Below are 57472 nucleotides of genomic sequence, written 5' to 3'. Positions count from 1 at the left end.
GAAACTGCCAGTCTCCAAGCTTTGTATGCTGTCTTTTCTTTAAGTAACGAGTTGTGCCTTTAATCATGGGATCTTGCTGCGGTACACCTGCTTCTTGTAGAGCGTAAGAGAGCAGGGCGGTATCCCAAACGGTTGACGTGGAGTTTTCTACGTGCACGTGGCCGCTGCATGTACTAAGTAGTGAACAAATACCGTCAATTGCTTTTTGAACCACAAACGAATCTTTTTTATAGCCAAGAGCCAAAAGACCGTAAATCATAAAAAAAGTAGAGGTTGCGTAGCTGTAGAGTGTTCCATCTTTTTCAAGTCTTTCTAGCATGTAACGCTCGGCTGCTTGATAACCAAGCTTGTGGATGTAAGAAGGTAAAGAAGCCAGCTGTTTTAAATGGTCGACTAAAAAAATAGAAGCGCGTGATTCTTGAGCAGCTTCATCCGCTTCCTGTTTCTGCTCTCTTACATCTAAATGAGAAAGAGAAGGTGTATGCCTAGAAGTAAGTGAAAATTTTTTGTTTCCAGCTACCATCATCGGGACGAAGTGAATTCTGGCATAGGTGCTTAGTTCATAAAAGTTAAGCGGTACATAGGTAGGCACGAGCAAAAGAGAAAGCGGGAGGTAAAATAGCTTTGGCCACTCGTATAAGCCGTTAACACAAAGCATCCATCTTGTGAGAAAATGAGCGCGAGAAATGCCTCCTGAATCTATAATATATCTTTCTGCTTTTCGCAAAATCCGGTCATTTTTTTGGTAATAGCCTGAATATAAAAGAGCTGTATAGGCTTGAATAGTAGCGGATAAGTTATGTTCTTCATCGTCAAACAACGTCCAAAGACCATCTTCATTTTGAAGGGAAACGATCCGTTCGGTTAATTGTTTAATCAACACTTCTTTATCTAAATCAAAGGTGCGAAGAAGCATAATTAAAAACGCATCAGGCATAACGCCTGTTTCAAAACAGTAGCGAAATGACCCGTCATTTTTTTGTGTTGGGCGCAGATAGGCGATTCTTCGCTGAATCTCTAGCTGAACTTCCTTTAGCAATATGATCACCTCTTATGATAATGCTTTTCAATCTTTCGACCTGTTTCTTTATAACTGTATTCAAAGGAAGAGCGTTCTATGAGAGGAGAAAGTTGCAAAGAATAGAGCGCTTGCTGCACAATAAAGGTACTGGAAAATTGGAGTGATAGAAGTGAAAGAAATACAGGTAGAAGTTATTCAAGGGCGAGGCTCTTACCGAGAGCTTGGTAAAATGCAAGGGGAATTACATAAAGGAACAAAGCTGTTTGAAAATCATCAAAAAAGAAGAAAACGTTCATTACGAAGCTATCAAACGATAGCAAAAGAAGCTCGTCATTATTACGACTTATTTGCTCCCGGACTGTGGGATGAGCTATTGGGCTTAGCAGAAGGCTTAGATTGGCCTCTTGAAGACGTTATACATGAGTACAGCGGATATCAGCAAGAGTGGAAGAAAACGGGATGTTCTACTCTTATGCAGCACGGCGTGTATGTGCGGAACTACGATTATCATCCGAAAACGTACGAAGGTCGATTTTTGCTTTTTCAGCCAAATGAAGGATATGCAAGCGTCGGGTTTGGAACAAGAATGATTGGGCGAATGGATGGAATGAACGAAAAAGGATTAGCAATTGGCTATCATTTTGTTAATCGCCGCCGTCAAACGAACGGATTTATTTGCTGTACGCTTGCTCGGTTTATTTTAGAAACATGTGAAACGACAGAAGAGGCTGTTGCTATTTTAGAAAGGGCACCGCACCGTCATGCGTTTAATTATTCCATTTACGACCGCAGCGGACAGGGAGCAGTAGTCGAAGCATCTGGACGAGGCGTTCATGTACAAAGAGGAACGATGATGGGGTGTACGAACCATTTTAATCAGCTGGTCGAAGAAAATCGTCATCATTTGGTAGAGTCAAAGGAAAGGCTCGATCATATTCGAGATCATATTGAAAAAAAGCTATCGCCTCTTGAAGCTTTTTCTTTATTTAATGAAGATGAATACGGTATTTTTAAAGAAGATTACCGGAATTCTGCTGGAACGCTTCATACAGTGGCATATGTACCGGAGACATTGCAAGTCATTGTGGGAATTGGACGAAAAGCAAAACCTCTTATTTTCTCGTTTGAGGATTGGGTGAAAGGAGAACAATTAACTATAACGAAAATAAAAGGAACGGTAAATACAGACGAACCATTTCCGTTTCAGTAAGGAGCAGCATAATGAGAATTGTAACGAATCAAGAGATGTATCAAGTAGATGATTATATGACGAATACAATTGGGATGAGTGAAGAGTCCCTTATGGAAAATGCCGGACAGGCTGCTGCAAACGCGCTGAGTGAGCGAATCGAAAAATATGAAAAAATAGGGCTGCTTATAGGAACGGGAAACAACGGAGGAGACGGCTTTGTTATTTCCCGTGCTTTGAAGTCAAAAGGCTATGAAGTTGACGTCTGGGTAGTTCCTGCACGGGAGAAAATAAAAGGCGCAGCTAAAAAAGCCATGATCATCTATGAAAATGCTGGATTCGCGTGGCAATCGGCGGGAGACAACTTCTCTGTGAAAAAGTATACGGTCCTTATTGATTGTTTATTAGGTATAGGCGTAAAAGGCAGCATCAAATCTCCTTATGATAACATTATAAAAAAAATAAACGACTCTAAGGCTTACATATACAGCATTGATGTCCCAAGTGGAGTAATGGAACAGAAGCAAGAGCTTACGGTACGTGCAGATGCTACGATTACGCTTCAGCAGCCAAAGATCACGGCATTTACATACCCGAGCAAAGAAAGCTATGGTGAATTGATTGTAGTAGATATCGGTATCCCACCGCTAGCAATTGAAAAAAGCTCATCTCTTAAAGAGGTATGGTCAACTCAGCATATTAAGAAATCTTTTCCCACTCGGAATGCTTCGTCCAATAAAGGTACACATGGAAAAGGAATCGTAATAGGAGGTTCACTTCAAACACCCGGAGCGCCGATGCTAACGTCAAAAGCAGCACTCACAAGCGGAGCAGGGCTTTTAACGCTTGCGCTTCCGAATGATATTCATGCGATTGCAGCTGCTCACATGTTAGAAGTGATGTATAAGCCATGCCCAAGCAAAGATGGCTTTTTTGCAGGCGAGATTCCTTTAGAAGAAGCAAAGTACGATGCAATTGCAGTTGGACCAGGGCTTGGGAGAACGGAAGAAACGAAGAAAGTTGTCGAACAAGTACTTCAACAGCCCGTTTCTGTTGTAATCGACGCAGATGCTCTTTTTCATCTGCCGGATTTGATGAAAGAAGTAAAAGAAAGAGAACACGCAACGATTTTAACACCTCATCCCGGAGAAATGGCTAGACTCGTGGATACAACAATCGCAGAAGTAGAAGCAAATCGATTTTCGATATCTAGCCAATACGCAGTGGAAAATGGTGTGTATCTTGTATTAAAAGGCCCAAACACGATCGTTACAACGCCGGATGGAAAACAATACGTAAATACCACTGGAAACGCAGGACTCGCAAAAGGTGGAACGGGTGACACGTTAACCGGAATCATCCTCGCTTTTATTATGCAGCATGATTCTCTTCAAGAAGCAATCAGCAATGCGGTATATGTTCATGGAAAAGCAGCGGATGTGCTGCTCGATCAGGGGCATACAATGATAGATATGTTAGCAAGTGACGTTATTTCTGCACTTCCGGCAGTCTTCGGGCAGCTGAATAAGAAGTGATCTCTTCTGGATTATTAAAATTTGTTGACAAAATCCTTCAAAAAGTTGTCAAAACTCTGTGTAAATGATAACGTTATTTTACGTAAGATTTTACATAGAAAGAAAGTGATGTTGTGTACTACTCAATGAGACCAAGAGGCATTCATTTAGCTGTGCCTACACTTTTCTTCCTTGTTACAGTCGTGTTATTTGCGATGATGCAGTTTGGTTTTTATTTGGATTCCAGCATTCTTCGTAAAATTTGGGTCATCATTATGGCTTTATTGCCCATTGCTGGACTAATCACGGCTATTAAAGGTAGAAGAGGAAGCGCAAAGCCGTGGTTAATTATAGGGAACGTGATTCTTATTTTAACCGTTACAATAATGAGCGTACAGGCTATTATTTATTAAACAAAAAAACGTGTTCGCCAAACAGGCGGACACGTTTTTATTAAGAAAGAGAAACGATTTGGTTTGTTACATAGGCAGCTTCTCCTGCGATTACCACACCATACGTATTCTCTTTTTTTGTAATTTCTACATGAACGAAGCCATCTCTATCTATTTCCTGCCCTTGTTCAATCACAAATTGCCAGCGGTCGATTTTTTGCTGATCCACATATCTCGCATAATAGGCGCCCATCACGCCAGAAGCTGTTCCCGTTACAGCATCTTCTACCGTACCTGAAAATGGTGAAGAGAAATGTCTTCCGTGCATATGAGCTTCTGGATGAATCGTTTCAAAACAAAAGGGATGAATAGATGCTTTTGGCATATCAGTTAAAATAAGAGGGAAATCTTCTTGATTAGGATTCATCTTTTTACAGGCATCTAAACTTTTTAAAGGTACAATAAGCGTCCAGTTTCCTGTACTTCCATATACAATAGGAAGTCTTTGATCAAGGTCATCAATATGAAGATTAAGAGCTTTTGCCAGCTTTTCTGTTGAACCTAAAAACGGATGAAACTGCGGAGAAGCTTGAGTCATGGTGATAACAGGTTGTCCGTTTCTGCTCTGTACAGTCATAGGCAAAATTCCAGCATTTGTTTCCACTGTGAATGTAGTCTTTTGAAGTTTGTTTTTACTATGTAAAGCATAAAGAGAAGCGACAGTCGCATGGCCGCACAAATCTGCTTCTTGTCCGGGCGTAAAGTATCGAATTCGTAAATCAGCGCGGGAAGACTTCATGATAAAAGCCGTTTCGTTAAACTGTGCTTGATAAGCAACCTCCTGCATTTCTTCAGTTGAAAAATCATCTCCGTTAAACACAATTCCCGCAGGATTTCCTTTATTAGGGCGGGTGCTAAACGCGTCGTATTGATACACAATCGCTTCTTTCATAAAAATCCCCTCCATTTTTATATCATTATATGAAAGCTATAACCATCGTTATTTAGAATAAAAAAACAGCAGTTTTTACCTGCTGCTTTTCATTTTGCAAAACTATTCTTGCATCGCGGCATTTATTCCTTCTTTTCTAACTTCTAGCATATGAGTAGCTTTTTTATCAATACCTTTAGCTGTATCGGAAGAAATGACGCCTACGCTGCTTAAGTCATAGGCAAGACTTGTAACAAGCAGCTGCTCTCTTTGTGCGAGTGTGCCGTATGTAAGTGCAGCGGTTTTAGCTTGAATGCCACTCATATTTAATTCATCAGTAGAAGAAGCTGCTTCTTTTTTTGCGGCTATTGCTTCTTGATAAAGGGAATCATATCCTCCAAACCCTACTTGGGCAATTAGAAAGTTATAAATGTCATCGGCCGATTTTTTCGAAGGCTGAGAAAAAGCTCTTTGAAATTTATTGCGCGGTAAAAAGTTTAGTGCCGCCTGTCTTCCGTCTTCATAAATTTTTTCTTGTATTTCTTTAGTAGCTTTTTCGTCATTTTTTTTCTGTGCTGCATCTAGCTGTTTGCGATATTTTTGAATAATGACTCCGTCCTGCTGATTGTTTCCCTCTTTGAAAGTAGCTGCGGCTTGTGGAACATCTGACGTTGCTAGCGTCTCAGCGGCGTTCTCTGAAGAAGAAAAGAACGTATTTTTGACAAAAATAAGTGCAAAGATCAGCAAAATAAACCATAAAAACCTAAATTTCTTAAACAAAACGTTCACCTCTGTATAATATTTCTAATTATGTAAAACAACATCGATCAGTATACAACAATTTTAGTGTCTTTTTACACATTTACCCAAAAATAAGAAAATAGTAAGAGGTGGTTTTATTAATCTAATAGATATATAGGTTCATTGTTATAGTTCGAAAGAAACCATTGATCTATTTGTACTGATTTACATAGTCGAATATATTTTTGCTAATAAGGCTTAAAGTGACAAGAATAAAAAGCGTTCGGACGTACGTCACGCCTTTTGATAAAGCGACGTTTGATCCAACGAAAGAACCCACGATCATCGCAAACCCCATAATTAATCCGTAAGAAAATACAACAGAATCAAAATACAAAAATACAAGCAAAGCACCTAAATTACTGCCGAAATTTAAAAATTTTGCGCTACCTGCTGACTGCAGGAAATCAAATCCCATAAATAAAAAAGCAAATAAAATAAATGAACCTGTGCCTGCTCCTAAAAATCCATCGTAAAAGCCAATGATAAAAATAAGTGCAGTAAAGAAAATAAGTTTCTTAATAGACAGCGGCTTATACGTGGACGTGGTGCCCCAGTTTTTTTTGAAGATTGTATAAATAGCAACTAAAACAAGGAGAATCAAAATAACAGGTTTCAAAAAAGCAGAGGATAGAAAATGAACGGTGATTGAACCTCCCAAAGAGCCAATAAATACAAAAGGAAACCATTTACCCACAACGCGAAAATCGACTTTTCCGGATTTGACAAATCGAATGGTACTCGTTAATACGCCCATCGTTCCAGCTAATTTATTTGTAGCTAAGGCAGCAGCGGGCGGCAGGCCTAAAAATAAAAGAGCGGGTGTAGAAATTAAACCGCCTCCGCCCACTACGGAGTCAATGAATGCAGCTAAAAAACCAAAGAGTAAAAGCAAAAGAACAATCTGTAAACTTAATTCTTCCATAAAGCACCTTCCTCATGTCATAATATATATATAGTGACTACTTAAATAGTAACTATATAAAAAGCAGTTGTAAATATGTAAATGATGAAAATTTCAAATAACTTAAAAAACAGGGAGGTTTCCTTTATGGAAAATATTATTCAGCAGCTGCAGTCGCTTGGATTTAATCAGTATGAATCAAAAGTATACGTGACGCTTGTCAAAAAAGGATCTTCCACTGCTTATAGCATTAGTAAACATTCAGGTGTGCCAAGAGCGCGTGTATACGATATTTTACAAACACTAGAGGAAAAAGGCATGGTGTTAAAAGAAGAGAGTAATGATGGCACCCAGTACACGTCGCTGCCCGTCGATGCTTTTTTGCATTCGCTGCAGAAAAAATGGAACGAAACGTATGAAGGCGTTAGCGAAACGCTTAAACGTCTTGAAGCTGCAGAGTCTATAGAAGAAAGCCGGGTTATGACGATGAGAGGAGAAACAGCCATTCTTGCTTTTTGTGAGTCGCTATTGTTAAAAGCAAAAAATAAAATTGTCATCTCGCTTTGGCCTGATATTTATAATGAGTTGAAGCCTCTTTTATTACAGCTAAGGGAGAGTGTCACACTAAAAGGAATTGTGTTTGAACAAGATGAAGCGATGGAGGAATTTGACCGGCACCGCCATACAAGCTATACCGAAAATATTGGGAATCAAAACTGGTTTATTATATCTGTTGACAGCAGTGAAATGATTTATGGTCATAAAGAAATGGCTTACTATACCAATAACGGAGTTAACATTAATTTACTTGAAAACTATATTTGGCATGATATCCTCGTTAACAGACTTGTAGAAAAAAGTGATCGAGAAATGGACAGGTGGATCGAAAGGGAAAGAGAAAGCTTTTTTGCGTAGAAAAGAGACTTAGACATAACGAAATCACTTCCATCGAAAGACGAACAAACGGGATAAATGATCCAGTATGAATGGCTTGTTACATCGCAGTGAATTTCCGTGCAAGGCTTCGCTTTCCGCGGGCGGCCGATGAGCCTCCTCGTCGCTTACGCGCCTGTGGGGTCTCATCTGTTCTGCTTTTCCCGAAGGAGTCTTCGCCTTGCCCTCCAATTAACTGCTGGAAGCAGCCACCATGCATGAAAGCTACGTTCACTTTACCAACAGAAAAATCCGAACAAAGTTGATGCTCCATTAAGAGTCTCAAGTCCTCGTTCGGATCTTCCTTCAATCAAAATATTTTTGTTACAGCCTCTTTATATTAAAAAGTTTGGGCAAGTTTTTTTGCTTCAGCTATTCCTTTTTCTTTAATTTCTTGGGCTTTATCTGGCATTGCATTATGCCCTTCCACAAAAATGCCGTCTAACGAAGGGACTCCGAAGAAATTCATCATAATTCCAATATAGCGATGCCCCATTTCCATATCAGCTGCAGGACCTTCAGAATAAATGCCTCCGCGTGCTTGAATATGAAGCGCTTTTTTATCCGTTAATAGTCCAACCGGACCTTCGGCCGTGTATTTAAATGACTTACCTGCTACGGCTACAGAGTCTAAATAGGCTTTCATAACCGGCGGAAACGAAAAGTTCCACATAGGCGTTACAAAAACATATTTGTCCGCTGTTACAAACTCTTCGCTCAATTCTGCAAGGCGATTGACCTTTTCCTGTTCATGAGAAGAGAGTTCCGAGCCAGACTGAAGTTTGCCCCAGCCGCTAAATACATCCGCATCAATATGAGGGATATTTTCTTTATAAAGGTCAATATGTACAACTTCGTCACTTGAATTGTGCTCTTTGTAAGCATCGATAAATGCTTTTCCAGTTGCCATACTGAATGATTGAGACTCATCGTGAGGATGAGCTGTAATATAAAGTACTTTTGCCATGTCTTATCATCTCTTTCTTGTTTGAAATAATGTACTGTCTTATCGTTATCACTCCAATAAAAAACTATACGCGCTTTGTCAGGCAAGCTAAAAAAGAACGCAAGAAAGGGATGTCTATATAGAAAATAATGGTATAATAAGTGTTTGAATATTTACATAACAAGTATGTCTAACAGAAGTAAATAAGAGGTGTCGAGATGAAAGGAAAATGGATAATCGTTACGGGTGCAGGTGCTGGAATTGGCAAAGAAATTGTAAAAGAGTGTGTGTCGAAGGGCTATTCAGTTATTGCTTGTGATATTAACGATGGAGCTTTGAGACAGATGGCTGAAGATACAAAGGGCCAGGGCCATATTGAAACGTATGCAGTAGATGTAAAAAAGGAAAGGATGTAAAAGATCTTTTTTATCAAATAAAAGATAAAAATTTGTATGGGTTAGTTAATAATGCAGGCGTGTATTTAGGGAAAAATTTATTGGATTATGAAGAAAACGAAATAGATTTTGTGATGGATATTAATATTAAAGGATATGTTTATTTCTCCAAGTACTTTGGCGAATTGTTAATGAAAAAGGAAACAGAAGGAGCAATTATTAATATATCGTCCGTGTCAGGAATGGAAGGAAGCTCTGATGCTATATATGGAATGTCTAAAGCAGCAATATTAGGATTAACCAAGAGCTGTGCGATGAATTTTTCTCCTTATATCCGGGTGAATGCGATAGCACCTACAATGGTAAATACCGATATGATGAAAAATATTCCAGAGTGGCGCAAAAATGAATACATCGCTCATCAGCTGGTTCCAAGCTTTATTACGCCTCAAGACGTGGCAGATACCGTTCTTTTTTTACTGAGTCCTCAAGCAAAACATTATACAGGAGCTACCTTTGATTTAAATAGCGGATGTTATTTACGATAAATTATCTTTTAAACGAGTAATTGAGGCTGGACAAAAATATTTTAGTTAAGAATAAATTCGAATGATCAATCGGTATTATTGACTGACCATTCGGATTTTTTACTGTTATTATAAACGTTGGTTTCACCGCTTCTAGCTGTTGATTGGAGGGCAAGGTGAAGACTCCTGCGGGAAAAGCGGAACAGATGAGACCCCACAGGCGCGTAAGCGACGAGGAGGCTCATCGGCCGCCCGCGGAAAGCGAAGTCTTGCACGGAAATCAACAGCGGTGTCAAGAGCAATCCATATGAGTTTATTAATCCAATTTGCTCGTCTTTAGATTGGGTTAATTCCGTTATGTCCCATCCTCCTTTTTGTTTTCTTAAGAATTCTTAAGAAATTTACTTAACGTTTCTTTAGATTTTTTTTCTATTCTAGAAAGAAAGAGTAGAAAGAAGGAATAGAAAATGAATTTAGCTTTTATGTATCAATATTTTCACCAGCCGCGAACGGTAGGAGCGCTTTTGCCAAGCTCTACGCACTTAGCGAAAAAAATGGTGAAAGGGATTGATTTTGAACATGCAGCCTGTATAGTAGAGTACGGGCCAGGAACCGGAGTTTTTACCCGTGAATTAATAAGAAGACGAAGCGCTTGTACAACTTTACTTCTTATCGAATACAATCGGCATTTTTACGAAAAAGTAAAGGAACAAGTAAGAGATGAAAAAAATGTGTATGTGATACACGGCTCGGCTGAACATGTTCAAAAGTACTTGATACAGTATGATATTTCAAAAGTAGATTACGTACTATCAGGTCTTCCTTTTGCTTCTTTAGCAGCTGAGGTGTCAGATTGTATTTTGCGAAACACGCGAAGCGTATTAGCTGATGAAGGGAAATTTATTACGTTTCAGTATACGAATTTAAAAAAAGAGTTGATCCGCACGTTTTTCCCCCACATTAAAGTTGAAAAAGAGTGGAGAAACGTGCCTCCCGCATACATTTTTTCATGCGAAAAGAATGAGGTATAAGGAGTTTGTAAATGAAAGACAGAATTTTAATTATAGATGACGATGAGCAAATTCGTAATTTAATTGCTATTTACTTAGAAAATGAAGGATTTGAAACGCTGAAAGTTTCTAATGCTGTATCTGGATTAGCGCTTTTAGAGGAACAAGAAGTAGATTTAATTATATTAGATATCATGATGCCGCAGATGAATGGAATCGACGCAGCTTTTAAAATACGTGAAGAAAAAAACATGCCCATTATTATGCTTTCGGCGAAGTCAGAAGATATGGACAAAATTTCTGGTCTAACAGCAGGCGCAGATGATTACTTAACAAAACCATTTAACCCACTCGAACTCATCGCACGAGTCAAATCACAAATTAGACGCTATAAAAAATACAATGAACGCGCTGAGCGTGACGTTATTCAAATTGGCGATTTGGAAATTAACCGCAGCACCCGCCTTGTATTTGTGCGCGGCCAAGAGATTCGTTTAACGCCAAAAGAGTTTGATATTTTAGAGCTGCTGGCACGCAACAAAGGAACAGTGATGAGCATGGGGAAAATATATGAAGCCGTGTGGCAAGAAGACGCGTTTAAATCGGATAATACTGTAATGGTCCATATCACAAAAATTCGTGAAAAAATTGAGGATAATCCGAAAAAGCCCATTTATATTAAAACCATATGGGGCGTAGGATACAGGATATGAGAAGAATAAGTGTAAAGCTTCTTTTTGCTATCATTATAAGTTTTTTGGCTACCAATTTAATTTTTATTTTAATTGCTAGGCTTGTTTTGAGCAGGTATATACAAGAAGAGAAAATGAATGTCCCTGCATATAATGTATTAGCGTTTGGACTTTTCTTTATCGCCGTTGTGGTCTTTGTTTTTGTTTTTTTAGCACTTATTCGTTCCCATATTCGTTATCTGAAAGAAATCTCTAAACAAGTTCAAAAAATCTCAAATGGAGATTTAGGCGCAACCATCCATGTACGAGGAAAAGATGAGCTGGCTGAATTAAGTCAAAACATTAACAAGATGTCTGCGCAGCTTCGTACAAAGTTTGATCGTGAACGAGAGCTGGAGCAATTGAAAAATGAGCTAATATCAAGTGTGTCTCACGATTTGCGTACGCCTTTAACTTCCATTGTGGGGTACCTCGATTTAATCAAAAAAAGAGAAAGTATGGATGATCAAACATTAGATAGCTACTTATATATTGTGGATTCAAAAGCAAATTATTTAACGGATTTAATAGACGAGTTGTTTGACTATACAAAATTAACGAGTCCGGATTTTCAGCTTCAGCGAAATGAGGTTGATATGAAACGTTTGCTTCAGCAGGTAATAGGAGAGTACGAGCCGATGTTAAAAAGAGAGGGCATTGACGTTCAGACTAACTTTGCTTGTGAATGGCATGCATTTATTGATGTAGAAAAAATGGTGAGAGTCTTTCAAAACTTGCTCGAAAATGCCAAGAAGTACAGCCAAAAGCCTTCCGTATTAGAGGTGAATCAGGAAATTGATGAGGATTCGTTGGTAATTTCCTTTAGTAACAGCATTAACATCAGTGAAAAACTTGAGGTGGAAAAGTTATTTGATCGATTTTATCGAGGTGATGAATCAAGAACGAACGTAAATGGTTCAGGTTTAGGGCTGGCTATTGCAAAACAAATTATTCAGCTGCATCAAGGAGAGATACGAGCAGAGCGTCAGCATAATAAGCTCACTTTTTCGATAAAGCTGCCGCCTAACACAAGAAAGCCTTAAGAATCACTTGTAAAGATTCTTAAGGCTTTTTGCGACTATTTTAATGCCGTATTCAAATTCTGCAAGCGTCGCATAAGAAAAGGATATTCTGATATGCTGTGACGTTTCATGGTCATACAATGCGCCTGGATTTAAAAGAACTCCTTCGTCGAGACAGTGCTTAAATAATTTCCGCATCGAAACAGGCTTATGCAGCGTCAGCCAAAAATAAAAACCTCCGCTCGGAGTATTCCACGCAGCAAGACTTTTTAAATACTTCTCTAAAATAGCCTGAGTTTGCTGAGATTTTTCTTTTAATTTATAGCGTATGCTAGCCACATGCTGGTCATAAATCCCGGTTTTTAGAGCTTCAGCAGCTGCCCATTGAGATAAGGAACTGGCTCCGTAGTCAACTTGCATTTTAAGGTCGGCCAATCGCTCAATTACATGTTCAGGCCCTACAATCCATCCAATTCGAAATCCCGGACTAAATGTTTTAGAGAACGTTCCTAAATAAAGAACCACTCCATTTTTATCTCGAGCTTTTAATGAAAGCGGAGGCGGTGAATGGAACCAAAGCTCTCCGTAAGCATCATCTTCAATAATTGGCAAATGCATTCTTTCACACTGGCGAAGCAGCTCTTGGCGCCTTTGTTCACTCATCGTTACATTGGTGGGGTTATGAAAGTTCGGTATTGTATATAAAGCTGTGCCTTTTTCTTTTTCGTGCTGGTCTTTTAATGAAGTTAAATGCATTCCTTCTTCGTCTAATGAAACGCCCGTTAGTTTCATTTGTGCGGACTGAAATAACGGTAGAGAATAAATATAAGAAGGCTTTTCAGCTAATATATTGGCACCTGGAGGCAGCAGGCCGATTGAAATTAACTGAAGGGCTTGAAGTGAACCGGATACAATTAAAATAGATGAAGGAGACGTTTCAATGCCGCGTTTTTTTACATACTTCACTAACTCTTGTCGGAGCTCATCATTTCCTCTTGGGTGCTCGTAGCCCAAGTGTACGCTTCTATGGTTAGTTCCGCTAAATAGTTCCGCAAGATGATGGGAAGGAAGCAGGTCAGGTGCTAACTCTCCAGTTCCTAAACGAATAATGCCCGGTTGAAATTCAGCTTCGTTAATATGGCGGATAGTCGGAGAATTTGGTTGGTATATTCCTGCTTCTACATACGAATTCCAGTTCATGTGAGAACCTGATGCTAGTAAGCTCCACGTATTGTTGATGACCTTGGTGCCGCCTCCTTTGTTTCCGCTGAGCAGTCCTTCAGCAATTAAGTTTTCGGTTGCCGTCACCACCGTGCTTCTATTTACAGAAAAGCTAGCAGCTAAATGGCGCTGAGAAGGAATTTTCGTTCCAATAGGCCACTCTCCATTTATGATTTTCTCTTTCATATACTCTTGAATTTGTTTGTGCATTGGCTTTTTATCAGCCGGATTTGGAGTCCAGTTCATGTGAGACCACCTTTTTATAATTTGGTTGGTATTATAAATCAAAATTTGGATGGAGACAACAAGGGATGTCAATTGTAGGATAAAAGAGAAAGGAGAGAACAACATGTTTACAGTGGTTATACATGCTTTATTGTTAGCATTCGGTTTGATTTTACCTTTAGGAGTACAAAATGTGTTTGTTTTTAACCAAGGAGCAAATCAACGAACGATCAAACAGGCGCTTCCTGTAGTGGTAACGGCTTCTGTTTGTGATACGATTTTAATTCTAGTAGCAGTGCTGGGAGTTTCAGCAGTAGCCGCTGCCTTTTCATTTTTTCAAGCGCTTATTTTTGGGATAGGTTTTCTTTTTTTAGCGTATATGGGCTTTGTGACGTGGAAGAGCGAACCTTCAAAAACGTCAGTAAAGGAAGGGATGACGGTGAAAGCACAAATTTTATTTGCTGCTTCTGTATCTCTGCTAAATCCTCACGCGCTGATGGATATTATGGGTGTAATCGGAACAAATTCTCTACTGTACAGCGGAAAAGAAAAATGGATTTTTACGCTCGTTACGATATGCGTTTCATGGATATGGTTTTTATCCTTAGCTTTTGCCGGAAAAGCGGTAGGAAAAATGGATTCAAATGGGAAAATAATGATTTGGGTCAATAAGGCTTCTGCATGTATGATTTGGGGAGTAGCTCTTTACATGGCAAAAAGTATGTTTTTTCAGTAAAATAGGTGCTAAAAGAAAAGTTATATAATAGAAAGCGAGGGGTAAAGATGATTCAAGGAATTAATCATATATGCTTTTCTGTGTCAAATTTAGAACGGTCCATCATATTTTATCAAAAAGTGTTAGGGGCGGAACTTTTAGTAAAAGGAAAGTCCACCGCTTACTTTAGTCTAAATGGAATGTGGCTCGCGTTAAACGAAGAAAAAGATATTCCTAGATCAGAAATTCAGTATTCGTATACTCATTTAGCATTTTCTATTTCCATTGAAAGTTTTGACCAAGCAAAAGAGCTGTTAAAACAGCATAATGTAAATATCTTACCTGGAAGAAATCGTGACGAGAGAGACAAAAAATCTATTTATTTTACGGATCCTGACGGTCATAAATTTGAATTTCATACTGGTACGCTCCAAGACCGTTTAGCGTATTACCAAGAAGAAAAGCCTCATATGACATTTTATTCGCTAAAAGAGTAGTACTAAAATAGTTATATAAGGTTACAGTTTTATTACATTCGCATTCCTCGCTCAGTTATCATTAAATAAACGATTCTGTTGTGATATAATGGAAAAAAAGTGAGGAGGAGGAAGAATGTATACCGCAAAACAGATGAAGTTTGGTTCGCATATTGTGATAGGCGTACTTTTCGGCATCCTAGCTGCAATGTTAATCGGCACTTTTTATCAAAATGTACCAGGTGTATTACCGTACGGGATGATTAGCGGACTTGCAGTAGGACTCATAGCAGATACATATTATACAATTAAAACAAAAATAAAGGTTATCTAATATAGTGTAGTACTATTCTCAGGAGAAATAAAAGATTCCTTTTGAAAATAGTACTATTTTTATGAAGAAAATGGTTAATTTATATTTTTAAAAAACAAGTAAACCCGCTAAAAAGATTACAAATTTATTATTTTAAATCAGAAATAGGGGGTGAAATATCAAATTAACTCTAAGTATAGAATTATATGTTAAAGTAAATAACCGTTTTCTAAACAGTGAAACGGTTATTTACTTTTTTCTAATTAGTTTCGTTGCGCGTCAGATAAAAGGTCTAATAATTAAGCAATTGTTCGTAAAACTGAGGATAAGAGATTTTTTAAAGCTGCTACTAACAGATAAAATACTGTTGCTTTTAATGGTTTATCTATAGAAAACTTGATAATTTTTCTAAAATCGTTCTTTTGGAGTACATAATATATGCTATCATTGTTTGGTGAAAAAACTACATACCAAAAAAAGGAGAAAAAATGAAGAATTTAAGAAAAATCGGCCTAGGACTTGTAGCATCTTTGCTATCTATTAGTTTAGTAGCTTGTGGATCAACGAAAGAAGAACAAAAACAAGGATCTGCTAAGCAAGAGCAGAAACAAATGGGGAAAGAGCAGAAAAAACTCGAACAAAAACTCTCTAAATTAGAGAGTGAGTATGAAGAATATACAAAAGAAAAAGGATATATGGAATCTGATGATTATCTTGTTTTTGAAGCAGACTTTAACATACTAGCAAAGTCAATTGAAAGCAAGAATATTCTTCAGGGCGATGATGGTGAACTAGACAAACATGTAAAAGACTTAAAAACTGAGATAGACCATTTAAGTAATGATCAAGCAATAAAAGCTCAGAAGCGTTATGGTTCGGCAGTAGATGTGTACGAGGCTGCAATTGGTACTCATATGCATATTGTGTTAACTAAAGCGGATATTACTCAGCACTTTAATGCGGTGAACACTATTGAGTTAGACAAAGATTTTAATGCAGATAGCTACGATTATGAAAAAATTGATGCAGACGCAACTGAGGCTATTAAGTCTATACAAGGAATGCCTATGAAAAGAATAAAGCTTATTAAGGAAGAGTTGGAGAAATATAAAGCTAGCTTTAGTACTGAAGAATATAATCAATTAAATTCCGCAGTCACTAGCGTGACTTCGTCATTAAATAAACAAGTTGAAATGCTAGAAGTTCTACAAAAAGAAAGTGGTAAGGATAAATCAACTTTAGAAGAAAACACAAAAGCTGCTGAAACACAATTTTTAGATGCTAAAGAAAAAGTGTCTGCATTTGAATCTAAATATGATATCCAAATGTAAAATATATGCTTTAAATATAATTGTTTATTAAAATAAAAAGCCGTTTCTTAACCAAAGAAACGGCTTTTTATTATTTCTCTCTATTGATCTTTGGTGTACGTAAGAAGAGAGAGAGTAATAACGCAACTAGAGTCAATAGCGTCGCAAATAAGAATACATCGTTACTGCCATATCTATAGTCGAAGTTGTTATTGCTTTAGCGAGGTGTTCCGTAGTTTGTTGCGTCATAATTGTAACAAGTATAGCAGTACCAATTGAACCTGCAACTTGACGAATTGTATTATTTAAAGCTGTACCGTGAGAAATTAAATGTTGAGGTAATTGGTTGATGCATTAAGTCACAATCGGCATCATAATTAATGCACCTGGCAATAATAGTAGATTTGATTGAAGCGGCGTAAAGCCTCGAATGCTTTATAGATAGATTGGCAGCGGTTTTGAAATTATTTAGGATGAAACATAAAAAAATATAATAAGATTTGTTGAAAATCAACTTGGGAATTATTGATGTAATTTTCTGAAACTTTTATTAGTGCTATAACGTATAGTAAGTATAGGGAACGTTAATTTAAATTCCTTTTTGCGGAAAAACGTTTAACATAAAGTCGAATCATCTGTTAGTTCTGTTTTGTTTAAAAGAATGTGGAGGGGATAGCTATTAAAAAACTTGCCATTTTACTTGTTGGAGGGCTTTTATCCTGCGGAGGATATATGCTGTATTACGCGACGCTAGGTGAACTAAAGAAGAAAGAGGGGATATTAAAATGACAATGTGGCTATGGGCAGGCGGATGTATAGTGTTTTTGTTAGCAATGGGTTACATTGCAGATCGTGTAGCAATAAGGAAAAACATTGAATTTAGTCCGGAGGATGGAATTAAAAATGCTACAGATGCAGAACAAATTTATGTGGAGAGCTATTTGAATGAAACAAAAAACACGAATAATAATATACCGCTTTAATAGAAATTATAAATAAAAGGCTTATCCGCTGCTACTTGCATTAGGGATAAGCCTTTTTGTTTTATACTTAGTTCCAAACTTCGTCTAAAGTATCTCTAAACAATTGATCTAATTCATATGTAGGGTCATCTAATTCTACAGATAAAGTTCTGACGTATTTGTCTAAACGGTCAATTTCTATGTTTAAAAATTCATTAATAACATTGATGCGTGGTTCTAAATCTAACTCATCACCACTAATTTTACGCTTTAACAGCTTACTAACCTCTTCTTTTAATTCTCCTTCTGGTAACAGTTTCTCTAAGAGAATAGGGAATTCTAGTGGAGGAAATTCGTTATATTGTTCAACCCACTTAGCAGCTAACACGGGTCTTAAAACGTAAAAATATTTTTTGATTTTGACTTCGTCACCTTGTAAATACTCTCTAAAGTTATTTCTAGCCATATTTAAATAGTGGTATATACAAGAAGTAGGAGTAAAGATGTTAGAATGTAGTTTTTTCATTTTATCAAATGTTGAATACGCCTTGTAATATACAATGTTTGATTGCATCCATTCTAGTAAAGGTGGGTTTGATTTTCTAAAAAGTTTTAATGTCTTGGTTAAGTCCCAGCCGCTAACATCTAATAGGTCATTAATAGGTAGCTCTATTACATCTCGCTTTTTACCTACACCGATTGGGTCAATGCTTAAATATTTATTTTTCTTATGAATATAAATAAATCTAACATCATAATCGCTATCTTTAGATGGAAAGTCCCACGCTCTACTTCCAGATTCACAAGCGTATAATACCTTTACGTCGTAATCTTCTTCAATTTTATTTAAAGCTGCAACAATTGTTTCTCTCATAACCCAACCTCATTTTCTTTTAATGCTTTCTATATACAAAAGCTATTACTATTTCTCCTATTATATTTCATAATGGATGAAAAATGGTAAATAAATAAAAGAAGCTTCCTTTAGGCCTCTAAAAAACTACGAAAATATAGAGAGTGAAAAATTATATCACTCAAAAAGCACTACATCGAGTCCGTTTCTGCGGTAACAGGTTAGAAGTGTATATAGTTCTGCACGGTGATGATATAAATGAGACTGAATTTCAAGCAGCCATTCAAAGTGCGTATACGTACATCCCCAATAGGATGTCTGCGGTGAAAATAGCTTTCGTTCGTCAAAAGAAGAGTAGGCTGCTTTTAGCTGGTTAAAACCATCTATTAAAGCTGCTTTGAGTTCAAGCTTTGTGTAAGATGGGTGCTGCAGATAAAAGTCATTCATTTTATCTGCAGAGTAGCCTAAGGAAATATGATAGTCTGCAGTACAAATGAGACATAAATGCTGCAGCAGCTCTTGAATAGACCGCTTGTGAGGGAGGGGACGATAAGCAAGCTCTTCTTCTGTAACCTCATCAATGATCGCGGTGAGAGACTGGACGTTGACGTGTATTTGATTAAACACCATCTCACAGTACGAATTCATGTATTCACATCCTTTTTATTCAACTAAATACTGCATTTTTTGATTCAGCCAGTACTCTGATTTTTCATTGTTATCGAGCTTGATATAGCAATCGACAATTTCATCATAAATGAATTCTTTTTCTTCCACTAAATCAATAAATTTAACGAGTAAAAATACGGCTTTCGAAACTTTTCCATTCTCACAAAGCCATTCTTTCATCCAGATTAATATATCAAGAAGAATAATCTCTATTTTCACTCGGATATCAAGGAACCAGTCGTCATAAATCGTTGTTAAATAATGAGGAACTAATTGATGCAGGCGTTGTTCAGCTTCCTTAAATTTCAGCGACGGGTCAGACTGTTCGGTTATCCACTGAAGGTCAGTTAGTAAATCTAATCCATCGCTTGACACATCGGCATTTAAAGAAATGAGCTGCCTGTTAACAAGTAAAACCGGCTCTGAATTTTCTGCGTTCAATAATTTTTTTAAATGAGACAAGTAGACGCGTAAATTCTTTTTGGCGTTGCTTAAAGGCATTTCGGGCCACAGCGCTTCGCATAGCTGTTCTCTGCTGATAGAATGGTGAAAAATAAGATATAGTAAAATTTCTTGAGCAAAGCGCTTATTCCAGCCTTCTGTAATAGGCTGACCATTTACATAGACGGAAAAAGAGTATAAGAAATCTACTTTAAGAGAGGGTGTATGGGCATGAAAATCTTTTTGTATGTCTATAGCCGTATCACTTTCCCAGTTTTTAAGTATTTTCATAGAATCATTCTTTAAAGAAGGCAGCTGGCCTGTATTACTTTTAATAAAATCTATGACAATTTCTCTGAATAAAGCTGTTTTTTCTTTTACTAGAAATAGAGAATGTGCGTTAGGTATGGTCATATGACTGTAGTTTTTTAAAAACATCGTTTTTGAAATCAGATACTGAGATGAAAACAGCAAATCATGTTGGCCAGATACAGTGAGTACAGGAAGTGAAATGCTGCTTAGCTCTTGAAATAGACTGGCTGTAATAGAAAGTTTAACGAAGCGGAAATATACATTGGGATCCATTTGTTTAAGTCTTTCAATAACCTCTTGCATGTTTGTATATTCCAGACTTTCCAGTTTGCCTAATTCAAGGATTTTATTTACCGGTATTTGATTTTTGCTTTCTTCGTTGTAACATCTCTTAATCTTTTGAATGGTGCTATCTGAATAAAAAGGAAGAGACAGTAGTATCAGTCCTTCAACAAGAAACTCATAGCGTGCAGCAAATTTAACAGCGATTTGTCCTCCAAATCCCACGCCAACTAAGTAACATTTCTTTATATGCAACGTATGTAATAAGTGGAAAAGATCTTCAATATGAGCCTCAAACGATAATTCTCCTGTAGCGGAGGCGCTATTTCCTGTCTCTCTCAAATCGTAATGAATAACACGGTAATGTTGGGTTAATTCCGCAGTAATGGAATCAAAAAGCGTATGATCAGTAATAACAGAATGAATCATAACAATGGTTTCTGTCTTGTCAGTGAATACAGGCGAATGAACTTCATAGTAAATTTTTTCTGTCGCCGTATGCAGAAAAGGCATAAAAACAATCCTCCTAGTGTCTAACTGTAGCGTTTGTGTAACGGTAAAATTATTATGATAAGAATAGACAAAAATTTCAAAAAAATTGGTGCTTTTAGTAATTAAAAAATGTCTAATGTTCTAGTAATATCCATTATACTGTAAAACCATAGTGAGAAATAAGGGAAAATGCCCAAAAACAGTAAAAAGAAAACGTTATCAATTTTATAGAAAGAAGAAAGGAGTAGAGTTATGAATCTTAAAGACGAAAAAGCGTTGGACTTAGAATGGGTTATGCTCATAATGGAAGCAAAAGAAACAGGTATAAGCATCGAGGAAGTTAGACAATTTTTACAAAGTATTAGTTCAAATTCTTAGCCGATACAATGATAAGGGGATAAATCGTTCCCAAGTATAGATAACCTTTATAACCAGTCTCAAGCTATTTTCACTAGATGCATAATCATCCTTTTTTAGATGTATAATCACCCTTTTATGGTAAGAACGTTTATTTATAATGCACGGTAAAGTGAAATTATGGTATTATTATCGATAAGTAAGCATTAGTAAGGGTGATTATAATGACAATTGGCCAACGTATTCGAGATCTTAGAACGAAACAGGGAATGTCGCTAACAGAACTTGCAAACCGAGCGGGTGTTGCTAAATCGTACATATCTTCAGTAGAAAGAGGAATTCAGCTCAACCCATCTATTCAATTTCTAAACAAAATTTCTACCTCATTGAACGTGAGTATTGATAGATTGATTCATGAGCCTATGGGTAAATCTGAATCGTTGGATATTGATAATGAGTGGCTTGAGTTAGCAAAAGAAGCAGCGGAGTCAGGAATAAGCAAAGAGCAGTTTAAACAATTTCTTGAATTTCAAAAATGGCAGCGGGCAAAGCAAGATTAACTTCGCGGAATATACATAAAAGAGAACTTACATAGCACAACTGCTAAAAAATCATGATTGCAAAAAAGAGATTCCATTTATCTATGGAATCTCTTTTTTGTTGACTTAAGAAGAAATAAAATGAGACGGGAATTCTTTTTCTCGCTGAAACTGAATACGTTCAAGAGTTATTAATCTTGGCTTTCTTTTCTGTTCAAACTGTCTCAATGTTTTTGAAATCTCTTTGTTTTGATAAAAAACTTGATGCAGTAAGTCAGACAGTAAGTCAGCATCTTTTAATGACTCGTTTAATCCAAAAGCGCCAGTAGGAGTCATCGTATGAGCAGCATCACCTAACAAGAGCAGGTGATGTTTTGACCACACTTCGCTCATGCTGCTTTGCACAGAAAGAAGCGTAAAGTCTGACCACGACTTAATAAACCTTTCAATTGAAAGGTTTAAGCTAGGGAAAGCCTCTATTAAACGCTGAATAAACGGTTTAAACGATTGTTTTCGAAGAGCAGGATAGCTGCCTTTTTCAATATTCCATCCGATTTGAACAAAGCCTTTTGCTTGAGAAAAAAGCGCTACCTGCTGCTGCTTCACAAGCGCAAATTTAATAGAAGGCTCCCAGTTGGCAGGTGCAGGAATTTTCGCCCAAAGCAAATCGTATCCATGATTATGAATATTGTTTTTTATGTGCGCAAGTTTGCGAACAGTTGAATATCGACCATCTGCTCCAATAATGATTTTACTTTCAACTATTATTTCACCCCGGCCTTTTTGCTGAGCTTTTATTCCAGTATATTGTCCTTTTTCATTTTGCGTTAGCTCCGTTACTTTTGTGCCCAGCATAAGTTTGTAGGAGGGATGGCTGCTTGCTCGGCTATCTATAGACTGAAGAAGATGCTGCTGTGGAACATGAATTCCTGCATGTCCAAGTTCAGATTCTATCGTTTTGAATACATGTCCATCTTTCCAGTATTCGACCCTAGACATTCGAAGGAGGCCTAAGCTTTCAATTTCTTCAAATATATGATGTTTTTTAAGAATCATTTCTCCATCTTCATTTAAATGTTCGCCTCGAAATTCTTTTCCAAGCTTATCAGATCTCTCTATCAGTATAGTTGATATATTTTGTTTAGCCAGTAGATAGGCTAGTAGAGCACCGCCTGGTCCGGCTCCTATTATGCACACATCTGTTTGATAGTTCATTTTCTTCACCTTGTTTGTTATATGCAATTAAGTTACTTTTAGTAAGTATATTAACTTTTATAAATGTTAATGTCAACTTTTTTATAGCTTTTCTTCTATGGAATTCGTTCTTTGGTCGAAACACAAATAAGGTTTTACATAAACAAAGTCAAAGATTAAGTTTTATGGTAAACTAAAATACACAAATTATTTTGAATAATTTGTATAAAAAGGTGAAATTTAAACATTGTTGAGAAAAAGCACGGTTGGAAAGCTGCAGGATTTTTAGCAAGAAGAGTAGAGAACGTCTCTGAAAATTCTAGCAAACTCCAATTTCGACTGGAGGATGATTATGACAAAAGTAGAACATTATATTCAAACATTGGGTAACAGTGCAGATTTGCTAACGAAAAAGCAGACAAGCATTTACTTCGAAAAACTTTCAAACACCTTTCCTTTTTTAACAATCATGCAAATTAATTGGAGAAAAGTATTAATTAAAAAGTCCGCCCGGCATATTGAAGAAATCAAAAAATGGCTTCAAGAGATGAATATAAAAGAACATCAGGTTGTTTTATTTTGGAAACGAGCAACTAAAGCCGTAAGCGTCGATTTAGCTCAGGCTCTAACGTTTTTCCAACAAACAGCTGATCTTACAGAAGAAGCGTTTATTTACTGTCCGTCTGTTGACTATGTCATTGAATATTTTAAAGACGGTAAAATGATGATCGGTTTAGCAGCACGTTAATTAAAAGGAAAAAAGCTGAGGGAAGAGGGGGAATAAGAACTTCTTCACTCGGCTTTTTATGCATATAAACTTTAAAAAATACGAAACATAACGTTATTTACAACATAAATTACCTTCTCTTTATAATTAGTGGGAAAAGTATTGACATTTTCCATAAAACAAATATAATTAACATTAATCATATTGTTAATTGTAAAAAGAGTGATCAGGAGAAATGCTGAATGTCGAACAAAAAAGCAATGACGAATCAAATGAAAAAAGAATACCCTAAACCCTATGGATATACGTCAGATATTGCTGTATTTACGATTGTGACGGAAGAAAAAGAACCATACAAACCACCTAAAATGAATTTAAAATTAATGCTTATCCAGCGAGCAATGCTAAACGCGGAGGGAGAAAAGAACAGCGAAGCAGGAAAGTGGGCGCTTCCCGGCGGATTTGTCCATCCTGATGAATCAGCTTTTGAAGCGGCTAAAAGAGAGCTCGAAGAAGAAACGGGCGTGAACGATATCCATTTAAAACACTATGGTGTCTATGATGAGCCCGGAAGAGACGATAGGGGATGGGTCATCACAAACGCACATTATGCAATTGTCCCAGAAGATAGTCTAATAAAACGAAAAGCGAATGATGATGCTGCTCGAGTTGAATTATTTAAAATAGATGAAATCTTTTCATTGCCTTTAGCTTTTGATCATGAAATCATCATTCGAGATGCAATCAAGGAAATTAAGAAAGATTTATTGCAAACGACTATTGCTCAGAAGTTTCTGCCTTCTCAGTTTACATACTCTGAACTGCAGGCTGTGCTGCTTACCGTAACGGATGATGCGGCAATTAAAAGTGATCAGGCGTTTGCACGAAAAATAAGAATGCTGCCATTCATTGAAGAAGTAGACGGAAAAACAACGACGAGAACGTCTAAAAAGCCAACAAAGCTCTACCGGTTTGTTGAGATGAATGTGATGAAGCCAATCTATACAGCACGCTATTAAAAGAAAAAACTTTCAATTCAAATAATTAACAATATGTTAACTGTTAATTTTTATTTATGAGGGGGAAACACAATGAAAAAAGCACTGATTAACATTGATTATACCAATGATTTTGTAGCTGAAAACGGGGCTTTGACATGCGGAGAACCAGGGCGACACATTGAAACATCCATAAGCGATATCACGCGTCAATTTATTGAGCAAGGCGAGTATGTCGTCTTTGCTATTGATTTTCATAAAGAAAATGATTCCTTGCATCCAGAATCAGCGCTGTTTCCGCCTCATAATATTGAAGGTTCTGCAGGCAGGAAGCTATACGGAAAGTTAAATGATTTATATAATGTGTATCAATCAAAGGCAAATGTAGAATGGATAAATAAAACGAGATACAGCGCATTTGCTGGAACAGATCTGGAGATTAAACTGCGAGAAAGACAGATTACCGATGTCTACTTAGCAGGTGTATGTACGGATATCTGTGTACTTCATACAGCAGTAGATGCTTATAATAAAGGATTTGCTATTTATATTTATGAAAAAGCCGTAGCGAGCTTTAATCAAAAAGGCCATGAGTGGGCGCTCGAACACTTTAAATCTTGCCTCGGAGCAGAAATTATTTAAGGACATAAAAGTGGAGGAAATCAATGAATATGTTTACAGATGACAGCGTAATGTTACACACCGATTTATATCAAATTAATATGGGAGAAACGTATTGGGAAGATAACATTCATCAAAAGAAGGCTGTTTTTGAAGTTTTTTTCCGCAAACTTCCTTTTGGAAATGGGTATGCTGTTTTTGCTGGATTAGAAAGAATTATTGAATATATTAAAGCATTTAAATTTAGCGAATCTGATTTAACGTACTTGCACGAAGAATTAGGTTTTAAAGAAGATTATTTAGCTTACTTAAAAGACCTTACATTCACTGGGACAATTCGATGTATGCGTGAAGGTGAGCTTGTGTTTCATAATGAACCAATTTTACGTGTAGAGGCACCGTTAATTGAAGCTCAGCTTGTAGAAACAGCGATATTAAATATTGTGAATTACCAAACGCTGATTGCAACAAAAGCAGCCCGAATCAAACATGTAGTAGGAGATCAAGTGGCAATGGAGTTTGGAACGCGACGCGCTCAAGAAATGGATGCTGCTATTTGGGGAACAAGAGCAGCCTATATTGGCGGATTTGGTGCTACTTCTAACGTGCGTGCAGGAAAGAAATTTGGAATTCCAGTTGCAGGAACGCATGCCCATGCAATGGTGCAAGCTTATAAAGATGAATATATTGCATTTCATAAATACGCTCGTCGCCATAAAAACTGTGTGTTTCTAGTTGATACGTACGATACGTTAAAATCAGGAGTTCCCAATGCGATCAAAGTAGCAAAAGAATTAGGAGACAAAATTAATTTTACGGCGATTCGTTTAGACAGCGGCGATTTAACTTATTTGTCTAAAAAAGCTCGTCAAATGTTGGATGAAGCAGGGTTTACAGAGACAAAAATTGTTGCTTCCAACGATTTAGATGAAGATACGATTATGCATTTAAAGTCGCAAGGTGCACAGATAGATATGTGGGGAATTGGTACGAAGCTCATTACTGCATATGATCAGCCAGCGCTTGGAGCAGTGTATAAACTCGTCTCTATTGAAGGAGAAAATGGCGAGATGATGGATACGATTAAAATTAGTGCGAATCCTGAAAAAGTCAGTACACCAGGGTTAAAGCGCGTATATCGTATTATTAATAATTTGAATGGGAAATCTGAAGGGGATTATATTACGATGGAAGACGAAGACCCTCAAAGCGAAGAGCGTTTAAAAATGTTCCATCCTGTTCATACGTTTATCAGTAAATTCGTCACAAATTTTGAGGCAAAAGAACTTCATCATGATATCTTTGTAAACGGAAAGCTTGTGTATGAAACAGAAGAACTTCAAGAAATTCAGCAGTACGTAAAAGATAATTTAGAGCTGCTTTGGGATGAATATAAGCGCACGCGCAATCCAGAAGAATATCCAGTAGATTTAAGCGAAAAGTGTTGGGAAAATAAAACGCGTCAAATTGCGTACGTAAAACAAAAAGTAGCGGAAGCCCTAAATAAAAAATAGTAGGGAGCTGGAGACATGTCAGATACGCTTGCTTATTTTCAACAGCTAAACCCTGATAAGAAAATAGATACGCTCCTAGAAAAAGGAGCGAAAATTGGGATTTATGGTTCATCTTTTGATCCGGTTACCAACGTTCATCTTTGGACGGCATCAACGGTTGCGCATCGAAAGAAGTTAGATGCTATTATCTTCTTGCCTTCATCGCACAAACGGACAGACAAAAAGCTCCAAACGTCTGATGAACACCGTGTAAATATGGTTAGCTTAGCGATTAAAGACAACCCGAAATTTTTGCTCGATACGTATGAGCTAGACGTATTGCCCGGCTATCATTACACATACTACACTATGGAGCACTTTAAAAAATTGCTCCCACACGCTGACTTATTTTTTATTATGGGAGCCGACTTACTGCAAGATATTGGTGAGGGCAAGTGGAAGAAAGCAGATGAACTTATTAGTCAAAACCAGTTTATCATCATGGCAAGAGAGGGAATAGACATGTTGAAAGCTATTAGTCATTCTCCTTTGCTTCGAAATTATGACGACGGCCGATTTCAACTTCTTGATAAGGGGCTAGCAATGGAAATCAGCTCTACTTATATTCGTCAAGAATTTGCCAGGGGCGGAGAACCACGATATTTAATGCCTGATCTCTGTTATTTTTATAGTAAAAAACATGGATTGTATCAGTAAGAAATCTACATATAATGGAAGGAGAGCATGTATCATGTCAGACATGCAAGAAAAAATAAGAAAAGAGCTACATGTGAAATCTGAAATTGATCCAGCACAAGAAATTCGTGCCCGCGTTGATTTTTTGAAAAACTACCTAAAGTCAGCAAATGCAAAAGGCTTTGTATTAGGTATAAGCGGAGGGCAGGACTCTAGTTTAGCTGGACGATTAGCGCAGATTGCTGTAGACGAATTGCGAAAAGAAGAATATGAAGCAAAATTTGTAGCCGTTCGCTTGCCTCATGGCACGCAGCATGATGAAGCGGATGCGAAGGCTTCACTAGAATTTATTAAACCTAATGAAACATATACATTTAATATTAAAAACACGGTGGAAGCATTTGAAAGTTCGTTTACAGGTGCTACAGATATAGCGCTGTCTGATTTTCATAAAGGAAATGTCAAAGCACGTACGCGTATGATTGTACAGTATGCAATCGGAGGAGAAAACGGCCTTTTAGTTATCGGAACCGATCATGCAGCAGAAGCAGTAACAGGTTTTTTTACAAAATACGGAGATGGCGGAGCAGACGTGCTGCCTCTAACGGGATTAACAAAACGTCAAGGAAAAGCATTACTAAAAGAATTAGGTGCAGATAAACGATTGTACGAAAAAGTACCAACCGCTGACTTATTAGATAATAGTCCTGGTCAATCTGATGAAACGGAACTAGGAATTTCTTATGATGAACTAGACAATTATTTGGAAGGAAAAGAAGTATCACAAGAAGCCGCTGAAAAAATTGAACAGCGCTATCGTATTACTGAACATAAGCGTCAGTTACCGGCTAGCATGTTTGATGAATGGTGGAAATGAGAGAAATGCCCATATTAGGTATATCTAATATGGGCATTATTTTGACTGATTTCTTTCAAAAAACAAAAAAGAGGCGGAAAAAGTATAATTTAACAAATTGTTTTCTCATACACACTTTGTTATTCTTACGCACTTTGGTATAATGAAGTGCTTTTAATATTATTGAGGAGGAACATTTTTTATGGCAGTTGAAGTAGGTAGCAAGGTACAAGGTAAAGTAACAGGTATTACTAATTTTGGAGCATTTGTAGAATTACCTGGAGGTCAAACTGGGCTTGTACATATTAGTGAGGTAGCTGACAGCTACGTAAAAGACATTAATGACCATCTTAAAGTTGGTCAAGAAATTGAAGTGAAAGTCGTTAATGAGAAAGACGGAAAAATTGGATTATCCATTAAAAAAGCGATAGATAAACCGGAAAGACCCTCATCTTCTTATTCACAGCGCCCGCCACGTCAGGCAAGAAATAATGATAATCGTTCTAAAAGCAACTTCCAACCAAAGGAAAACTTCGAACAAAAAATGGCGCGTTTCTTAAAAGATAGTGAAGATAATTTATCTACACTAAAACGCAGCACTGAATCAAAACGAGGTGGCAGAGGCGGAAGACGCGGATAAATCCCTTCCACTCTAACTACTTTATTATATAGTTGAAGCAAGCCAGTAAAAATTGGCTTGCTTCTTTTTTGTGATAGCTTAAGTACATACGCTAGAAGAGTAAAAAGAAGGTTAAGCATTTACTTAGTTGTAAAGTAGATGCCAATCGTGACAAGCGATGAAAGAAGATCAAGGATGAGTAGGATGAAATTTAAATCTATCATAATCATACCTCCCTTTTTGCGAGCGTTGACGTTAGTATCTGCACGAACTAATTTTATTATTCGTAATTTTTAAAAATTTCATTTAATTAAATGCGATATTTAATATTTAATTAAACTATGTTCTAAATAATAATTAATAAAATAAAAAACGCTTATAAGAACAATTTTCTTAAAATAATAAAAAAACCTTATAAGTAAACGAAGAGAAAGTAGGAATGAGTCTCTCATCGAAATAGCTAAATTAACAGAGAATCGTCAGTATTCTTGTATATTCATCTAATTCCTTCATAATTTTAGGAATAAAAAAGTGCTGAAAAAGCGAAAAACAGACAAAATTCTTTCTTTTTTGAGCAGTAGTGCTCAGTTTGGAGAAATATATAAAATGATTCCATAGACTCAAGGATTTTATAGTAATATATAGAACTTCCATACTATTCTAGTTTTTAGCTCATTAGCTAAGTAAAAGATGCGTATGTTTTGGGGATGAAGACATACATAGTCGTACGAATTATAGAGAGAAATGGAGAGGGAAAAACGATGAAGAAAGTATCAATTCGGGCTGTATTGAGTACAGTAGCATTTTCGGTTGCTTTATCTTCTTTTGCAATGGGAGCATCGGCTAACGGGAATTCAAAGCCGGCGCTGGAACCGTCACTAGTTAAAATTCAAGGAGACTATAACTTAAAGTCGGCTAAAAAAGTAAAAGTTATTGTGGAGTTAAATGAAGAGTCTGTAGCGGAAGCCAAGAAAAAAGGAGTAGCGCAAAGTAAAGGAAAGATTAAAAAAGCGCGTGACGAAGTGAAAAAAGAACTTTCAAAAGCTTCTAAAACTTCAAAAGTAAAGCGAGAATACGACCAAGTGTTTTCCGGGTTTTCAGCGGAACTTCCGGCTAATGACCTTGAAAAAGTAGCAAGTTTACCCGGAGTAAAAGCTATTTATCCAAGCGTTGAATATCATACAACAGAAGTAAAATCGAAAGAAGTGAGCGCCGAAGAATACGGTTCTGAAATGGATAAAAGCATTTACTACGTGGGAGCAGATCAAGCGTGGAAATCAGGATATACAGGTAAAAATATGACCGTAGCCGTTATCGATACAGGCGTTGATTACGACCACCCGGATTTAAAGTCCGCGTTTGAGAAATATAAAGGATGGGATTTTGTTGATGATGACAAAGACCCTCAAGAAACGCCGGCTGGAGATCCAAAAGGCGAAGCCACAACGCACGGTACGCACGTAGCGGGAACAATTGCAGCGGACGGAAAAATTAAAGGGATAGCTCCTGATGCTCATTTGCTTGCGTATCGTGTATTAGGTCCAGGAGGAACGGGTTCAACCGAAGACGTGATTGCCGGTATTGAACGTGCGGTAGAAGACGGGGCGGATGTAATGAACCTGTCGCTTGGAGATACGATTAATAATCCGGACTTGGCAACGAGTATTGCATTAGATTGGGCAATGGAAGAAGGAGTAGTAGCCGTTACATCAAATGGAAACAGTGGACCAGCTAACTGGACAGTAGGCTCTCCGGGAACGTCTCGTGAAGCTATTTCAGTTGGTGCGACTCAGCTTCCTTACAATTTGTATAAAACGACATTAACCATAGATAACGCAAGCTATGCTTCAGCTGAAGTAATGGGCTTTCCAAACGACAAGGCGTTACTGGATGCAAGCGGTAAAAATTATGAATTTGTACCTGTCGGACTTGGAAAACCAGAAGATTTTGAAGGAAAGGATGTAAAAGGAAAAGTAGCGGTTATTTCCCGCGGTGACATTGCATTTGTAGATAAAGTTGACAATGCGAAAAAAGCTGGCGCTGTTGCAACAGTCATTTACAATAACGTAGAAGGAACAATTCCTGATATTCCAGGTACATCTCTGCCGAGTATTCGCCTATCGAAAGCCGATGGACAAGCTTTGATATCTTCTTTAGCAAAAGGATCCGTCACGGGCTCTTTTACTGCAACCTTTAATCAGACAGTCGATGAAACAATGGCTGACTTTTCATCTCGCGGACCGGTTGTGGATACGTGGATGATTAAGCCGGACATTTCGGCACCGGGAGTCGATATTATCAGTACAGTGCCAACCAATGATCCAAGCAATCCTCATGGATATGGATCAAAACAAGGCACAAGCATGGCCGCACCGCACGTAGCAGGAGCAGCAGCGTTAATTTTACAGGCGCATCCCAATTATAAAGTAGAAGACGTAAAAGCATCTTTAATGAACACAACGGAACTGCTTCGTGACCGCAACGGGCTCATTTACCCTCATAATACGCAGGGTGCAGGAAGCATGCGCGTAGTAGATGCAATTAAAGCAAAAACGCTTATTACCCCAGGAAGTCACTCGTACGGCGTCTTTTATAAAGATAAAGGGAAACAAGTAGAAAAACAAAGCTTTAAGATTAAAAATCTATCAAATCACAGTCAAAAATACTCGGTCAAAGTGAAATTTAAGAAAAGCCATCAAGCAATTGACGTTAAATCAACAAACGATTTAGTTGTTAATGCAGGAAAAACGCAAAAAGTAAATCTCAATGTAAAAGTAGATGCAGGGAAATTATCTCCTGGCTATTACGAAGGCACAATTACGGTAAGTAACAATAAAGAAACGTACGATGTTCCAACGATCTTATTTGTAAAAGAGCCGGATTATCCTCGCGTTACTTCTGCGTATGTAGATGTACTAGGAAATGGCTCGTTTGAATACGGCAGTTATTTACCAGGAGGAGCAGAGAAGCTTAGCTATTACATTTACGATGCAACGCTAGAAAAAGGGGAATTGTTAAGTTCGTATACGAATGTAGGAAAAGGATTCTCTAGCGCAACGTGGGACGGAAAAATTAATGGTGAAGCTCTTCCAGCGGGAACTTATTATTTATACGCAGAAGCAGTAAAAGCAGGTCAGACGACTGGTTCTTTAGGAGAATTTGAAATTCAATAAATAAAAAAAGAGTGCCAGTCTAACTGACACTCTTTTTTTATTGAGCCGTATATCCTCCATCGATCACAGCAGCTTGGCCGGTGACGCCTTTTGCTAAATCACTTGCTAAAAACATTGCGTAGTCTGCAATTTCATCAACTGCCAGCAAGCGTTTTTGAGGAACAAGAGGATAAATAACTTCTTCTAGCACTTTTTCAAGCGCTACATTTCGCGTACGTGCTAAATCTTTTAATTGATTTTGAACAAGCGGTGTGTCAACATAACCAGGGCAAATCGCATTTACCGTAATGCCGTGCTCCGCACCTTCAAGAGCAGCCACTTTCGTTAAGCCAATCACGCCGTGCTTAGCACTGTTGTATGCCGATTTTCCTGAGAAACCAATCAATCCGTTAATGGAAGACATGTTCAAAATGCGGCCGAATTTTTGCTTTTTCATAATAGGAAACGCATGCTTAGTCGCAACAAAAGGTGCAACAAGCATAATTTTCGTTAAAAGTTCAAATTTTTCAGTAGGAAATTCTTCGAGCGGGGAAACAAATTGCATGCCAGCATTGTTAATTAATACATCAAGGCGGCCATATGTTTCAACCGTTTGAGCAATCATTTGTTCAATATCACTTTCATTTGTCACATCTGCTTTAATGCCTAATGCTTCGTAGCCTTTTGTCTTCAATTTGTCTGCTGCTTTCTTAACTCCGTCTTCATTCAAGTCAGTTAAGACAACAGTCGCTCCGTCTTCAGCAAAGCGCTCACCAATTTGATAACCAATACCTTGAGCTGCACCTGTAATTAACACAATTTTGTTTTCAACCATCGTTTTTTCCCCCTTATATGTAGATGATATAAAATCGCTTACTTTTCCATTTTACCAAAAATTATCTTAATTTAGCGAGTATTTTAACTGTACTTTACGCGAAAAGAATGGGTGTGGGAAGGGGTGTTTACTACCTTTACTTCTACATTGCTGACAGAAGCGAACGGCGAGGGACCTTTTTTAATTTCTTCAATAAATTTTTGGATATTACTTTCTTCACCTTCAGCATCAATTTCTACTTTTTGATCGTCTCGATTTCGTACCCATCCGTTAATGGAGCATTCCATTGCTTTTAGCTGCGTGTAGTGACGGAATCCAACCCCTTGAACGCGTCCGTCTACAATCATATGCACATGTTTTTTCACTGTTCTCACCTCACAGGCAATTTTCCCTTTTTTATAAAAAAGAAAACAACTATAATCTTACTTTTCACTGTATAATAGAAAAAGACATTGTAAGACTTTAACAGTTTTAATGTAGATTAAATAAGAAAGAAGGGTTATGAATGCAAGCAGCAGCACGAACGCAGCAAGCGCAGCCGGCGACAATTTACCGTATTTTATTTGCTATTAGTTTAGGACATTTCCTAAATGATTGTATGCAGTCTGTTATACCGGCACTTTTTCCAGTCCTTGAAAAATCGATGAATTTAAACTACACGCAAATCGGCTGGATTGCCTTTGCTTTAAACATGACGTCATCGATTATGCAGCCGGTATTCGGCGTATTTGCCGATAAGCGTCCCTCGCCGTTTTTATTGCCAATTGCAATGTGTTTAAGCATGATTGGTATGGTTGGACTCGCTTTAGCGCCAAATTTTTATTTTGTGATTATATCTGTTTTATTTGTAGGATTCGGATCCGCTATTTTTCACCCGGAAGGTTCTCGCGTAGCGTATATGGCAGCAGGAGGAAAGCGGGGGCTGGCACAGTCTATTTATCAAGTTGGCGGGAATACTGGACAGTCGATGGCTCCGCTGTTTACGGCATTTATCTTTATCGGACTTGGTCAGTTTGGAACAATTTGGTTTACGTTAATTGCAGGTATCGGCGTAGTGGTTCTATACAGCGTCTCTAAATGGTATAAATCAGAGTTAGCTACTCGTCAACGCTTGAAGAAAAAGCAGTCAGATGCTTCATTTACGATGAACAAGCAAATTATTTTTGCGATTGGACTTTTAATTTTTCTTGTTTTTGCACGTTCATGGTACGGAGCCGGCATCCTTAATTTCTTTCAGTTTTATATTATTGAAAAATTTAATTTGCCTATCAAAAGCGCTCAGCTTTACGTTTTTTTATTTATGATTGCAGGGGTGTTTGGAACATTCTTTGGAGGTCCGCTTGCCGATCGTTTCGGAAAACGAAATATTTTATTGTTTTCTATGTTAGGGTCAGTACCGTTTACTTTATTACTCCCTCACGTTTCTCTCGGAGTCGCAGCGCCTCTTTTAATACTAATCGGCTTTATTCTCCAGTCAAGTTTCAGCGTCACGGTCGTCTATGCTCAAGAGCTGATGCCGGGGAAAATTGGCTTGGTTTCCGGCTTAATTGTAGGTCTTGCTTTTGGGATGGGAGCTTTAGGAGCTGTTGTATTCGGTAAATTAGCCGATGTCTTCAGCCTTCAGTTTATTATGCTGTTTTGCAGCTATTTACCAATCCTAGGGCTGTTAACATGGCTGTTGCCGAGCGATAAGCGTGTGAAAGAAATACACGAAGCAAAATAAGAAAAAGAAAAAGCAAACGCGCCTTAGCGTTTGCTTTTTTTATGAGCGTGAAGCAAATTTCAAGACGAATTCATATTTTTCTCCTACAATAGATACAATAGAAATTGAAAATCGAAAGGAAGAATCAGCTATGATTAAGCTAAGCGTATTGGATCAGTCTCCAGTTTCAAGCGGATCAACACCAAAGGAAGCGTTAAAACGTACGGTGGAACTGGCAAAATTAACGGAAAAGTTGGGCTACCACCGCTTTTGGGTAGCGGAACATCATAATACGAACGGTCTTGCAGGCTCATCTCCAACTCTTTTAATGACGCACTTAGCTTCTCAAACGAGCCGAATCCGAATTGGATCTGGAGGAGTCCTTCTTCCTCAATACAGTCCGTATAAAGTAGCAGAAGATGCTCAGCTGCTTGAAAACCTGTTTCCGAATCGAATTGATTTAGGTCTTGGACGCTCACCGGGAGGAGATGCGCTGACGCGGCTAGCGCTTACAGATGGAGTACGTAAAAGCCTCAATGAATTTCCGCGGCAAATTCAGGCGTTAAAAGGACATCTTGAGCATGATTTGCCGTCTGACCATCCGTATTACGGTGTGACAGCTTATCCGTTAAGTGAAACAAAGCCGGAACTGTGGCATCTTGGTATCAATAAAAGAGGAGCAAGATCAGCTGCTGAGCTGGGCATCTCTTTTACGTTTGGACACTTTATTTATTCAGTTGGTGGACAAGAAGCCATTCGTCATTATAAAGAAGAATTTGTCCCTTCTTCCTATCAATCAAAGCCTAACACCAACGTATGTGTATTTGTTGTATGTGCAGAAACAACAGAAGAAGCCGAGGAGCACGCCAAAACGTTGGATGATTGGCTGTTGAAAGTAGCCAAAGGCGGAGACACAACAATTTCATCGATAGAAGAAGTGCGCAATCGTTCTTATTCAGAAGAAGAGCTTAAAAAAATAAGCACCAATCGTCCTCGTATGATCGTAGGAAATCCAGCTGAAGTAAAACAAGGGTTAACTCAGCTGCAGCAAAAATACGATAACGACGAATTTTTAATTATTACAAATATCCATGACTATGAAGCAAAAAAGAAGTCTTATGAATTGCTTGCAGAGCTATTTCCTCAACCCTCATTTTTTTAAGAAAAAGATGGGGTTTTTTTACGTAATTAAATGTTAGAATATTTAAAAAGGAGGAGTGACATGCAAGTAGAGCAAAAAAGTGTAAGCAGCCAAACTAATAAGATTACCTATACATATATTAAAACAGGAGGGCCTCGCATTTGCTTTATGTTTTCAGGGCTAGGCTATACGTACGAAAAGCCCCTGTTGTATTATGTAACGATGCTGATGATAAAACACGGAATTGACGTGGTTCAGATTCACTATACATATTCAAAAGAGCTGATGACAAAGTCTACAGATGAGATTGCAGACGTTATGATGAAAGACATTTGTTTAGTGCTGCAAGACGTTTTGCCTCAAAATAGCTATAAAGATATCATATTTGCAGGGAAATCGCTTGGGACCATTCCTCTAATTCAGCGAGTTATGAAAGATGAAGTTTACAAAGACGCAGTGATGCTTTTACTGACGCCGCTTTTAACAAGAACAGAACTGTTTGAAAGTTTACTAAAAAGCTCTCACAAAGGTCTTCTTGTAATAGGAAGTGGTGATCACTATTATACTGAAGAAGTTTATCGATTAAAAACAAATCCAATGAATATTGCAGTCATCGAAAATGCCGATCATTCATTGGATGTTTTATATGCTCCAGCAGAATCGTTAAGGGTGCTGGGAACCGTTTTGGACGGCATAGAACAGCTTCTGTGAGACAGGAAATAAGGAAAGGAGAACAAAATGGATACGCTACGTGAAATTATTTGCGAAAAAAGAGCCTACAGCTATTCACCTCATACTCATGATCATAACTACAGCCAGCTTTTGTTTCCGCTAGCAGGTGCTCTTGATATTCAAGCAAGCGAGCAGCACTTAACGCTGCAAGAAGGATGCTTTTACATTCCGCCTCGTCAACTGCATACGTATCAAGCTAAAAATACAAATGAATGTTTGGTTGTTGATATTCCTTTGAAATTTACAGAAAGTGCGCATCTTTCTCAAGAAGCAGCTTTTATTCAATGGGATTCAACGTGGAAAGCACTTCGCTACCTGTTACTTGACGGGCTTCAAAAAAGCACTGACAGGGGGGCGCTTGAAGATTTAGTCCGTTACGTTCAGCATTATTTGCCAAAGAAACAAACGTTTAAATCCATTGATTACCTTCATGCTAACTTTAATCAAGAGTTAAACATAGAAAGTCTTGCTAAGCTGGAAAATTATCATCCTGCCTATTTTTCCGCTTGGTTTAAACAAAAAACGGGTTATTCGCCTCAAAGCTATGTAGCGCGTATACGTTTAAATAAAGCAAAAGAACTGTTAAAAGAGACGGGATACTCGGTAACGTATATTGCGCATGAAGTCGGCTATCACAGCTTGTCTTCATTCACTAAATGGTTTGCAAAACAAGAAGGAGTCTCACCGACGCAATATCGAAGTATCTTAAAAACAGACAAATAAGATCATAAAAGCGGAAAAACTTTTTTCTTTCTTTTAGCTATGATAAAAGAAAGGAGATGAAACGATGAATACTTCATTATCAAAAATACTTATTTTATGTGCCGCAGTTTTGTGGGGAACAACAGGAACCGCCCAAGCTTTAGCATCTGCTGAAGCGCATTCCATGGCTATTGGAGCCGTACGTTTAGCGGTAGGGGGACTATCGCTTCTTACAGCTTGTCTTATACAAAGAAAGAATGTGGACGTAAGACGTCTTCCTATTTTGCCTCTTGCGGTTGCTGCAGCAAGTATGGCCGCTTATCAGCCGTTATTTTTTTCCGCTGTTATTAAAACGGGTGTTGCAGTAGGCACAATGGTGGCAATTGGCAGTGCGCCTGTTTTATCAGGAGTATTAGATTACATAGTGTACCGCAAGAAACCTACAAAAAAATGGTTGCTTGCTACGGTTACTGGTATTATAGGGTGCAGCTGCTTGTTGTTAAAAAAAGATACTCAAATCGACGTGATAGGTTTGGGTATGGCGATAGGAGCAGGGGCGTCTTTTGCTTGCTATACGACTGTCAATAAAAAAATTGTTCAGCATGTTGATCCGCAAGTAGGAGCTTCGCTTGTGTTTACAGCCGCCGCCGTTTTACTGATACCATGCTGGTTTATGTACGATATGAGCTGGCTAGTCTCTTTAAATGGAATGGGGATTGCTCTTCATTTAGGAATACTTACGACGGCGATTGCTTATGTATTATTTTCTACAGCGCTTAAGTCAGTGCAAGCGTCTACCGCCGTAACGTTATCGTTAGCAGAGCCCGTTACCGCTTTTTTACTTGGCGTCTTTTTCTTAGGAGAATCTCTAACTTTGGTAAACATGTGCGGAGCAGCACTAGTATTTGCTAGCTTAGCGTTTTTAACGTATTCTCCGAAGTCATCGCTAAATCAAGAGGTGCGTATATAAAAAAATCCCCTTTCTCTATAGAAAGGGGATTTCTTATTAAGCGTACATACTAGCTACTTGTTTTTGCAGGTTGCTGTCTTCTAAATACTCATCGTACGTCATTTGCTTGTCAATTACTCCATTTGGCGTAATTTCAATTACACGATTTGCAATCGTTTCAACGAACTGATGGTCATGAGATGTGAAAATCATTGAACCTTTGTAGCTGATAAGTCCGTTGTTTAGTGCTGTGATTGATTCTAAGTCAAGGTGATTCGTAGGGTCGTCTAGTAAAAGAACGTTTGAACCGCTTAGCATCATTTTAGAAAGCATACAGCGAACTTTTTCTCCTCCGGAAAGAACGTTGGCTTTTTTCAACACTTCTTCACCAGAGAATAGCATTCTGCCTAAGAAACCGCGTAAGAAGCTTTCGCTTTGATCATTAGGTGAATACTGACGCAGCCAGTCTACTAAGTTTAAATCTCCGTTTTCAAAGTACTCGGAGTTGTCTTTTGGGAAAAAGGCTTGAGACGTTGTGACACCCCATTTGTACGTACCGCTGTCTGCTTCCATTTCACCCATTAAAATCTTCATTAATGTTGAATTTGCAAGTTCGTTTCGGCCTACAAGAGCAATTTTATCATCTTTATTCATAATAAAGCTTACGTTATCAAGTACTTTTACGCCGTCAATTGTTTTTGTTAGACCTTCAACGCGAAGTACGTCATTTCCAATCTCACGTTCCGGCGTGAAGTTCACGTACGGATAGCGACGAGAAGAAGGACGGATGTCATCTAATGAAATTTTATCAAGCAATTTTTTACGAGACGTTGCTTGTTTTGATTTCGATGCATTTGCGCTAAAGCGAGCGATAAAGGCTTGAAGCTCTTTAATTTTTTCTTCTTTTTTCTTATTCGCATCTGACGCCATTTTTTGTGCTAATTGACTTGATTCATACCAGAAATCATAGTTACCAACGTAGACTTGGATTTTACTGAAGTCAAGGTCAGCAATGTGCGTACATACTTTGTTTAAGAAGTGACGGTCATGAGATACAACAATGACTGTGTTTTCAAAGTTAATTAAGAACTCTTCTAACCATTGAATTGCTTGAATATCCAAGTTATTCGTAGGCTCATCTAAAAGTAATACATCAGGTTTTCCGAATAAAGCTTGTGCAAGAAGCACTTTTACTTTTTCACTACCCGTTAGTTCAGCCATTTTTTTGGCGTGAAGATCTTCAGAAATACCTAATCCTTTTAAAAGAATAGCTGCTTCTGATTCTGCTTCCCAACCGTTTAATTCAGCAAATTCACCTTCAAGCTCAGCTGCTTTCATTCCGTCTTCATCTGTGAAGTCTGCTTTCATATAAATAGCATCTTTTTCTTGCATTACTTCATAAAGGCGAGCGTGCCCCATAATAACGGTTTTCATCACTTCTTGATCTTCATATTCGAAGTGGTTCTGTTTTAAGACAGCAAGGCGTTCGCCAGGGCCCATATGTACATCACCAGTTTGAGATTCAATTTCACCAGATAAAATTTTTAAAAACGTTGACTTTCCAGCACCGTTTGCGCCGATTAATCCATAACAGTTACCAGGCGTGAATTTAATATTCACATCTTCAAATAACTTTCGGTCGCCAAATCGTAAACTTACATTACTAACTGTAATCATGTATGAGCAGTCCTCCAAATTCAATATCTATAAAATTATACCATTCTTTTTATATAAGAGCGATATGAATACAATAATTCAAACATAAAGTGTAACCGACACTTTAAGCACTCGTCAACCATTTAAGGGATTTTTTGAGCGGTAAAACTTGATTGTTCTAGCATTCACCAAAACATTGAGCGGCAAACCAGTATGTCTAAGCCTTCAGTAGTAAGCTCTTTTTCATTTTTAAGATAGATGTTGTATTCCTTTGTATAAGAAACAAAAAGAAGAATAATACTACCTGGTAAATAAAAGAATTTCTACGAAGTAAACACTGATATTTTACGGATGCTTATTTCTAGAATTGCTTTGTTATAGACATAAATAGGGTGATTATCATGTGGAAATTAGTTGTTTCCTATCTTCCAGAAGGGCCAGTTTTTATCCAAGCTGTTCTGGTTTTTTTCATCCCGTATATAATCTACAAATTATTAAGCGGGATTCGTAATTCAGAGGAAGAGTGATGAAAATGAAAAAATGGAGATCAACAATAAAAAAAATAGGAAACCATGCGAATGAAAAGGAAAACAAACAGGAATTTACATCTCAAAATTCATCTAATCATGTTACGGATTATTTAGCTCTAACTCTAAAAGCAGTTAAAAATGAAATTGGTCATAACTCCGACGTTCATTTTCGGGAGTTTATTATAGGACGCACAGGCATTCAGGCAGCTATTATTTTTGTAGAGGGACTATCAGATAAAGATCTTATTGAAAAACATATTTTGCCATCATTGATGGCTGATTTTTCAAAAGAATACCAACAGGATCAGCTTTACGTAAAGGAAAGCCTTTCAAAACAGTTTATTAAAAGCCAAGTATTATCAATCAGTGATGTAGAAGAGGTTCATTCTATTAAAGAAGTAACATCAAAAGTCTTAACAGGATCTACGGCTCTTTTAATTGACGGAATATCACCTGCTTTAATTCTTGGTACAAGCAAAGTGAAAACAAGGACGATTGAAGAGCCCGTATCAGAAGCATTAGTGAGAGGGCCAAGAGTAGGTTTCACTGAATCTTTAAGTGATAATACTTCTTTACTAAGAGGAAGCGGAGACATTGAAAATTTGTCGCTGGTGAAATTTCAAGTAGGAAAGCGTTCCAAAAAAGACTTAGTTGTTGCTTACATAAAGGAGATTGTTAATACAGAACTAATTGAAGAAGTAGAAAAACGAATTAAAAAAATTGATCTTGATAATGTACCGGAGTCAGGATATGTGGAACAACTCATTGAAGATAATTACCTTAGTCCCTTTCCTCAGGTGCAGAATACGGAGCGTCCCGATCGTGTAATTGCTGCTTTGATGGAAGGGAGAGTAGCCATTTTATTAGACGGGACGCCTTTTGCTTTGATTGTTCCCGTTACGTTTAGCATGATGTTACAGTCGCCGGAAGATTATTATGAAAGGTGGATTCCCGGTACATTCATTCGTTTTCTTCGTTATATTGCAGTGGTTCTTTCCCTTTTTACACCGGCTTTGTATATTGCGTTTATTTCATTTCATCCAGGATTAATTCCGACTAAGTTAGCTATTTCTATTATAGGATCAAGATCTGGTGTTCCGTTTCCCGCCCTTATCGAAGCCTTATTTATGGAATTATCCATCGAAATTTTGAGAGAAGCCGGACTCCGGTTGCCGAAACCAATTGGTCCAGCAATGGGCATTGTCGGTGGGTTAATCATTGGAGAAGCTGCGGTGCAGGCAGGAATCGTTAGCCCTATTTTGGTGATTGTAGTAGCTTTAACTGCCATTTCATCGTTTTCTATTCCGCAATATAGTGTAGGAATCACATTGCGTATTCTTCGGTTTGTAGCCATGCTTTGTGCCGCCATACTTGGATTATATGGCGTCATCTTATTTTTCCTTTTTATGATGAGCCATTTAGTGAAACTAAAAAGTTTCGGCGTACCTTATATGAGTCCAGCTGTTCCTTATCGTTTAAGTGAATGGAAAGACTTGGTAGCTCGGATGCCTCTGATGATGATGAAACGACGTCCAAAGATGATGCACACCAAAGATCCTCTGCGAAAAGGGTAGCTTATGACGAAAGGAAGTGAGCTGTGGGTAATGATCAATTCAAACGATCGTATTACGACACCTCAAGCAACTGTGGTTGTTATCAATTTTATACTTGGAACAGGAATTCTTACCTTGCCCCGGACAGTTGCGGAACAAGTAAAAACACCAGATGTTTGGTTAAGTGTTATTTTAGGCGGAATAATTGCCATGATAGCAGGAGTAATTATGGTGAAATTAAGTCAAAGCTTCCCTGAAAAAACCTTTTATCAATACAGCCAAGAAATTGTAGGGAAATGGATGGGCAAGTTATTTAGTTTCTTCATAATCGGTTATTTTTTAGTACTTGGTGGGTTTCATGCTCGTTCATTGGCAGAAGTAACAGGATATCTACTGTTGGAAGGAACCCCTAAATGGGCTATTATTATGCCCTTTATGTGGGCAAGTCTCTACCTAATCAGAGGGGGGATAAATCCAATCGCTCGTCTATTTGAGATTATATTACCTATTACAGTTATTCTTTTTTTACTTGTTGCCTTTATGAGTATCAAAATATTTGAAGTAGACAATCTGCGCCCGGTACTAGGTTCAGGTATCACCCCGGTGCTAAAAGGCATAAAAACAACTGCTCTTGCATTTACGGGTCCTGAAATCATGTTAATCATTTTAGCTTTTATGAAAGAACCACACAAAGCAGGAAAAGCTGTACTAGTTGGAATTACTATTCCTTTATTCATTTATGTGATTACTGTTGTAATGGTGATCGGAGCGTTATCTGTTGATGGGGTAGTTACAAGAACATGGCCCACACTTGATTTGATACGAAGTTTTGAGCTGACCGGTTTGATTTTTGAACGATTTGATTCTCTGTTGCTGGTGGTATGGATTATGCAAATGTTTACTTCTTTTACTGTTAACCATTATGCTGCTTCATTAGGACTATCTCAACTTTTCCAAAAGAACATTCATCTATTTATGTATGGCGTGCTTCCCGTTATTTATCTTATTTCCATGATCCCCAAAAACATCAATGATGTATTTAAAGTAGGGGATATGGTTGGCAACGCTGCCTTGGTTTTATTTGGCTTTTTGCCGCTGCTTCTTCTCATCATTTCAAAAGTAAAGGGGAGAAAGTATGAAACAAACCTCTAATCACGTACAGTTTTTATTGGTTTTACTTTCTGTTTTTTTGCTCGCTCCTCTGGCAGGCTGCTGGAGTAGTCATGAAATTGAAGAACGAAGTTTAGGGGTAGGTGTGGCGCTTGATAAGGGGAAGGAGTCTATGATTGAAAAAGAATTTGATGAAAAAGGAGGGGGATATGCGAGAAAGAACCTGATTACTTCAACCTATCAACTTATCACCCCACAAGTGGCAAGTTCAACCACTAAACAAGGAGGTCCTCAACAGAAATCTTATGTGAATGTGTCTGAAACAGGAGATTCTGCTTTTCAAATGCTTCGTGAATTATCTTTAAGAAGTGATACCCCTTTAACTAGTCCCCATATGAAAGTGATGGTTATCGGTGAGGCCCTTGCACGATCGTATAGTTTGGAACAATTAGTGGATCAAAGTCTTCGTGACAATGATTTTAGACCAAGTTGTCTGATGTTTATTAGTAAAGGGAGAGCAAGCGACACACTCGAATCAAAAGCAGCAGGGGAAATCCCAGCATTTCGTTTGTCTACAATGGTGAAAAATGCCTATCGAACAACGAGAATTTTACCTCCCATGCCGCTTATTAAACTAGAGAGCAAAATCCAATCACGGTCTAGTTTTCTGTTGCAAAATGTAGTATCAGCAAATGGAGAAATCAAATTTGCGGGTGCAGGTATAATTAAAGGAAAAACAAACAAAATGATTGGTTTTTTGAATGAAGAAGAACTAGATGGTCTGACCTGGATCACAGGTAAAGGAAAAGGTGGCCTAGTAAAAAGCTTTGATAAAAAGACCGGTCAGCTGATTGTATATGAAATAGAGTCTATGAAAAGTCACATTCAACCTCATGTTAAAGGAAATAATATCTCTTTTGATGTACACATTGAATCAGTGGGAAGGCTATCTGAAAGTTGGATGACCTCAGGGAGCTCTTTTAACAATCAATTTTTACAGAACGCGCAAAAAACTTCAGAAAAAAAAGTAAAGCACCTGGTAAGAAACGTATTAGAAAAAATGCAAACAAAATATAAAGTTGATGTTGCAGGTTTCGGAAATCAATTGAGAATTAAGAGGCCCAGAGTATGGATGAGGGTTAAAGACAATTGGGATCAAACATTTAGTGAAGTGCCAATTAACTATGATGTGAAGTTAACGATTAAAGATTATGGAGCATCCGGGTCAAAAAAGTAAGCACCCCACTATAACTTTGTTTATCTTTATGTCAAAAATGAAAAAATCCCCCCAAAGAAATACTCATCACATGCTTCGTACGGAGCCCTCAATAAATAATAAATAAGAGCTGCCAATTTTGGACAGCTCTTATTTATTATTCAAAAATATAAGCTAATGCTTGAAGAGCCTGTTCTGGCGTTTCGACTACAACTTGGGCTTTGTTTGACAGTTCTTTAAGCGGGTGGTGCAGTTTTTCAGGGCGAACCAAAATTAGCGGTTTATCTAATGCGATGGCTGTCGCCGCATCCATTGCGCTGTTCCACTGTTTGTATTTTTCACCAAATAAAGCAATGACCACATCAGATTTTTTAAGGAGCACCTGCGTGCGTAAATTATTAATTTGAGAAGCAGCTTCATCTTTTAAGACAGCATTAGGCTGTTTTCCTAAAATTTCTTCTCCAATGTTGTCGGAGCGGTCATGGTCTGTCATGGGACCGACAAAGGTAAGGGGAAGGTTTAATTGTTCTGCTTGGTTTTTAATTTCGTCTCGCCAGTTATCGTGAATTTGCCCGGCAAGGTATATGGTTAAGTTCATTATGTAGAAGTCCTCCTCTAACTAAGATTTGTTTTATTTTATCAAATGTAAGCGAATAATACGAATGATTTGAATGGGCTACTTTTCCAAAAATAAGGTTATAGTAGACAAATAGTTAAAAAAGAGAAACAATAGAAGGCGTATTGCTAATTAAAGAAAGGATGTACATGATGACAGAAACAGTGCTACAAGTAGATCATGTCAGTAAAGTAATTGGGAAGAAAACCATTTTGCATGATGTATCCTTATCGGTTGAGCGCGGTGAGATTTTCGGATTGCTTGGTCCGAACGGATCTGGAAAAACAACGCTCATTCGTACCGTCGTAGGACTCATTAAAGAAACAAAGGGAACAATTACCGTCAATGGTTTTCCTTTAAAAGAACAGTTTACATCAGCTATGAAATCAATTGGAGCGATTATTGAAAATCCTGAGTTTTATGATTATCTGACGGGCTATCAAAATTTAAAACACTTTGCGAATATGCATGAAGGGATCACAGCAGAACGCTTGGATGAAGTGATTGCGCTAGTAAAGCTTGAAAACAGCATTCATGCAAAAGTGAAGACGTATTCCCTTGGGATGAGACAGCGTTTAGGAGTAGCTCAAGCTATTTTACATAAGCCTGCATTGCTTTTACTAGACGAACCAACAAATGGTCTAGACCCAGCGGGAATGAGAGAATTTCGTACATATTTACAAACCCTCTGCAGGGAAGAAGGTATTTCAATTTTAATCGCGAGCCACTTATTAAAAGAAGTGGAAGCATTATGTGACCGCGTTGGTATTATTCAAAACGGCGAGTTAAAAGCTGTTCAAGATCTATCTCCAAATCGTCAAGATCAAGGGATGTATGTAGAATTTGAAGTATCTGACGTGCAACAAGCAGCGGATCTTTTATCTCAAGAATTCCAAGTAACAATAAAATCCGATAGTATTGATGTAGTGATTATGAAAGAACAAATTCCAGCTGTGAATAGAAAATTAGTGGACAGCGATATTTTAGTCTACCGAATCACTCCTGTTTATGAGACGCTTGAAGATTCGTTTATGTCCGTTACGGAGGGAGAGCACCATGCTTAAGTTAATTCAAAATGAACATATGAAATGGTTTTACAAAAGAAGTACAAAAGTCACGTTTATTACAATCGGCATCTTAACTCTTTGTATGGCTCTTTTAATGAAGAAAGTAGCAAACAGCGCAGGAACGGAAGACAACATATTGAATTTCCTGTCATTTAGTGCAGGCATGCTGATCCTCGTTCAATTTTTCGCGCTTGCTGTTGGAGGATCAATGGTTGCAAAAGAGTTTGAAGCGGGTACCATTAAGCTTCTTTTAATTCGCCCTGCTAGACGTTCAACGATTTTAACGTCCAAGTACATAACGCTCATTTTAATTAGCTTGTATTATTTGCTGAGCTATTTGCTTTTTTCGTTTGTATGGGGAGCATTGTTCTTTGGATTTGCCAGTCTAGAAGGAGATGCGCAGCTGCTTAAAAACATTACGCTTACGTATGACAGCGCGTATATGGAAACGTTTATGATGATGACGTTCGCATTCATGCTGTCGTCTTTATTTAGAAACAGCGCGCTTGCTTCAAGTCTAGCTATTGTCGTAAGTATTGGGGCGAAAGCAGTAACTGGGATAGTATCACAGTTTGGTCTATGGTGGGGGAAATTTTTACTGTTCGCCAACACAAACTTTGTGCAGTATATGGACGGAATGAAGACGATGTTTGACGGAATGACAATTCCATTTTCAATCTTCATCTTAGTTGCACACTTTGTCTTCTTTATGGGCGTAGCATGGGTGGCGTTTTTAAAACGTGACGTAGCTAATTGATGTGAGAATTTTCACACTATATATTTTTCTAAAATAGCATTTGACAATTAAATAAAAAGAGATTACAGTAGTGAAAGACTATTTTTAAAACAACTACAAACTTCTTATCAAGAGAGACGGAGGGACTGGCCCTACGATGTCTCGGCAACTGGCTGTACGCAGTGCGGTGCCAAATCCAGCAGACGATGTTTCGTTTGGAAGATGAGAAGGGTAATCTTATGATACAAATAAGAGACCTCTTCTTATCAATAAGAAGAGGTCTTTTTTTATTACGTAAACAAGAGGTGTTAAGAATGGAACAACAAAAAGGAAACGGCTGGGCGCTGTTACCGCTGGGCGTCTTTTTAGTCCTGTTTGTCGGATCAGGAATTATAACGGGAGATTTTTATAAGCTGCCTGTATTAGTAGCTATTATCATTGCAGCCATTGTGGCGCTGGCTATGAACCGCAAAGATTCACTTAATGTAAAAGTGGAACGCTTTGCTAAAGGAGCAGGGCATCCTGATATCATTATTATGGTACTTATTTTTATTTTAGCAGGTGCTTTTTCAGAAGTCGCTAAAGGCATGGGAGCTGTTGATTCAACGGTAAACTTAGCTCTGTCTGTGCTTCCGCAAAGCTTAGTGGTAGTCGGAATCTTTGTTATTGGCGCATTCATTTCAATTTCGATGGGAACGTCAATGGGAACGATCGCTGCGTTAGGGCCTATCGCTGTAGGAATCAGTGAGCAGGCGCATGTATCCATTACATTGGCAATTGCTGCTGTTGTTGGTGGTGCAATGTTTGGAGATAATTTATCCGTAATCTCTGATACGACCATTGCGGCAGTTCGTACGCAAAAAACAAATATGTCAGATAAATTAAAAGTAAACTTTTTCATTGTCCTTCCTGCAGCGATTGTTACAGTGATTTTATTACTTGTAATGACGCTAGGCAATACGTCATCAGTAGAAATTAAAGATTTTAGCTGGTTTAAAATCTTGCCTTATGTCGGCGTACTCGTTGCTGCCATATTTGGTGCAAACGTATTAAGCATTTTAACCGGAGGAATTGTATTAGCCGGCGTAATTGGATTAGCTGACGGAAGCTACACGCTTTCTTCTCTTGCTAAAACTGTGACAGAAGGTATTGGCGGAATGTCGGAATTAATTATTTTATCTCTTTTAATTGGCGGAATGGTTGAACTCATTCGCTATAACGGCGGTATTCAGTTCTTATTGAACCTATTAACACGACGCATTCAAACAAAAAAAGGCGGAGAATTCAGTATCGCGGGATTAGTAAGTTTAACCAATTTAGCCACGGCTAATAACACGATTTCAATTATTACAGCAGGTCCGTTAGCGAAAGAAATCTCTGATAAGTATTCAATTGACAATCGTAAATCAGCCAGTCTGCTCGACTTGTTTTCATGCAGCGTTCAAGGGCTTATCCCTTACGGTGCACAAATGCTTCTAGCAGCAGGATTTGCTAAAGTTTCACCGATTGAGGTTATTCCATTTACATTCTATCCAATGTTAACAGCGGTTTGCGGTATCATTGCAATTGTAATTGGCTTTCCTCGTTTAAATAAAAAATCAAAATCATCTAAAGAAGCTGCGTAATATCAAACCCTTAAAAAGAACATTCTTTTTAAGGGTTTTTTACTGTTTGAAAAAATCAGTCTGCTTTTTTTCATCTAGCTCCTTCCAAAGTGTCTCATTTTGTTTAAGTGCATAAGCCGCTCCTCCGATTTCAATTCCGCATAATAAAATGAATAATAAAATACCCATGATATGACCTCCTTATATAAGTGAATAAAAACATGATTGTAACGGGTTTAGCTTATTGCTTTTTCACTTTATAATGAGAATAAAGTATGAAACGCGTTTCAGCGCAAGAGAAAAAGGTGAAAACATGACAAATATCCGAGATATCGCAAAAAAAGCTGGTGTATCTGTTTCGACCGTGTCACGGGTTTTAAATCATCATCCGTATGTAAAAGAAGAAAAGCGCCGTCTGGTAGAAGAATTAATTCAAGAACTTAATTACGAACAAAACATTAATGCCGTTCACTTATCAAAAGGGAAAACAAATATGATTGCCGTCGTCTTGCCTTTTATTAATCATCCTTATTTCAGTCTGCTTTTAGAAGGAGTGGCCTCTCAAGCGTTAGAAAAGCAGTATCAGCTTGTTATTTGTCAGACGAACTATGATGTAAAAAAAGAAGAAGAAGCGCTTCATATGCTAAAAACAAAGCAGGTTGATGGAGTGATTATTTGTTCTAGAGCAAGCAGCTGGAGCACGATTGAATGCTATCAGCAGTACGGGCCGATAGCCGTGTGCGAAAACGTACAAAATCGTTCTATTCGCTCCGTATACGTTGATCATTATGCAGCTTTTAAGAAAGCGCTCATGTATTTAAAAGAAAAAGGATATACGGATATTGGCTACTGTATTGGAAGAATGACGGGTACAAATAGTCAACAGAGGCAGCAAGCATACAAAGAATATGTAGAAAGAATAAATGAGCCTTATCATCCGGAATGGGTGTTTCAAGGCTGTTTGAACGTGACAGATGGTGAAAAAGTGGTAAAAAAATTGGTGCAGATGAAAAATCGGCCTCAGGCGCTTTTAGTAACAAACGATCAAGTCGCTATTGGTATAAAAGCTCAGTGCGAACAAGCGGGTATATCAGTTCCAGGCAATTTAGCTATTATTGGTTTTGATAATCATCCGCTTTCTTCTTATTTACAAATCACAACGATCGAACTTCCTCTCAAAGAAATGGGCGAAACGCTTTTTAAACTAGTCAGGAGCAAGGATCCTCAAAAAATTGAGCTTCCTTTTCGGTTTATTGAGCGTAAAAGCGTATAAATTCTTGATGATCTCACCACGTGTTTTTATCGGATAAAATGAATAAAAGCGGACATCATACGAGTAAAGAAAGAAGAAAAGGATGATGATTGTGGAGAAAAAAGAATATCAAGTAGGAGATCAAGTATTTGTTATTTACCGAAATCCTCATACGGCAAACGTTGCCAATATTAATCAAGCTGAAATTGTTGAACATCCTGAAAATAAAGGTGAAAAAGCGCTGTTTCTGCATGAGTCTTATCATTTGTTAGCTGAAGATGATGCTGTGTATTCAACGTATGAAGAAGCAGAGAACATGTATAACAAGATATTTGATTATGAACAATATGATTGACGAAAGGCTCTCTTAAATAGAGAGTCTTTTTTGATGTGGAAAATAATTACCATGGATAGAGTCTTTTTATTTTTCAAACGCTATTAGTATTAGAAAAAAGGAAGTGTACATGATGATAAAACCTTTTGTACCTCAATTAGTATACATTGAGCCAGGGGCAATGGAGTACCCGCTTGGTGTTCAATTAAAAGAAAAATTTGAGAAGATGGGAATTGAGATTCGTCAAACAACTTCTCATAATCAAGTGCGTAATATACCGGGAAAAAATGATTTGCAAAAATACCGCAATGCCAAGTCCACTTTAGTAGTTGGTGTGCGTAAAACCTTGAAATTTGATACATCTAAACCGTCAGCTGAATATGCAATACCTTTTGCAACAGGGTGTATGGGGCACTGTCACTATTGTTATTTGCAGACAACAATGGGAAGCAAACCATATATTCGCACGTACGTGAATGTGGAAGAAATATTAGGTCAAGCAGAGCAATATATGCAGGAAAGAGCCCCTCAAATAACGCGATTTGAAGCGGCTTGTACATCTGATATCGTAGGAATTGATCATTTAACACATTCATTAAAGCGCGCGATTGAATATTTTGGGGAAAGTGAACTAGGTCAACTGCGCTTTGTGACTAAGTTTCATCACGTGGATCATTTATTGGATGCTAAACATAATGGTCGCACGCGCTTTCGCTTTAGCATAAACGCAGATTATGTTATAAAAAACTTTGAACCTGGTACATCTCCTCTTGATTATCGGATTGAAGCTGCTAATAAAGTTGCAAAAGCCGGATATCCACTTGGCTTTATTGTGGCGCCTATTTACATTCATGAAGGTTGGCAAGAGGGATACCGTCAGCTGTTTGAAAAGCTTGATGCTTCTATACCTGAAGAGTCAAGAGATGATATTACGTTTGAAATGATTCAGCATCGCTTCACCAAGCCGGCCAAACGGGTGATTGAGAAAAACTATCCGAAAACAAAGCTTGAGATGAATGAAGAAGAGCGCCGCTACAAATGGGGGCGTTACGGGATTGGAAAGTATGTATACGCAAAAGATGAAGAACAAGAATTAAGAGAGACGTTGGAATATTACATTGATCAGTATTTTCCAAATGCGAAAATCGAGTATTTTACGTAATTATTCTACAGTAATTGAAGAGTTATTTTGACATCTTAGTCGAGATAGCTTTTCAATTTTTAATGTGAAAAATAAATTGGTTGCTAATAAGCTGAAAAAAGAGGTTATTTGTATCTCTTGTCGTATTACATACATAAGGGAGGTGACTGAGATGTTAAAAAATGAAGAGTTTGCGCTAACAAAAGAATTAACAAAAGAACAGCAAGAAGCTGCACGAAATTTTATTCAAGTGTTGTTCCAAGAAGATTTATCTGAATTTTGGAACATATTATGTGATATCGATAAGTCTCGTATTTACGGCTTGTATGAAGCAAACCACTATTACGATTCGGATGTTGAACTACATGGATTTGTACAAGAAATTAGAGATAATGTAAGAGCGGTTTATGCGCCTCTTCAAGGGCAAGGAGGTATTTCGACGAAAGTTCGATATACAAGCGAAGGAAAGATGTATGTATACATATTAGGAAGTGGTGAAAACCCGAGGGTATATCCTGTTGGATTAATGCCTGAGACCTACATTGAAGAAGAACGTTTTTCTCAGCGTCTTCAAATTAGCATTTATAACGATGAGTTTCGAAACGTTGCGCTGTAAATTATATATAAATGGAAAAATAAAGAATAATAAAATTAATTTGTTAAAATAGCAATATTTGGGGTATGTAATAGGTATAACATTAAAAAGGGGTGAAAGAAATGCATTATTATCGTATTTCAGAGGGAGACCATGAAGAGTATTGTGAAACGATTCTGCTTCATGAAAAGAAGTTTTGCAAAGAAACATTTCAATCTATGGTGCGAGAAGCAATGAACAATAAGCCAGGTAAAATTGACCGTGTGGATATTGTTAAATATTTAATTGGTCATCATAGCTTTCAAGTAGCCCACATCGAAGCGGGATTTCACAGTACATACAGCGAGAAAGTGACATAAAAAAGGCAGCACATCCTATACAACGAACTTTTCTTTTGAAAAGGGCGCTGTATTTTTTTTTTGCTAAAAATAGAATGTTTCTAAGTAATATTCCTTTTAATGGTATAATAGTTAAGTGTTGTAAGGTATACATATAAAAATCACAAATACTTTAAAGAGAAAGGGTGAGGAAATATGGAAAACGAAAGAATAGAAGAGCTTGAACGAAAAATAAGCAGTTTAGAAGAAGACGTAGCCAAGCTAAAGTCGCTTGTATATAAAACAAATTCTCCAAGACCAGCAGTTCACGCTCCTCCCAAACAGCGCGAGGAGACGACTAAACGTCCTGCTCAAACAGCAGCTAAAAGCTCACAGGCAATAGAAGAGCCTGTTGATTGGGAAAAAGTCCTTTTTCAAACATGGCTGCCGAGAATTTTTATTTTCGTATTTATTATTGGCGTGCTATGGGGATTTAAAGCAGCCTCTGACTATGGATTAATGAATGAAAAAGCAAAAGTTGTTCTCGGTTTCGTTGTTTCGATAGGTTTTGCTGTGACAGGTCATTTCCAAATCAAAAAGGGTAGGCTGGTGCTCGGGCAAGTACTTGTAGGAGGAGCTATTCCTATTCTCATGTTAACGACGTTTGCGATGCATAGCCTATATCATTTAGCAGGACCAACGCTTGCTTTTATGCTAAATGCGAGTTGGATCATCTTAGGAATTGCAGCAACAGTCTTTTATCGTTCACAGGCATTAGGGATTATTAGCGCGGTTGGAGGCGTACTAGTTCCTTTTCTTATTGAAAGTAATTCGCCTAATGCTCTGGTTTTCATTGGCTATGAAACGTTTCTGTATATTGCCTTTTTATATGTGGCAATCAAACAAAAATATTCAATTTTATATGTTCTTTCCGCGGTACTATTAAATCTTACGCTACTCATTTATTACTCGTTTGTTGGTGATAATGGTGTAAAAGCGTTATTAGGTATGGCGATTCTGATTCAGCATTTATGCTTAATTTCTAGCTTTTTTCTATCACAATCCGTACTCCAAGTATATGCGTTTACCCTTCTATCGAGTTTAGCAGTTACGTACGGCTGGCTGCTTGCCGTTTTTGACGATGGCATGACCACCATGGTGCTGCTTGCGCTAGTTATTATTTACGCATTAGGTGTTTACACAGTAAGAAGTTCTAAAGAGAAATTTGAATTTTTTATTACCTATTTAATTGTTGCAGTAGCGTTTTTTATTCATCAGCTCGTCGATTTAAGAGAAGGAGTCATTTTATATGTGATTCAAGGACTTGCTGTTTACTATATCGCCATGACGTATAAAAATCTACTTCATCAACTGTTTTCTTATACGATTTATATACTGAGTGCCACGTATATCTTAGTTACACCAATCGAACAAGTGCTGTCTCTTCCGACATTAAATTGGGTTGTTGTGTTAGCTTCTATTCTAGTATTTGTATGGATCAGTATTCAAAAAACAGAAAAAGATGAGCACGATACATTCAAAATTGGAGGAAGTATTGTTTTTTCTATTCTTTCTTTAATTTTTGCAACGGAAGTGACGGTCGCTGGAACCACTGATCTTTCCGCTAATACACAAACGCTTATTATGACGGCCGTTTGGCTATGCTTGTCCATTGCTGCATTCGTAATAGGATCACTTCGAAATTTTAAAACAGCAACATATGTCGGCGTGGGCATTTTGTTCTTAACACTTTTTAAACTCGTTTTATATGATTTACCTTTTATCCCAATGGCTATACGAGCCTTGTTATTTATCGTTTTAGGAGCTATCGGTTTAATTATCTCGCGACTATTTTATAAAAAGAAGTAGCTAGAAGCTGAAGAGAAATTCTTCAGCTTTATTTATTATAATAGTATTATGTAAACTTAATCTTGAAGTCGTACAAAAAGTATACAATCATGTATAATGGAACAAGTGAATTGGAGGTATACATAAAATGAAATCACTTGTATTAGCAGAAAAGCCAAGTGTAGCACGTGATCTTGCGCGCGTGCTTGGCAGCACACAAACAAAAAAAGGGTATATTGAAGGGCCAAAGTATGTCGTAACATGGGCACTCGGCCATTTAGTTGAATTACAAACACCAGAGGATTATGATAACCAATATAAAACGTGGCGATTAGAAGATCTGCCAATTATGCCTGAGAAAATGAAACTAAAAGTAATTCGTAAAGTGAGCTCTCAGTTTCGTACAGTATCCGATCTAGCAAAAAGAAAGGATATTGGCGAGTTAATTATTGCGACTGATGCAGGGCGTGAAGGAGAGCTTGTAGCACGCTGGATTATGGAAAAGGTACGCTGGAACAAGCCGTTTAAACGTCTTTGGATTTCGTCTCAAACGGACAAAGCAATTCGTGACGGGTTTAAACAGCTAAAACCAGGAAAAGAGTTTAATCGCTTGTATGATTCAGCAGTTTGCCGTTCAGAAGCCGATTGGCTTATCGGTTTAAACGTAACGAGAGCGTTAACGACTAAATACGAAGAACCATTATCAGCAGGACGTGTACAAACACCGACGCTTGCGATGATTATTGAGCGTGAACAAGTAATTAACACATTCAAACCTAGTGAATATTGGACGCTTACAGCTCAGTTTTCGTCGTTTGAAGCAGCTTGGCAAAAGGGCAATGAAAAGCGCATTTTTGATGAAAAACGTGCAAAAGAGCTGCACTCAAAATTATCAGGTGAAGCAGTTGTGAAAACAATCAAGCGTAAAATGCATAAAGAAGCGCAGCCGCTTCCTTATGACTTAAATGAACTGCAGCGTGACGCTAATAAACGCTTTAACTTCTCTGCTAAGAAGACATTAAATGTACTTCAAAAGTTATATGAACAGCATAAGTTAGTCACGTATCCACGTACAGATTCTCGTTATTTAACAACAGATATGGTTTCCACTATGAAGGAGCGCTTGGAAAGCATCTCTGCTGTATATAAAGAAGAAGTTCGCCCAATTTTAAAAAATGCACAGCTGCCAAAACGAGTGGTGAATAACGAGAAAGTAAGTGATCACCATGCGATTATCGTAACGGATCAGCCTGTGTTTTTACAGGACTTATCAGCTGATGAACGAAAGCTATATGACTTAATTGCAAAGCGATTTATTTCGTTATTTTATCCTGCATATGAGTATGAAGTGGTCAAAGCCGAGCTTGAAGTCAATGGGGAACAGTTAGTAGCAAGCGGAAAGCAAGTTGTGAATGCAGGCTTTAAAAAAGTTTCTGGTGGAGACTCAGAAGCAACGGTGAAGCTGCCTGATATGAAAGAAGGCAGCAAGCTGAGCATTCAAGATGTAACGATGAAAAGTGCATTTACAGAGCCGCCGCAGCGCTATACAGAAGCCGATCTTCTTGGACAAATGGAAAAACACAACTTAGGTACGCCGGCAACACGCGCAGATATTATTGAAAAACTTCTGCAAAACGAATCCATTGATCGCCAAAATAACCGTCTGCACGCAACAAAAAAAGGAAAGCAGCTGATTGACTTAGTAGCAGACGAGTTAAAGTCTCCTGAGCTTACGGCTAAATGGGAACGTGACTTAGAAGCAATTGCTAAAGGAAAAGGAAATGCAAAAGAGTTTTTAACGAATATTCGCGAACAAACAGAAAAGCTTGTCAAGCAAGTAAAAACAAGTAATCAAACGTACAAACCTCATAATTTAACGGGCTCTAAATGTCCGGAATGCGGTTCTTTCTTAAAAGAAAAGAAAACAAAGCAAGGAAGAGTGCTCGTTTGTTCAAGCCTTGAGTGCAGCTATAGACGCGCAAAAGACCCTAAACTATCGAACCGACGCTGTCCGCAGTGTCATAAACGAATGGAAATTCATTCAGGAAAAGCAGGTACGTATTTCCAATGCCGTTCATGTCAAGTAGTGGAAAAAGCCGAGGACAAAAAGAAAAAGATTTCAAAACGAGAAGAACGAAAGCTTCTTAACAAATACAACGATGACGGAGCATTTGGTTCAAGCTTGGGAGATGCTTTAAAACAAGCTCTTCAAGATAAAAAAGATAAGTAAAGTAGAAGTGCGATACCACGGTATCGCACTTTTTTGGTATAATATGGATTAAGTGATGAGTAAGCAAGGTGGCGTGGAACAATGAAAAGAAAAAGCAGGGGAATGAATCGGTTAATCGCGTTCTTTATAGTAGGAACGATGGTACTAATCATTTTAGCTATCTTAATGGGAAGCTACTTTTTTGGTTTTATAGGCTTCCTTAGAGTGATGGGAGTGGAGTATGACTCTTACTGGGCCATATGTTTATTTCTATTTTTTATTTTCGTGTTTGGCTCTATCACAGAGCTTTTTTCAAAGGCGCTTATTTTTTTAATGAAGAATGCTAGGATGAACAGAGTATTATTTGTAGCATCTGCAGCTTTTGTGGACATATTTTTTACTTTTCTATCGGTTTATATAGCAGACTTGCTTGTAAGCGGAATCCGTGTATCTATTTTAGCGATGATTATTTTATCCGGTTTATTTTTTTTGTTAGAGAGTGCATTGGATAGTGAATTTCTACGTAAAAAAACAAGCTGATGAAATTGTTCATCAGCAGCGCATCAACAAAAAAAGCGCATCATATCAAGCTTCAATGCTATTTAAAGAACTCTGTAACATATTTTTTTAAAAAAGTATGTGATTTTTTTCACATATCTCTTGAAAAAGAACAAACATGTTTGTATAATAAGAATTGTAAAAGATATGTGAAACATTTCACAATATATGTGAAAAACTTCACAAATTATATTTTCTATAATCCTAAGGGGGATATCATCTATGAAAATTGCAGTAGTAGGGTGTACACATGCAGGAACAGCAGCAGTAAAAAATATGGCAGAACTTTATCCAGAAGCTAAAATTACAGTTTATGAGCGAAATGATAATGTTTCATTTTTGTCTTGTGGAATTGCGCTCTATGTAGGCGGGGTCGTGAAAGATGCAAATGGTTTATTTTACTCTTCACCGTCTGAATTGCAAGAGATGGGTGTAAATATGAAAATGAAACATGAAGTGACGAATATTGATACAGAAGACAAAAAAGTAGCGGTGCGAAACTTAGAAACAAACGAAGAATTTGAAGATACATTTGATAAATTAGTGATGACAACTGGATCATGGCCGATTATTCCAAACCTTGAAGGCATCGATTTAAATAATGTTGTGCTTTGTAAAAACTATCAGCATGCTAATCACATTATTGAAAAAGCAAAACAAGCAAAAAAAATTGCCGTAATTGGTGCGGGTTATATTGGTGCAGAATTAGTAGAAGCCTTTGAAGTGTATGGAAAAGAAGTCACGTTCATTGATAGTGCTGATCGTATTTTAAATAAATATCTTGATCCAGAGTTTACAAGCTTGATGGAAACTGAATTTAAAAAGCGCGGAGTCACATTAGCATTAAACCAAGCGGTTACTAAATTTGCAGGCAGCGATGGATCTGTTGAAAAAGTAGTGACAACTGCAGGTGAATATGAAGCGGATCTTGTTATTTTGTGTGTTGGCTTTCGTCCAAACACAGACTTAGTAAAAGGGCAGGTAGACATGCTTCCAAACGGCGCAATTGTGGTTGATGAATATATGCAAACAAGCAAAAAAGATATATTTGCGGCCGGAGATAGCTGTGCGATTTACTACAATCCGATTAAGAAACATGCCTATATTCCGCTTGCTACAAATGCGGTTAGAATGGGAACATTAGTAGCTCAAAACCTTGTTAAGCCGACGATTAAGTATATGGGAACACAAGGAACATCAGGGTTGCATATTTATGATTACAATGTTGCA

The 57472-nt window shown here is 37.7% G+C and carries 58 protein-coding genes, 3 pseudogenes and 1 riboswitch (2 of these 62 cut by a window edge); of the genes and pseudogenes, 44 read left to right on the top strand and 17 right to left on the bottom strand.

Annotated elements, in window-relative coordinates; translation table 11 throughout:
• On the bottom strand, positions 1–1048 hold the 5' portion of the coding sequence (locus WKH56_RS17790; protein ID WP_243494589.1) for a terpene cyclase/mutase family protein. 830 nt of this gene lie to the left of the window's left edge; the window shows 1048 of its 1878 coding nt (coding positions 1–1048); it begins with the start codon at positions 1046–1048; the stop codon falls past the left edge of the window.
• Positions 1049–1190: 142 nt separating this feature from the next.
• On the opposite strand from WKH56_RS17790, the gene WKH56_RS17785 reads away from it, so the two are divergent.
• The 3 genes from WKH56_RS17785 (at position 1191) to WKH56_RS17775 (ending at position 4137) form a co-directional block, all read left to right on the top strand.
• Entirely contained in the window at positions 1191–2231 is a 1041-nt protein-coding gene (locus WKH56_RS17785) for a C45 family autoproteolytic acyltransferase/hydrolase (protein WP_243494590.1), read from the top strand.
• 11 nt (positions 2232–2242) lie between these two features.
• On the top strand, positions 2243–3745 hold the full coding sequence (locus WKH56_RS17780; protein WP_243494591.1) for an NAD(P)H-hydrate dehydratase: 1503 nt from the start codon (positions 2243–2245) through the stop codon (positions 3743–3745).
• A gap of 125 nt (positions 3746–3870) precedes the next feature.
• A complete protein-coding gene (locus WKH56_RS17775; RefSeq protein WP_205827062.1) occupies positions 3871–4137 on the top strand; it encodes a hypothetical protein in 267 nt (88 codons plus the stop codon).
• Positions 4138–4177: 40 nt separating this feature from the next.
• Here WKH56_RS17775 and WKH56_RS17770 read toward each other — a convergent pair whose 3' ends face one another.
• From WKH56_RS17770 to WKH56_RS17760, 3 genes are all read right to left on the bottom strand, one after another.
• Entirely contained in the window at positions 4178–5068 is an 891-nt protein-coding gene (locus WKH56_RS17770; RefSeq protein ID WP_310884385.1) for a PhzF family phenazine biosynthesis isomerase, read from the bottom strand.
• A gap of 102 nt (positions 5069–5170) precedes the next feature.
• Positions 5171–5836: a hypothetical protein gene (locus WKH56_RS17765; RefSeq protein WP_223260154.1), complete on the bottom strand. Its 666-nt coding sequence runs from the start codon at positions 5834–5836 to the stop codon at positions 5171–5173.
• A 163-nt stretch (positions 5837–5999) separates the two neighbouring features.
• On the bottom strand, positions 6000–6773 hold the full coding sequence (locus WKH56_RS17760; protein WP_013056888.1) for a sulfite exporter TauE/SafE family protein: 774 nt from the start codon (positions 6771–6773) through the stop codon (positions 6000–6002).
• Between the two features lie 126 nt (positions 6774–6899).
• Here WKH56_RS17760 and WKH56_RS17755 point away from each other — a divergent pair, with 126 nt between their 5' ends.
• A complete protein-coding gene (locus WKH56_RS17755) occupies positions 6900–7667 on the top strand; it encodes a TrmB family transcriptional regulator (protein WP_048021129.1) in 768 nt (255 codons plus the stop codon).
• 79 nt (positions 7668–7746) lie between these two features.
• Here the strand turns inward: WKH56_RS17755 and WKH56_RS17750 are convergent, their stop codons facing one another.
• Both WKH56_RS17750 and WKH56_RS17745 read right to left on the bottom strand, forming a co-directional pair.
• Complete coding sequence (locus WKH56_RS17750; protein WP_310884537.1) at positions 7747–7959, bottom strand: hypothetical protein; 213 nt, start codon at positions 7957–7959, stop codon at positions 7747–7749.
• 66 nt (positions 7960–8025) lie between these two features.
• Positions 8026–8652 carry an FMN-dependent NADH-azoreductase gene (locus WKH56_RS17745; protein WP_048021125.1) on the bottom strand — a complete coding sequence of 209 codons (627 nt, stop codon included), beginning with the start codon at positions 8650–8652 and terminating at the stop codon, positions 8026–8028.
• A gap of 197 nt (positions 8653–8849) precedes the next feature.
• Here WKH56_RS17745 and WKH56_RS17740 point away from each other — a divergent pair.
• The 5 genes and pseudogenes from WKH56_RS17740 (at position 8850) to WKH56_RS17720 (ending at position 12350) form a co-directional block, all read left to right on the top strand.
• A pseudogene (locus tag WKH56_RS17740) lies at positions 8850–9574 on the top strand (SDR family NAD(P)-dependent oxidoreductase).
• A 139-nt stretch (positions 9575–9713) separates the two neighbouring features.
• On the top strand, positions 9714–9893 hold the full coding sequence (locus WKH56_RS17735) for a hypothetical protein (RefSeq protein ID WP_080963388.1): 180 nt from the start codon (positions 9714–9716) through the stop codon (positions 9891–9893).
• A 127-nt stretch (positions 9894–10020) separates the two neighbouring features.
• Complete coding sequence (locus WKH56_RS17730) at positions 10021–10584, top strand: class I SAM-dependent methyltransferase (protein WP_275211151.1); 564 nt, start codon at positions 10021–10023, stop codon at positions 10582–10584.
• Positions 10585–10595: 11 nt separating this feature from the next.
• Positions 10596–11276 carry a response regulator transcription factor gene (locus WKH56_RS17725; protein WP_034265788.1) on the top strand — a complete coding sequence of 227 codons (681 nt, stop codon included), beginning with the start codon at positions 10596–10598 and terminating at the stop codon, positions 11274–11276.
• Positions 11273–12350: pseudogene (locus WKH56_RS17720) on the top strand (HAMP domain-containing sensor histidine kinase). The gene WKH56_RS17725 and the pseudogene WKH56_RS17720 overlap by 4 nt, the downstream one beginning before the upstream one ends.
• Here the strand turns inward: WKH56_RS17720 and WKH56_RS17715 are convergent.
• The gene (locus WKH56_RS17715) at positions 12341–13783 is read right to left on the bottom strand and encodes an aminotransferase-like domain-containing protein (RefSeq protein ID WP_310884386.1); all 1443 of its coding nucleotides are present in this window, start codon (positions 13781–13783) and stop codon (positions 12341–12343) included. The pseudogene WKH56_RS17720 and the gene WKH56_RS17715 sit on opposite strands and share 10 nt — an antisense overlap.
• Positions 13784–13886: 103 nt before the next feature.
• Here WKH56_RS17715 and WKH56_RS17710 point away from each other — a divergent pair, with 103 nt between their 5' ends.
• The 4 genes from WKH56_RS17710 to WKH56_RS17695 all read left to right on the top strand — a co-directional run bounded on the left by WKH56_RS17710 (position 13887) and on the right by WKH56_RS17695 (position 16597).
• Positions 13887–14498: a LysE/ArgO family amino acid transporter gene (locus WKH56_RS17710; RefSeq protein WP_310884387.1), complete on the top strand. Its 612-nt coding sequence runs from the start codon at positions 13887–13889 to the stop codon at positions 14496–14498.
• Positions 14499–14545: 47 nt separating this feature from the next.
• The gene (fosB, locus tag WKH56_RS17705; protein WP_310884388.1) at positions 14546–14974 is read left to right on the top strand and encodes a FosB/FosD family fosfomycin resistance bacillithiol transferase; all 429 of its coding nucleotides are present in this window, start codon (positions 14546–14548) and stop codon (positions 14972–14974) included.
• Between the two features lie 115 nt (positions 14975–15089).
• Positions 15090–15287 carry a hypothetical protein gene (locus WKH56_RS17700; RefSeq protein ID WP_310884389.1) on the top strand — a complete coding sequence of 66 codons (198 nt, stop codon included), beginning with the start codon at positions 15090–15092 and terminating at the stop codon, positions 15285–15287.
• A 467-nt stretch (positions 15288–15754) separates the two neighbouring features.
• Complete coding sequence (locus WKH56_RS17695; RefSeq protein ID WP_028413482.1) at positions 15755–16597, top strand: hypothetical protein; 843 nt, start codon at positions 15755–15757, stop codon at positions 16595–16597.
• A gap of 70 nt (positions 16598–16667) precedes the next feature.
• Here WKH56_RS17695 and WKH56_RS17690 read toward each other — a convergent pair.
• Positions 16668–17029 (bottom strand): annotated as a pseudogene (locus WKH56_RS17690) (MFS transporter); the annotation flags it as partial.
• A gap of 332 nt (positions 17030–17361) precedes the next feature.
• Between WKH56_RS17690 and WKH56_RS17685 the strand changes: the two are divergent.
• Positions 17362–17559, top strand: coding sequence for a hypothetical protein (locus tag WKH56_RS17685; protein WP_047751048.1), 198 nt, complete (start codon positions 17362–17364; stop codon positions 17557–17559).
• Positions 17560–17626: 67 nt separating this feature from the next.
• Here WKH56_RS17685 and WKH56_RS17680 read toward each other — a convergent pair whose 3' ends face one another.
• The 3 genes from WKH56_RS17680 to WKH56_RS17670 all read right to left on the bottom strand — a co-directional run bounded on the left by WKH56_RS17680 (position 17627) and on the right by WKH56_RS17670 (position 20608).
• The gene (locus WKH56_RS17680) at positions 17627–18412 is read right to left on the bottom strand and encodes a nucleotidyltransferase domain-containing protein (protein ID WP_221833390.1); all 786 of its coding nucleotides are present in this window, start codon (positions 18410–18412) and stop codon (positions 17627–17629) included.
• 156 nt (positions 18413–18568) lie between these two features.
• Positions 18569–19039, bottom strand: a complete 471-nt coding sequence (locus WKH56_RS17675; RefSeq protein ID WP_257042505.1) for a DinB family protein — start codon at positions 19037–19039, stop codon at positions 18569–18571.
• A gap of 15 nt (positions 19040–19054) precedes the next feature.
• Positions 19055–20608: an alpha/beta hydrolase gene (locus WKH56_RS17670; RefSeq protein WP_257042506.1), complete on the bottom strand. Its 1554-nt coding sequence runs from the start codon at positions 20606–20608 to the stop codon at positions 19055–19057.
• A 231-nt stretch (positions 20609–20839) separates the two neighbouring features.
• Here WKH56_RS17670 and WKH56_RS17665 point away from each other — a divergent pair, with 231 nt between their 5' ends.
• Both WKH56_RS17665 and WKH56_RS17660 read left to right on the top strand, forming a co-directional pair.
• Positions 20840–20965, top strand: coding sequence for an anti-repressor SinI family protein (locus WKH56_RS17665; protein WP_081214008.1), 126 nt, complete (start codon positions 20840–20842; stop codon positions 20963–20965).
• A 203-nt stretch (positions 20966–21168) separates the two neighbouring features.
• A complete protein-coding gene (locus WKH56_RS17660) occupies positions 21169–21504 on the top strand; it encodes a helix-turn-helix domain-containing protein (RefSeq protein ID WP_063248066.1) in 336 nt (111 codons plus the stop codon).
• Positions 21505–21609: 105 nt separating this feature from the next.
• Here the strand turns inward: WKH56_RS17660 and WKH56_RS17655 are convergent, their stop codons facing one another.
• Positions 21610–22698 (bottom strand): FAD-dependent monooxygenase, encoded by a 1089-nt coding sequence (locus WKH56_RS17655; RefSeq protein ID WP_275211148.1) that lies wholly within the window; start codon positions 22696–22698, stop codon positions 21610–21612.
• A gap of 331 nt (positions 22699–23029) precedes the next feature.
• On the opposite strand from WKH56_RS17655, the gene WKH56_RS17650 reads away from it, so the two are divergent.
• The 8 genes from WKH56_RS17650 to WKH56_RS17615 all read left to right on the top strand — a co-directional run bounded on the left by WKH56_RS17650 (position 23030) and on the right by WKH56_RS17615 (position 31860).
• Complete coding sequence (locus WKH56_RS17650) at positions 23030–23425, top strand: CDI toxin immunity protein (protein WP_014460246.1); 396 nt, start codon at positions 23030–23032, stop codon at positions 23423–23425.
• Positions 23426–23646: 221 nt separating this feature from the next.
• Positions 23647–24423 carry an NUDIX domain-containing protein gene (locus WKH56_RS17645; protein ID WP_028413475.1) on the top strand — a complete coding sequence of 259 codons (777 nt, stop codon included), beginning with the start codon at positions 23647–23649 and terminating at the stop codon, positions 24421–24423.
• Positions 24424–24495: 72 nt separating this feature from the next.
• Positions 24496–25044, top strand: a complete 549-nt coding sequence (locus WKH56_RS17640; RefSeq protein WP_063248064.1) for a cysteine hydrolase family protein — start codon at positions 24496–24498, stop codon at positions 25042–25044.
• A 23-nt stretch (positions 25045–25067) separates the two neighbouring features.
• Entirely contained in the window at positions 25068–26537 is a 1470-nt protein-coding gene (locus tag WKH56_RS17635; protein ID WP_028413473.1) for a nicotinate phosphoribosyltransferase, read from the top strand.
• Between the two features lie 15 nt (positions 26538–26552).
• Positions 26553–27233: a nicotinate (nicotinamide) nucleotide adenylyltransferase gene (gene nadD, locus WKH56_RS17630; protein WP_049164380.1), complete on the top strand. Its 681-nt coding sequence runs from the start codon at positions 26553–26555 to the stop codon at positions 27231–27233.
• A gap of 34 nt (positions 27234–27267) precedes the next feature.
• Positions 27268–28089: an ammonia-dependent NAD(+) synthetase gene (gene nadE, locus WKH56_RS17625; protein WP_063248063.1), complete on the top strand. Its 822-nt coding sequence runs from the start codon at positions 27268–27270 to the stop codon at positions 28087–28089.
• Positions 28090–28270: 181 nt separating this feature from the next.
• Positions 28271–28708, top strand: a complete 438-nt coding sequence (locus tag WKH56_RS17620; protein WP_013056909.1) for a S1 domain-containing RNA-binding protein — start codon at positions 28271–28273, stop codon at positions 28706–28708.
• 740 nt (positions 28709–29448) lie between these two features.
• On the top strand, positions 29449–31860 hold the full coding sequence (locus WKH56_RS17615; protein ID WP_063248062.1) for a S8 family serine peptidase: 2412 nt from the start codon (positions 29449–29451) through the stop codon (positions 31858–31860).
• A 37-nt stretch (positions 31861–31897) separates the two neighbouring features.
• Here the strand turns inward: WKH56_RS17615 and WKH56_RS17610 are convergent, their stop codons facing one another.
• Together WKH56_RS17610 and WKH56_RS17605 are read right to left on the bottom strand one after the other, a co-directional pair.
• On the bottom strand, positions 31898–32674 hold the full coding sequence (locus WKH56_RS17610; protein WP_063248061.1) for a 3-hydroxybutyrate dehydrogenase: 777 nt from the start codon (positions 32672–32674) through the stop codon (positions 31898–31900).
• An 83-nt stretch (positions 32675–32757) separates the two neighbouring features.
• Complete coding sequence (locus WKH56_RS17605) at positions 32758–33039, bottom strand: acylphosphatase (RefSeq protein ID WP_013083031.1); 282 nt, start codon at positions 33037–33039, stop codon at positions 32758–32760.
• A gap of 140 nt (positions 33040–33179) precedes the next feature.
• Between WKH56_RS17605 and WKH56_RS17600 the strand changes: the two genes are divergently transcribed.
• The 5 genes from WKH56_RS17600 (at position 33180) to WKH56_RS17580 (ending at position 37921) form a co-directional block, all read left to right on the top strand.
• Positions 33180–34397 (top strand): MFS transporter, encoded by a 1218-nt coding sequence (locus WKH56_RS17600; RefSeq protein ID WP_028413468.1) that lies wholly within the window; start codon positions 33180–33182, stop codon positions 34395–34397.
• Positions 34398–34527: 130 nt separating this feature from the next.
• On the top strand, positions 34528–35538 hold the full coding sequence (locus WKH56_RS17595; RefSeq protein WP_063248060.1) for an LLM class flavin-dependent oxidoreductase: 1011 nt from the start codon (positions 34528–34530) through the stop codon (positions 35536–35538).
• A gap of 60 nt (positions 35539–35598) precedes the next feature.
• Complete coding sequence (locus WKH56_RS17590) at positions 35599–36228, top strand: hypothetical protein (RefSeq protein ID WP_028413466.1); 630 nt, start codon at positions 35599–35601, stop codon at positions 36226–36228.
• A 27-nt stretch (positions 36229–36255) separates the two neighbouring features.
• Positions 36256–36972, top strand: a complete 717-nt coding sequence (locus tag WKH56_RS17585) for a helix-turn-helix transcriptional regulator (protein WP_063248059.1) — start codon at positions 36256–36258, stop codon at positions 36970–36972.
• A 64-nt stretch (positions 36973–37036) separates the two neighbouring features.
• A complete protein-coding gene (locus WKH56_RS17580; protein ID WP_063248058.1) occupies positions 37037–37921 on the top strand; it encodes a DMT family transporter in 885 nt (294 codons plus the stop codon).
• A gap of 36 nt (positions 37922–37957) precedes the next feature.
• On the opposite strand, the gene WKH56_RS17575 is transcribed toward WKH56_RS17580, so the two are convergent.
• The gene (locus WKH56_RS17575) at positions 37958–39577 is read right to left on the bottom strand and encodes an ABC-F family ATP-binding cassette domain-containing protein (protein ID WP_013083037.1); all 1620 of its coding nucleotides are present in this window, start codon (positions 39575–39577) and stop codon (positions 37958–37960) included.
• Between the two features lie 511 nt (positions 39578–40088).
• On the opposite strand from WKH56_RS17575, the gene WKH56_RS17570 reads away from it, so the two are divergent.
• Genes WKH56_RS17570 through WKH56_RS17560 form a run of 3 tightly spaced genes read left to right on the top strand, consistent with a single transcriptional unit; the run spans position 40089 to position 43986 of the window.
• The gene (locus WKH56_RS17570) at positions 40089–41660 is read left to right on the top strand and encodes a spore germination protein (protein WP_196763262.1); all 1572 of its coding nucleotides are present in this window, start codon (positions 40089–40091) and stop codon (positions 41658–41660) included.
• 3 nt (positions 41661–41663) lie between these two features.
• Complete coding sequence (locus tag WKH56_RS17565) at positions 41664–42791, top strand: spore germination protein (protein WP_342836114.1); 1128 nt, start codon at positions 41664–41666, stop codon at positions 42789–42791.
• The gene (locus tag WKH56_RS17560; protein WP_063248055.1) at positions 42775–43986 is read left to right on the top strand and encodes a Ger(x)C family spore germination protein; all 1212 of its coding nucleotides are present in this window, start codon (positions 42775–42777) and stop codon (positions 43984–43986) included. Before WKH56_RS17565 ends, WKH56_RS17560 begins: the two co-directional genes overlap by 17 nt.
• A gap of 136 nt (positions 43987–44122) precedes the next feature.
• Here the strand turns inward: WKH56_RS17560 and WKH56_RS17555 are convergent, their stop codons facing one another.
• Positions 44123–44563 carry a YtoQ family protein gene (locus WKH56_RS17555; RefSeq protein ID WP_045290397.1) on the bottom strand — a complete coding sequence of 147 codons (441 nt, stop codon included), beginning with the start codon at positions 44561–44563 and terminating at the stop codon, positions 44123–44125.
• 170 nt (positions 44564–44733) lie between these two features.
• Here WKH56_RS17555 and WKH56_RS17550 point away from each other — a divergent pair, with 170 nt between their 5' ends.
• The 3 genes from WKH56_RS17550 to WKH56_RS17540 all read left to right on the top strand — a co-directional run bounded on the left by WKH56_RS17550 (position 44734) and on the right by WKH56_RS17540 (position 48009).
• Positions 44734–45645 (top strand): ABC transporter ATP-binding protein, encoded by a 912-nt coding sequence (locus WKH56_RS17550; protein ID WP_034265850.1) that lies wholly within the window; start codon positions 44734–44736, stop codon positions 45643–45645.
• Positions 45638–46405, top strand: a complete 768-nt coding sequence (locus WKH56_RS17545; protein ID WP_028413458.1) for an ABC transporter permease — start codon at positions 45638–45640, stop codon at positions 46403–46405. Before WKH56_RS17550 ends, WKH56_RS17545 begins: the two co-directional genes overlap by 8 nt.
• Before the next feature lie 101 nt (positions 46406–46506).
• A riboswitch (SAM riboswitch) is annotated at positions 46507–46613 on the top strand.
• Between the two features lie 85 nt (positions 46614–46698).
• A complete protein-coding gene (locus tag WKH56_RS17540; RefSeq protein WP_063248053.1) occupies positions 46699–48009 on the top strand; it encodes a Na+/H+ antiporter NhaC family protein in 1311 nt (436 codons plus the stop codon).
• A 39-nt stretch (positions 48010–48048) separates the two neighbouring features.
• Here WKH56_RS17540 and WKH56_RS17535 read toward each other — a convergent pair whose 3' ends face one another.
• Entirely contained in the window at positions 48049–48177 is a 129-nt protein-coding gene (locus tag WKH56_RS17535; RefSeq protein WP_255900788.1) for a hypothetical protein, read from the bottom strand.
• Positions 48178–48301: 124 nt separating this feature from the next.
• On the opposite strand from WKH56_RS17535, the gene WKH56_RS17530 reads away from it, so the two are divergent.
• The 9 genes from WKH56_RS17530 to WKH56_RS17490 form a co-directional block, all read left to right on the top strand.
• A complete protein-coding gene (locus WKH56_RS17530; protein WP_048021031.1) occupies positions 48302–49261 on the top strand; it encodes a LacI family DNA-binding transcriptional regulator in 960 nt (319 codons plus the stop codon).
• Positions 49262–49346: 85 nt separating this feature from the next.
• Entirely contained in the window at positions 49347–49595 is a 249-nt protein-coding gene (locus WKH56_RS17525; RefSeq protein ID WP_033578899.1) for a transcriptional regulator SplA domain-containing protein, read from the top strand.
• A 112-nt stretch (positions 49596–49707) separates the two neighbouring features.
• Positions 49708–50736: a spore photoproduct lyase gene (splB, locus tag WKH56_RS17520; RefSeq protein ID WP_025752275.1), complete on the top strand. Its 1029-nt coding sequence runs from the start codon at positions 49708–49710 to the stop codon at positions 50734–50736.
• Positions 50737–50887: 151 nt separating this feature from the next.
• The gene (locus WKH56_RS17515; RefSeq protein WP_033578900.1) at positions 50888–51331 is read left to right on the top strand and encodes a hypothetical protein; all 444 of its coding nucleotides are present in this window, start codon (positions 50888–50890) and stop codon (positions 51329–51331) included.
• A 101-nt stretch (positions 51332–51432) separates the two neighbouring features.
• Complete coding sequence (locus tag WKH56_RS17510; RefSeq protein ID WP_013056931.1) at positions 51433–51669, top strand: hypothetical protein; 237 nt, start codon at positions 51433–51435, stop codon at positions 51667–51669.
• A gap of 174 nt (positions 51670–51843) precedes the next feature.
• Positions 51844–53496 (top strand): DUF2339 domain-containing protein, encoded by a 1653-nt coding sequence (locus WKH56_RS17505; RefSeq protein ID WP_063248050.1) that lies wholly within the window; start codon positions 51844–51846, stop codon positions 53494–53496.
• A gap of 127 nt (positions 53497–53623) precedes the next feature.
• Positions 53624–55705, top strand: coding sequence for a DNA topoisomerase III (locus tag WKH56_RS17500; protein WP_063248049.1), 2082 nt, complete (start codon positions 53624–53626; stop codon positions 55703–55705).
• Between the two features lie 81 nt (positions 55706–55786).
• On the top strand, positions 55787–56224 hold the full coding sequence (locus tag WKH56_RS17495) for a YrvL family regulatory protein (RefSeq protein WP_048021025.1): 438 nt from the start codon (positions 55787–55789) through the stop codon (positions 56222–56224).
• Between the two features lie 240 nt (positions 56225–56464).
• Positions 56465–57472: the 5' portion of an FAD-dependent oxidoreductase gene (locus WKH56_RS17490; RefSeq protein ID WP_063248047.1), read on the top strand. 327 nt of this gene lie beyond the right edge of the window; 1008 of the gene's 1335 nt are visible here — the first part of the coding sequence; it begins with the start codon at positions 56465–56467; its stop codon lies beyond the right edge, outside the window.

This window comes from Priestia sp. SB1 (assembly GCF_038898415.1).
Note: the sequence above shows the minus strand (reverse complement) of the source record. Positions and strands in the feature narration are given on the sequence as shown.

Coding starts and splice junctions, on each gene's coding strand:
- WKH56_RS17575 (WP_013083037.1), bottom strand. CDS start 39,577: ATGATTACAGTTAGTAATGTAAGTTTACGATTTGGCGACCGAAAGTTA.
- WKH56_RS17665 (WP_081214008.1), top strand. CDS start 20,840: ATGAATCTTAAAGACGAAAAAGCGTTGGACTTAGAATGGGTTATGCTC.
- WKH56_RS17715 (WP_310884386.1), bottom strand. CDS start 13,783: ATGAACTGGACTCCAAATCCGGCTGATAAAAAGCCAATGCACAAACAA.
- WKH56_RS17525 (WP_033578899.1), top strand. CDS start 49,347: ATGATTGTGGAGAAAAAAGAATATCAAGTAGGAGATCAAGTATTTGTT.
- WKH56_RS17600 (WP_028413468.1), top strand. CDS start 33,180: ATGCAAGCAGCAGCACGAACGCAGCAAGCGCAGCCGGCGACAATTTAC.
- WKH56_RS17545 (WP_028413458.1), top strand. CDS start 45,638: ATGCTTAAGTTAATTCAAAATGAACATATGAAATGGTTTTACAAAAGA.
- WKH56_RS17675 (WP_257042505.1), bottom strand. CDS start 19,039: ATGAATTCGTACTGTGAGATGGTGTTTAATCAAATACACGTCAACGTC.
- WKH56_RS17710 (WP_310884387.1), top strand. CDS start 13,887: ATGTTTACAGTGGTTATACATGCTTTATTGTTAGCATTCGGTTTGATT.
- fosB (WP_310884388.1), top strand. CDS start 14,546: ATGATTCAAGGAATTAATCATATATGCTTTTCTGTGTCAAATTTAGAA.
- WKH56_RS17555 (WP_045290397.1), bottom strand. CDS start 44,563: ATGAACTTAACCATATACCTTGCCGGGCAAATTCACGATAACTGGCGA.
- WKH56_RS17500 (WP_063248049.1), top strand. CDS start 53,624: ATGAAATCACTTGTATTAGCAGAAAAGCCAAGTGTAGCACGTGATCTT.
- WKH56_RS17640 (WP_063248064.1), top strand. CDS start 24,496: ATGAAAAAAGCACTGATTAACATTGATTATACCAATGATTTTGTAGCT.
- WKH56_RS17660 (WP_063248066.1), top strand. CDS start 21,169: ATGACAATTGGCCAACGTATTCGAGATCTTAGAACGAAACAGGGAATG.
- WKH56_RS17750 (WP_310884537.1), bottom strand. CDS start 7,959: ATGGAGCATCAACTTTGTTCGGATTTTTCTGTTGGTAAAGTGAACGTA.
- WKH56_RS17695 (WP_028413482.1), top strand. CDS start 15,755: ATGAAGAATTTAAGAAAAATCGGCCTAGGACTTGTAGCATCTTTGCTA.
- WKH56_RS17580 (WP_063248058.1), top strand. CDS start 37,037: ATGAATACTTCATTATCAAAAATACTTATTTTATGTGCCGCAGTTTTG.
- WKH56_RS17680 (WP_221833390.1), bottom strand. CDS start 18,412: ATGAGAGAAACAATTGTTGCAGCTTTAAATAAAATTGAAGAAGATTAC.
- WKH56_RS17760 (WP_013056888.1), bottom strand. CDS start 6,773: ATGGAAGAATTAAGTTTACAGATTGTTCTTTTGCTTTTACTCTTTGGT.
- WKH56_RS17510 (WP_013056931.1), top strand. CDS start 51,433: ATGCATTATTATCGTATTTCAGAGGGAGACCATGAAGAGTATTGTGAA.
- WKH56_RS17700 (WP_310884389.1), top strand. CDS start 15,090: ATGTATACCGCAAAACAGATGAAGTTTGGTTCGCATATTGTGATAGGC.
- WKH56_RS17670 (WP_257042506.1), bottom strand. CDS start 20,608: ATGCCTTTTCTGCATACGGCGACAGAAAAAATTTACTATGAAGTTCAT.
- WKH56_RS17570 (WP_196763262.1), top strand. CDS start 40,089: ATGAAAAAATGGAGATCAACAATAAAAAAAATAGGAAACCATGCGAAT.
- WKH56_RS17505 (WP_063248050.1), top strand. CDS start 51,844: ATGGAAAACGAAAGAATAGAAGAGCTTGAACGAAAAATAAGCAGTTTA.
- WKH56_RS17595 (WP_063248060.1), top strand. CDS start 34,528: ATGATTAAGCTAAGCGTATTGGATCAGTCTCCAGTTTCAAGCGGATCA.
- WKH56_RS17615 (WP_063248062.1), top strand. CDS start 29,449: ATGAAGAAAGTATCAATTCGGGCTGTATTGAGTACAGTAGCATTTTCG.
- WKH56_RS17745 (WP_048021125.1), bottom strand. CDS start 8,652: ATGGCAAAAGTACTTTATATTACAGCTCATCCTCACGATGAGTCTCAA.
- WKH56_RS17515 (WP_033578900.1), top strand. CDS start 50,888: ATGTTAAAAAATGAAGAGTTTGCGCTAACAAAAGAATTAACAAAAGAA.
- WKH56_RS17610 (WP_063248061.1), bottom strand. CDS start 32,674: ATGGTTGAAAACAAAATTGTGTTAATTACAGGTGCAGCTCAAGGTATT.
- WKH56_RS17780 (WP_243494591.1), top strand. CDS start 2,243: ATGAGAATTGTAACGAATCAAGAGATGTATCAAGTAGATGATTATATG.
- WKH56_RS17560 (WP_063248055.1), top strand. CDS start 42,775: ATGAAACAAACCTCTAATCACGTACAGTTTTTATTGGTTTTACTTTCT.
- WKH56_RS17565 (WP_342836114.1), top strand. CDS start 41,664: ATGACGAAAGGAAGTGAGCTGTGGGTAATGATCAATTCAAACGATCGT.
- WKH56_RS17730 (WP_275211151.1), top strand. CDS start 10,021: ATGAATTTAGCTTTTATGTATCAATATTTTCACCAGCCGCGAACGGTA.
- WKH56_RS17655 (WP_275211148.1), bottom strand. CDS start 22,698: ATGAACTATCAAACAGATGTGTGCATAATAGGAGCCGGACCAGGCGGT.
- nadE (WP_063248063.1), top strand. CDS start 27,268: ATGTCAGACATGCAAGAAAAAATAAGAAAAGAGCTACATGTGAAATCT.
- WKH56_RS17650 (WP_014460246.1), top strand. CDS start 23,030: ATGACAAAAGTAGAACATTATATTCAAACATTGGGTAACAGTGCAGAT.
- WKH56_RS17585 (WP_063248059.1), top strand. CDS start 36,256: ATGGATACGCTACGTGAAATTATTTGCGAAAAAAGAGCCTACAGCTAT.
- WKH56_RS17635 (WP_028413473.1), top strand. CDS start 25,068: ATGAATATGTTTACAGATGACAGCGTAATGTTACACACCGATTTATAT.
- WKH56_RS17540 (WP_063248053.1), top strand. CDS start 46,699: ATGGAACAACAAAAAGGAAACGGCTGGGCGCTGTTACCGCTGGGCGTC.
- WKH56_RS17770 (WP_310884385.1), bottom strand. CDS start 5,068: ATGAAAGAAGCGATTGTGTATCAATACGACGCGTTTAGCACCCGCCCT.
- WKH56_RS17645 (WP_028413475.1), top strand. CDS start 23,647: ATGTCGAACAAAAAAGCAATGACGAATCAAATGAAAAAAGAATACCCT.
- WKH56_RS17685 (WP_047751048.1), top strand. CDS start 17,362: ATGACAATGTGGCTATGGGCAGGCGGATGTATAGTGTTTTTGTTAGCA.
- WKH56_RS17620 (WP_013056909.1), top strand. CDS start 28,271: ATGGCAGTTGAAGTAGGTAGCAAGGTACAAGGTAAAGTAACAGGTATT.
- WKH56_RS17495 (WP_048021025.1), top strand. CDS start 55,787: ATGAAAAGAAAAAGCAGGGGAATGAATCGGTTAATCGCGTTCTTTATA.
- WKH56_RS17590 (WP_028413466.1), top strand. CDS start 35,599: ATGCAAGTAGAGCAAAAAAGTGTAAGCAGCCAAACTAATAAGATTACC.
- WKH56_RS17755 (WP_048021129.1), top strand. CDS start 6,900: ATGGAAAATATTATTCAGCAGCTGCAGTCGCTTGGATTTAATCAGTAT.
- WKH56_RS17725 (WP_034265788.1), top strand. CDS start 10,596: ATGAAAGACAGAATTTTAATTATAGATGACGATGAGCAAATTCGTAAT.
- WKH56_RS17530 (WP_048021031.1), top strand. CDS start 48,302: ATGACAAATATCCGAGATATCGCAAAAAAAGCTGGTGTATCTGTTTCG.
- splB (WP_025752275.1), top strand. CDS start 49,708: ATGATAAAACCTTTTGTACCTCAATTAGTATACATTGAGCCAGGGGCA.
- WKH56_RS17550 (WP_034265850.1), top strand. CDS start 44,734: ATGACAGAAACAGTGCTACAAGTAGATCATGTCAGTAAAGTAATTGGG.
- nadD (WP_049164380.1), top strand. CDS start 26,553: ATGTCAGATACGCTTGCTTATTTTCAACAGCTAAACCCTGATAAGAAA.
- WKH56_RS17775 (WP_205827062.1), top strand. CDS start 3,871: ATGAGACCAAGAGGCATTCATTTAGCTGTGCCTACACTTTTCTTCCTT.
- WKH56_RS17535 (WP_255900788.1), bottom strand. CDS start 48,177: ATGGGTATTTTATTATTCATTTTATTATGCGGAATTGAAATCGGAGGA.